Here is a 55,452-nt window from a genome sequence, read left to right as displayed (position 1 = left end):
GGCGAAGCGCCGGTCTTCTCAACTATGCTGACTCCTGCGTAGTACCAGCGGTCCGCCCTGGAGTGATGTATTCGATCCATTTCTTGCATGCGTGCGTGTAAAAATTACCAACATCCATATCGCCGACGTGGGTTTGCCCGTGCGATGCCCGGGTTGTATTGGATGGAACGCTTTTTGCACCTGCCGCCGGTTCTGCCGCCAAGCGCACCGTTGCGCCATGCATGACCGCCGGCACCTGCCGGCTCATCCAACCGAATCGAGATGCCACATATTCTGATTGTCGAAGACGATGCCAACGCACGCGCTGCTCTGGGTGAGCTGGTGGGTGCCGAAGGCTTCACCACCGCGCTGGCCGGGTCGCTGCGCGATGCGCGCATTCAGATGTCGCGTCACAGCCCCGATGCCGTGCTGATCGACCTCGTCCTGCCCGACGGCAACGGCATGGATCTGATGGAAGACATCGCGCCGCACTCCGGTACCGAGATCATCGTCATGACCGGCCACGCCAGTGTAGAAACCGCCGTGGAGGCACTGCGCATGGGCGCGGCCGACTACCTGGTCAAGCCCGTCAATTTCCAACGCTTGAAATCGGTGCTGGCGCGCATCCCGCGTCCAGGCGATCTGAAAGCCGAGATCGGCAACCTGCGCGGCGAGTTGCGGCGCCTGGGCCTCTTCGGACAGATGCTCGGCAACTCGACGGCGATGCAGACGCTGTATGACCAGGTCAGCCGCGTCGCGCCCACCGAGGCGACTGTGCTGCTCATCGGCGAGTCGGGCACAGGCAAGGAACTGGCCGCGCAGACCATTCACGACCTCAGCCTGCGCCGCAAGCAACCGTTCCTGCCGGTCAACTGTGGCGCCATCTCGCCCAACCTGATCGAGTCGGAAATGTTCGGCCACGAGCGCGGCAGCTTTACCGGCGCCGACCGCCAGCACAAGGGCTACTTCGAACGGGCCAACGGCGGCACGCTGTTCCTGGATGAAATCACCGAGATGCCGATCGAGCTGCAGGTGAAACTGCTGCGTGTGCTGGAAACCGGCGTGTTCATGCGCGTGGGCACCAACCGCGAGATCGACTCCGATGTGCGCGTGATTGCCGCCACCAACCGCGACCCCAAAGAGGCCGTGGCCGACGGCAAGCTGCGCGCCGACCTGTATCACCGTCTGAATGTGTTTCCGCTGCAGCTGCCGCCGCTGCGCGAGCGCGGCAAGGATGTTGAACTGCTGGCCCAGCATTTCCTCGATCAGCTCAACGCGCAGAGCAATACCAAGAAGGGATTCCTGCCGCCGGCCATGGAGACCCTGCGCGGCTACCACTGGCCGGGCAATGTGCGCGAGCTGCGCAACTACGTGCAACGCGCGTACATCCTGTCAGACGACGCCGGCATCGATACGGCCAACGTGCCGCTGCAAGTGTCGAGCACGCAGGTGTCGTCCGGTTCCACGCTCACGATTTCGGTCGGCACGTCGCTGGCGAGCGCTGACAAGAAGATCATCCTCGCCACGCTGGAGCAGTGCGGCGGTGTGAAGAAGCGCGCGGCTGAACTGCTCGGCATCAGCCTCAAGACGCTCTACAACCGGCTGGAAGAATACGGCAACAGCAATGCCGACGACGGCGGCGATGACAGCAGCGGCAGCTCCGGCCGCGCGCATGCCACCGAGGCATAGCCGGACCTCCTGGCGCGGTACGCGGCTTGCTGAAGCAGTGGGGTATCCGCCCCATGGCGGCAAGCTCACTCAACTGCACAGGAGGTCACCATGCTGCGTTATGCAGTCGTCTTTTTCATCATCGCCCTGATTGCGGCCGTGCTCGGGTTTGGCGGCATCGCTGCCGGCGCAGCGAGCATCGCCAAGATCCTGTTCATGATTTTCGTGGTGCTATTCGTGGTCAGCCTCATCTGGGGCTTGGTCGCGGGCAGAGGATGACGCCGGGATGAAGCGCACAGCTTTCAACCCGGCTTTCACGATGCCACGCAACTCCAGGAGCGCTGACTGATGGAACCGTCTCAAACCAACCCGTTTCCCAAATCCGATGCCAACGGCAACCTCATCCGCGGCGACGTGGCGCAAGCCGCCGAGCGTGTGAAGGCGACCACGGCACAGGCCATCGACCGCACTGCCGACGCAGCGGCCACCGCACTTGACGAGGCCGCTGCCAAGCGTGATCAATGGCGGGCCTCGCAGCAGCGCTTGATGTGCGATGCGGCGGACTGCATGCGATCGCACCCGCTTGCGACGATCGGCCTGGCATTCGGCGCAGGCTTCCTGATCAGCCGCCTGCTGGGCAGCGATAACGACTGAGGGCGAACACCCTCACGCTTCCTGCCAGCCACGGTCGCGCTTGCGCGCGTGCCGCGTGCTGACTAGGCTCAAGGTCGAGGCCGGCACCGCGCTGGCCGCGTCGCTTTGAAAGGACCCTCCATGCGCCTGACCGCCTGCTTCGACCGCAACCTGCTCAAGCGATCTGCCCAGGTCCTGATGGGGGCAGGGCAGCAGTGGTCTGCGCATCGCGCCGCGAGCAAGGGCGCGGCGTTGTCGTTCTACACGTTGTTCTCGATGGCACCGGTGCTGGTGCTGGTCATTTCCATCGCCGGCTTGTTCTTTGGCGAACAGGCCGCCCGCGGCGAAATCTTCGGGCAGATCCAGGGTCTGGTAGGCGCGCAGGGCGCGTCTGCGGTGGAAGCCGTGCTTGCCGCAACCCGGCGCTCGGGCAATGGCCTATTCGCGGCAATTACAGCCATCGTGCTGTTGTTGGTGGGCGCCACCACGGCGTTCTCCGAACTCAAGGACAGCCTCGACGAGCTTTGGGAGGTGCCGCCGCGCCAGCAGCCCGGGATGTGGGGCTTGCTGCGTTCACGCCTGCTGTCATTCAGCCTGATCCTCGTGCTGGCGTTTCTCCTGCTGGTGTCGCTCACCATCAACGCGGCGCTGGCCGTGGTGGAGCGCTTTTGGGGCGCGTTGTGGGCGGGCTCCACTTCGGGCATTGCGTTGCTGGTGGCGCAGGTGCTGTCGTCGGCGTTTTCGTTTGCCGTCGTTTCGCTGCTGTTCGGCACCATTTTCAAAATGCTGCCCGAAACGCGCGTGGCCTGGCGCGACGTTGCCCTGGGCGCCATCGTCACGGCGCTGCTCTTCACGCTCGGCAAACACCTCATCGGCCTGTATCTCGGCAACAGCGCCGTCGCATCGTCCTACGGGGCGGCGGGCTCGGTCGTGGCGCTGATGCTGTGGATTTACTACTCGGCGCAGATCTTCTTCTTTGGCGCGCTGGTCACGCGGCAATATGCGTTGCAGTTCGGCAGCCGTCAGTACGAAGGCGCGGGCCGGGCCACTGCCGCCGCGCAGGCGGCGTTGCTCAACCCGGCGATCGCGGCGAACCTCTCCAGTGGGGTGGCCGGGGGCAACGCAAGCGCAGCCCGCGAGAGCCGCTAAGACGCCCCCGCATCAATCCCGGGTCAGTTGCTCCAGCAGCATCCCCGCCACAAATGCCAGCCCGATGGTAATGGCCGGGTGCTGACGTACGGAGCCGCTCGCCTGTTCGGAGACATTCGCGTGCAGGTTCTTCAACTGTTCGGTGCGCTTGTCGAACTGTGTGAGCGCCATGCAGAGGACGCTCGCCAGCCGGTCGATGCCCTCGGCCGTGGCATCTTTGACGCGCTGCGCGGTGTGATCGATTTGCGGATGGAGCGGGGTGACGATCGCGCCGTTGGCGCCATTTGTGCCGGTGGTGCCATTGCTGCTGGCGGGCGGCTTGGGGGTCAGTTCGGTCATGTCGGCCTCCTGAGCTGAGTCATGTCAGTCAGTCACAAGCAACCGCCATGCCCCCAATGTTGCGCGACGCGCAAAAGAAAAGGGCCACGACTGTGGCCCTCGACACGGTGAGGAACTGCGCGGCTAGCCGACCGTCACCACGGTCTTGCGCACGGCCCAGATTTCAGCTTGCAGGGCCAGTGCAGCGAGTGCCTGCAGGCTGTCCTGCGGCAGGGCCTTGATCCGTTTGCGGCGATTGGCGGCACGCTGCTGACGCGCCGCGCGCACGCTTTGCTCGTCGAGTTGCCACGCCTTGCGGGTGGTCTCGATGATGCGTTGCACTGCCGGATCGACAGGGATTCGACTACGCACGATGTTGGACTCCTTGCTTCTTTGCTTCTTTCAATGTCGCGGCGTACCCAAAGGCGGGTTTCGCGACGGACTCCACAATACGGGAGCTTCATGACAACTTCGATAACACCCGCTCCGAAAGGGTTGTCAGTGCATTCCCACAACGGGTTGGTCTCGTCCGTCTGGGGGACGGTTCCTAGGGAGTTTCCCGCGCTTGCGGCCCGGATCAGTTGATCCTAAGCAAGGGCGCCGATCGCGTACAATCTCGGCTGCCCCGGATTGACAACGCCGTTCGGGCAGTCTATCGGCCGCCGGGATGACCCGCCAGCCAGCGCACTTGCCACGTGCGCAACCATCCGCATTTTTCACTCCTTCCCTTTCGGTTTTTTGCCCGTGAGTACGCTGCAGCAGGAGATCCGGCGCCGCCGGACGTTCGCCATCATTGCCCACCCGGATGCGGGTAAAACCACGCTGACCGAGAAACTGCTGTGGTTCGGCGGCGCCATTCAGATGGCCGGCGCCGTGCGCGCACGTAAAGCCAACCGCCACGCCACCTCCGACTGGATGGAGATGGAAAAGCAGCGCGGCATCTCCGTTACGTCGTCGGTGATGCAGTTCCCGTACCGAAACGAGGGCGGCGACTACATCGTCAACCTGCTCGACACCCCCGGTCACGAAGACTTCTCGGAAGACACGTACCGCACGCTCACGGCCGTCGATTCCGCCGTGATGGTGATCGACTCCGTCAACGGCGTGGAAGCGCAGACCATCAAGCTGCTCAACGTCTGCCGCCTGCGCAGCACGCCCATCCTGACGTTCATCAACAAGCTCGACCGCGAAGGCCGCGCGCCCATCGAGCTGCTCGATGAAATCGAAAGCGTGCTGCAGATCCAGTGCGCGCCGATGACGTGGCCGATCGGCATGGGCAAGTCGTTCAAGGGCGTGTACCACCTGGTCAACGACACGGTGCAGCTGTTCGACCCGAACGCCGACAGCGAGAAGGGCGCCACCGCCGGCCTGATCCAGGGCCTGGACAACCCGGAGCTGGACCGCGTGCTGGGCTCGCAGGCGGAAGAACTGCGCATCGACATCGAACTCGTGCGCGGCGCATCGCACACGTTCGACAAAGAGGCCTTCCTGGCCGGCAAGCAGTGCCCGGTGTATTTCGGTTCGGCGGTAAACAACTTCGGCGTGCAGTCGCTGCTCGATGCGCTGGTTGACCAGTCGCCCGAGCCGCTGGCGCGCCCCACCGAAACGCGCGAAGTCAAGCCGATGGAAGAGAAGTTCACCGGCTTCGTCTTCAAGATTCAGGCCAACATGGACCCGAAGCACCGTGACCGCATCGCGTTTGTGCGCGTGTGCTCGGGCCGCTTCGAACGCGGCATGAAGCTGCTGCAGGTGTCGACCGGCAAGACGGTCGCCATCAACAATGCCATCACGTTCATGGCGCAGGACCGCAACACCACGGAAGAGGCCTTCGCCGGCGACATCATCGGCGTGCCCAACCATGGCACGATCCGGCTGGGCGATGCGTTTACGGAAGGCGAGGCGCTCAAGTTCACGGGCATCCCGTCTTTTGCGCCGGAGTTCTTCCGTCGCGCGCGCCTGAACAATCCGCTTCGCCTGAAGCAGTTGCAGAAGGGTTTGCAGCAACTGGCCGAAGAAGGCGCCACGCAGATGTTCCGCCCGCTGGCGTCGAACGACCTGGTACTGGGCGCCGTCGGTATCCTGCAGTTCGACGTGGTGGCGCATCGCCTTGAACACGAGTACGGCGTCGATGCCATCTTCGAACCGCACGAGTGCTCCACGGCTCGCTGGCTGCGCGGCAAGCAGGAAGATATCGACAAGCTGATCGACAAGGCCGGCCACAACGTGGCCCTGGATGGTGCGGGCGACTACGTGTACCTGGCACCGAGCCAGGTGAACCTGCGCCTGACGCAGGAGCGCTTTCCGGACATCCAGTTCATGGAAACACGGGAAATCGTCTAAGCGGCGAGCAGCCAAAAAAAACGGGGCCATGTGCCCCGTTTTTTTATGCAGCGTCAACTCACCAGCCGTGTCCCGTCGAGCGCCGTGAGCGCCCAGGCAATCAGAAATGGCGCCGACCACAGGCCTCTAGAGAGAAGGCGCGCGCGCTTGACGAGCAGCGCCCGGATCGCGATGCCGCTTGCCAGCCAAGACACGGCACACCACACCAGGTAGTTGCGCTGCGACTTGTATGCCCACATGGCCGCAGCAGGACTTTCAGCGCCGAAAGGGTAATCCTCTGGGGCAGTTAAGCTGCCCCAAAGTTCGAGTGGGGTGATGCAGAACACGAGCGCAGGAATCAGGGCTAACGCTAGCCTAATAGCGAACGGCCAGCTCCATGTCTTTGGCATAGAGAAGAAACTCCTTTGCGAACGACTCCATTGAATTGGTCAGGTCGATGCAACCAATGGAGCCGGGAAACCAGCTGCCGTGAATAGTGAAGTTGTTACGACCGTACACGTTGGTTCCGGGGTCCGGGACCAATCCGACACGTCGTGTCCCCCACGCGATGGTGCATCCGGGCCAGCGTCCCGCTTTGATACTGATGAAGTTGAGTATGCAGGCAGCGCGGTTGATGGCAGGCGCTTCTTCCCATTTCTGGAAGTCTGACTGCAATGCGACATAGTTTCCTTCCGGTATGGGGCCTCAATCCTTGAGCGATTGATGCTCCTTTCCGTTGAAACCCGGCTTTCCTGAGGCGGCAGGCCAACGTCTTTCAACTTGCCCGCCTTCGATCCATTGCAAGGATTGGCCATCAAAGAGAAGCCGAGCTTGTCGACGCGAGATGCGCCACTCCACCTCATCCAAATTGAGCAGCTTGACGATATCGCGCGGTGTGGGGGTCTTCGGGAGCTCGTCGCCAAATCGGTCTTCGAGGAACGCCAGATACTGGCGGCGTAAGGCGTAATTCTCTGCGATGGCGTGCTCAAGCGGGCTCATAGACCGATGCGACCTTTTTGCGAAGGGAGCATCTTGCTATCAAGACCGCGAGAACGGATATCGGCCGACTCTGAGTTCGATGCGATCAGTCGTCGATGCGACGTTGGCGCCGTATCCGCACCCGCACCGCGTCCAGTCCGCTGCCTGCGTCCAGCACCGCGTCCAGTCCGCTGCCTGCGTCCAGCACCGCGTCCAGTCCGCTGCCTGCGTCCAGCACCGCATCGTCCGCAAACACACCTTGCGCCAGACGCGCCAGTGCGCCGCCGCCCGGCACCTCCACCGCCATGCGTGCGCCGCGTTCCAATGCATGCTGAAGCGTGTCATGCCACAACACCGGTCGCGCCATGTTCCACGCCAGGTCTTCAACGATGAGGTTCGCGCGAAACAGCGCCCGCGCGCGACTGCTGCTGACGTAGGTGAGTTGCGGCGCGTGGACGGTGATGTTTGCGGCAGCGGTCGCTAACTCTGCAGCCTGTGCGTCAAGCAACGGGCAGTGCGACGGCACCGCCATGCACAAGCGCGTCGCCTTCGATGCGCCGTGGGCCAGCGCGCGTTCGGCGACCTGCGCGAGCGCTGCGTCGTTGCCGGCCACGACGATCTGCCGTTCCGCATTCACGTTGGCGACATAGGCCGGCGTGTCGGTGGTGTTGACTTGCGCAACGATGCCGCTGACCTCCGGTTCGGCGAGGCCGATGATAGCGACCATGCCGTACCCGCTTGGGTAAGCGTCTTCCATGAGCTGACCACGCAGACGGACGAGGCGCAGCACATCGCTGAACTCCAGCACACCGGCAACGACGGCCGCAGGCCACGCGCCAATGGACAGGCCCGCCACCATGTCCGGCCCTGCGTCCTGCCGAGCCAGCGTGCGAGCCACGGCCACGCCTGCAATCAAGAGACAAAGCTGTACGGCCACCGTCGACCGCAACGCCTCTGCGGTGTCGAGCGTGAGCGGATTGACGCCGAGCATGTCGCCGGCTTCGGTCAGCGTCTGCGCAACGGCCGGGTCACCAGGCAGCGCATGCAGCATGCCCGCGCGCTGGCTGCCCTGGCCGGGAAACATGAACAGGATGCTCATGCCGCGTCGCTCCATGGGTCTGCGACGAGCCGGGGGCCGTGGTCGGTCTTGAGCAACGTTTGATGCGGCGACGCCAGCCAATCGCGTAACGCGAAGCCGCCGTGGCCGGTGTCGATCTGCAAATCGACGCGGCACTCGGTATCGCCCAACAGGCGAGCGAGCTGATCGCGTTGCGCAGTCGACGGGGCACGCGGCATGCGCACAAGGAGATCGAGATCACTGTCCGCATGCAGCACTGGCAAACCACTGGCTAGCGTAAAGCCTGCGCCGCCCGTGGGGCCCCACGCCCAGCCGAGTGCGTCGAGTGCGGGCGCCAGCGCGCGCAAGGTGCGCAGCGCTGCGAACGGCGCGTCGTGTGCGATGGAGACAGCTGCAATTGCCAGCCCCTCGGGCGAGACCACACGCGTGATGCTGTTGGCGGCTACCGTCGCTGCGCAGCGTTCATGCCGCGCGCCGCCGCGCAGGCCGACCGGCACGGAACCGTCGCTGCCGCGCGGTGCACGGCGCATCACGACAGGCGCGCCTTGCCGATATGCCGTGACGGCCCAGTCCGGCAAGGGCGCGCCATCCATCGCCACGGGTGTCTCAGACACCCACAGCAGATCGTGCGCGCGCAGCGGCGTGGATGTCATCGCAGCAGCGCTTGTGTGGCCAGGAACAGGATCGATGGTCCGAGCAGGCAGCCGAGGCCCGTATGGAACGTGGCCACCAGCGAGCCGTACGGCACCAGGCGCCGATCCGTGGCAGCCAGACCCGCCGACACCCCGCTGACCGTACCCGCCAACCCGCCGAACACCATGGCCGCGCGCGGGTTGTTCAAGCCCAGCGCCTTGGCCGCGAACGGCGTGCCGACCATCACCAGGATCGCCTTGACGAGCCCCGTGGCAATCGACAGCGCCATCACATCGGAGGTGGCACCGAGCGCCGCACCGGTGACCGGCCCGACGATGTACGTGACAGCACCCGCGCCGATGGTGGTGACGCTCACCGCATCGGTGTAACCGAAGGCGTAGGCAACGCTGGCACCGACGATGAACGGCAGCACCGTTCCGAGCAGCAGCGAGATGGCGCCGATCATGCCGGCCTTGCGTGCCTCGGTCACCTGCACTTCAAAGGCCGTCGCCACGATGGCGAAATCGCGCAGCATGGCGCCGCCCATCAGGCCGATGCCGCCGAACAGCTTCAGGTCGGCCAGGCCGCGTTCGCCGCCGGTCTGCATGCCGCCCCAATAGGCGAGCACCAGCCCGATCATGATGGCGATGGCCGAGCCGTGCACGCGCCCAAACGTCAGCTTCCTGGACACCCACATCGACAGACCCATGACGATGCCGACCAGCGCGAACGCCGCGACCAGCCCGTTGTGCTGCAGAACTTTCTCTAGCATTGACAGCATGGTGGGGCTCCTTAGGCGCGGGCTTGTTCGGTTTCAGGCAGCGGGGGCAGCGGGCGCCGGTCTTCCGCGTTGCCCGTGCGGTTGATGAGTGCAATGCAGACACCGCACACCAGCACCGCACCGATGGCGCCGAGCAGCGCAACCGGGCCGCCGCGCAGTGCCGTGACGACGTTCTGTGTGGCCGCCATGGCGACCACTACCGGGATGTACATGGCGCCCCAGAACGAGACGCCCGCCTCGGTGGCGGCCGGCATGAGCCCGTGCCTGTGCAGGTAGAGCCGCGCGAAGATGAGCAGCAGCATGGCGATGCCCACGCCGCCCACATTGGCCTTTACGCCGATGGCCTGGCCGAGCAGGTCGCCCAGGAAGAGGCCGGCGATATGACAGAGCGCCAGCAGGGTTGTACCGTAGATGATCACGTCTTTGTCTCCTGAAGGAACGGCGATGGGTCGCCTGTTGTGTGGTGTGGTGATCGAGGTTTGAAGACTGGTTGTTTTGCGTTGATTGCGTTGGTGGTGCATCCCTTGTTTCATCCCCTGCCGGGGCTGACTTACTTTCTTTGTCTTGCCAAAGAAAGTAAGCAAAGAAAGGCGCGCCCAAGATGGCGACTTCCCCTTGAATTTCTGCAACCGGGCGGGGAAGGGGAAAACTCGCTGCGCTCAGACAGTTCCCCTTCCTTTTTCCGCCCGCTTGCAAAAAATTCAAGGCGCCATCTAGGGCAGGTACGGCCAAACCATCGGGGCGCATGTGTTCGCGCCGTGATGTGTCTCCTATTCGTTATGCGCTTTCTGGCTGCGCGTTCCATTGCTCGCGCAGGCGTTTGCGAACTTCCGACGATGCGCCGCGCAGCGGCGCGCCCAGGCGGCTTTCCAGCCCGCGCGATGGGTCGGCTGCGATATCGGCCAGCGCCGCCGCGAGCGCCGTCTGCACGGTATCGATGTCAACTGCATTGGGCGCGTCGGCAGACTTCACCTTCAGCAGGTTCCACAGCAAGCCGAGCGAGGCGAAGCTAGCGATGTCGTACGCCATGGGCGGAACCTCTTGTGCGAGGCGTTCCAGGTCGGCGACGGAGCGCAGCGTCACGCGCGCGGCTGCAGCCTTGCCCATCGCGTGCACCATCACGTCGGCATCGTCCAGGGCGAGCAGGCGGTTGGCCTGGTAGCCGTGCGCCAGCAGCGCGCCCGACATGGCACGACCGACGATGAGGCCGATGACGGGGTGGCCAGCCAACCTGGCAGCCGCGTAGGCATCCGCCGCCGCAGCCAGTGCGAGGTGGATGCCGTAGGCCTCCTCGCGGCGCCCGTAGGCTTGGCTTGCCACATCGATGACGGCGACGATGGCGCGCTTCTTTTCCTGCCCTGCATCGGCACGCATGGCATCGCGCACGGCACGCGCAAGCTGCCAGCCTTCGATGAGACCGACTTCACCGTTGCGCGCGCGGGGGAAGCGGTTCCCGGCGTCGGGCACGATGGCGATGTAGCGAGTGGGCCGTCCCGCCAGCGCGGCATCGACGACTTGCAGCGTGCTGCCGTAACCTGGCACCGGCGCGCCGCCGGCAAGCACGCGCATCCAGGTCGCGCCGCGCGTGGAAAGTTCGTTCTGGCTCATGCGACGTCCTTTGCGTAGTGCGTGCGCACATCTTCTGCCGTGGCTTGACGTGATGTGTCTACAGCGGCGAGTTGTGCGAGGTAGTGGTCGATCTGCTCGCTGCGCTGGTGCGTTGGTGCGCCGGCGCGCAGCCACTCGATCACCTGCGCGCGGATCGTGACGGAATCGTCCTCGATGCAGACATCGGCCAGCCCCGTGGCGGCGCGTTGTTCGCCCCCCGTCAGGCTCCAGATGAAAGGGCGATCGCGCGAGTCGTATTCTTCAATGCCGGCTTCCTGCTCGATCACCTGCGGGCCGTTCAGGCCGAGGCGTGCTTCGCGCGTCATCAGCAGGTAGCTGCACAGGCCCGCTGCGATGCTCATGCCGCCAAAGCAGCCGACCACGCCAGCGGTGATGCCGATCACCGGCCCATACTCGCGCAGCGCGCGGATGCCGGCGTGGATCTCGGCAATGGCGGCGAGGCCCAGGTTGGCTTCCTGCAGCCGCACGCCGCCGGTCTCGAAGACGATGACGGCGCGTGTGGGAATGCCGTTGCGGTTGTCTTCCACCGCAAGCTCCAGCGCGCCGGCAATCTTGGCGCCGGACACCTCGCCCATGCTGCCGCCCTGGAAGGCGCCTTCAATGGCAAGCACCACCGCCGGCTGCCCGCCCAGCGTGCCGCGCGCCACCACGACGCCATCATCGGCCTGCGTGACGATGCCCTGACGCGGCAGCCACGGCGAGGTCAATTGTTCGAACGGGTCCAGTAGTTCACGGAAGGTGCCGGGGTCGAGCAGCGCAATCGCGCGTCGGCGCGCATCGCGTTCGATAAAGCTATCGCGTTCAATCGGGTTGCGTGACATGGCTTCTCCTCAAGATTGCGCGAGCGCTTCGAGCGCCTGCTCAAGCCGCAACCGCACCACGGCCGGTGTCGCACCGAAATCGTTGATGGTGATCTTGGCCGCCGGCCACGCGTGCGAGCCGAACACGCGTGCAAGCTGCGCCTGCCACGTCGCGCTCATGCCATTGACGGACGTCGTGATGGCCACGTCGATGTGGCCGGCGTTGCCCGGCGTCAACAGCACTTCGAGGTCGCCCGAGCCGACCACGCCGGCATACGCACGGCGCCCGGCGGGCGCGCCGCCGGTGAACTGAAAATCAAGATGCTCCATGTTCGGTTTCCTGATGAGCGGTTTCGGTGTCGTACCCTGCCTGCGCGCTTGCGGGCAGGCGGTCGAGGAACAGCGCGGCAGCCAGCAAGTCGGCCGCGCCGCCGGGTGACACGTGCAGCGCCAGCATGTCTTGTTCAAGCGTGCGGAAAGCGCGGCGGCCCTGCGGTGTTGCCAAGCCGCCTTCTGCACGAACAGTGGCCGCGCCCGTTTGCACAACGCGCAGTGCTTGCGCGCCGCCGCGTGCAAGCACGCAGGTGTCATCCAGCGCGGCCATGACGGCAAGCAATGCATCCACGCGTGCGTGGTCTTCGCGAATGCCGGCTGCGCGCGCCTGGCGCAGCGCCGGCAGCGCCACCTTGATCACATGCGGGAAGCCGGCGCAGGCCTGGCCCTTGGCACCGCCGACGCCGTAGTCATTGCAGGCGCGCTCGCCTTTGTGGCCAGTCGAGACGGGGGCAAAGCGGTCGGGAATGTTCGCCAGGCGCGCGGCGCGGCGCGCAACAGCGGCTGCGTCCACTGCAGGCGGCGTTTGAGCTGCAGCCGTCACCAGCAAGCCCAGCGCCCAGATGGCGCCGCGGTGCGTGTTGACTCCACCGGTGGCGTCGAGCATGGCCGCTTCGCCTTCGCGCCCCAGGCGGCCGATGCGCTCGCGCAGGGCGAGTTGTGCGCCGGCTTGCGTTTCGATCTGCGCGCCGGCCAGTGCCATGGCTTCAAACGTGGGGCGCAGGGTTTGGGCCGAATGCACCATCAGCGTCCAGTCCAGATCGTGATGCGCGCCGTTGCCGCGCACATCCACCAGGCCGGGCTTGGGCGACAGCGTCACTTCGTCGATGAGGGCAGACTCGACCAGCGCGGCCAATCGCTTCGCGCGTGCTTTCGGGCTGGCCGGGAGGGGCCGTTGCAATGTCTTCTCCATTACCAGCTCCGGAAGCGTGCAGGCGGGTCGTACAGGCCGCCGGACCATTCGACCAGGTCGGCGATGCTCTTGGCGGCGAGCAGTTCGCGGCCGGCGTCGCTGCGGCGCACGTCGAGGTCTTCGGGCAGCGCGATCAGGCCGTCGCGGCGCATCTGTTCGGTCTTGGATGGGTCATGCCGCAGGCCGATCGATGTGACACCCGCTACCGCCGCAATCATCGCGCGCCGCTCTTCCAGCGAACGGGCCTTGTACAGATACGCGATGCCGTCTTCGGTTAGCAGGTGCGTGACGTCGTCGCCGTAGATCATGATGGGCGCGAGCGGCATGCCGCTTTGCCTGGCCACGGCCACCGCATCCAGCGTGTCGACAAAGGTCGGCTTGCCGCCTTCCTGGAACGTTTCGACCATCTGCACGACGAGCTTCTTGCCGCGCTCCAGCATCGTCACCGGTTCGGTCATGTCGAGCCACGCCGGTGTGGCGTGTCGGCGGCCGCGCGGGTCGTGGCCCATGTTGGGCGCGCCGCCAAAGCCGGCCAGGCGGCCGCGCGTGACGGTGGACGAATGCCCGTCGCCATCCACCTGCAGCGTCGCGCCAATGAACAGGTCCACAGCATATTGGCCGGCCAACTGACACAGCATGCGGTTCGAGCGCAACGAGCCGTCACGGCCGGTGAAGAACACATCGGGGCGTGCGGCCACGTAGCGCTCCATGCCGAGTTCCGTGCCGAAGCAGTGCACGCTTTCCACCCAGCCCGATTCGATGGCGGGAATGAGCGTCGGGTGCGGGTTCAGCGTCCAGTTGCGGCAGATCTTGCCCTTGAGGCCCAGGCGCTCGCCGTACGTCGGCAGGATCAGCTCGATGGCGGCCGTGTTGAAGCCGATGCCGTGGTTGAGCGACTGCACGTTGTGCCGCTGGTAGATGCCGCGAATCGCCATCATCGCCATCAGCACGTGCACGGGTTTGATGAGGCGCGGGTCGCGCGTGAACAGCGGCTCGATGTAGAACGGCTTGTCGGCCTGCACGATGAAATCGACCCACGAGCCGGGGATGTCGACGCGCGGCAGGTCGGCCGGATCGTCGACGATCTCGTTGACCTGCACGATGACGATGCCGTCGGAAAACGCCGTGGGTTCGACCAGCGCGGGCGTGTCTTCCGTGCTCGGGCCGGTGTAGATGTTGCCGTCGCGGTCAGCCTTGAAACCGGCCACCAGCGACACGTTCGGAATCAGGTCCACCACCAGCCGCGCATACAGCTCGATGTAGGTGTGAATGGCGCCCACTTCCAGCAGCCCGTCGCCAAGCAACTGGCTGATGCGCAGGCTCTGCGGCCCCGCAAACGAGAAGTCCAGCTTGTGCGCGATGCCGGCCTCGAAAATGTCGAGATGTTCGGCGCGGCTCACGCTGGGCATGATCATGTGCAGATCGTGCAGGCGCTCGGGGTTCACCTTGGCCAGCGAGCGCGACAGGAAATCCGCCTGCTTCTGGTTGTTGCCCTCCAGCACGACGCGGTCGCCCGGTGCGAGCAGCGTTTCGAGTGCGGCGACGATATCGCTGGTCGGAATGACCTTGCCGTTGGCAATGCGGCGGGCTGCAGCCAGGCGGCGTTCCTTTTCGTCGCGCCGCCGGCGCCATTGAGGCGGGATGGGTGCGTTGACCCCGTTTGCCGATTGGGTGGGCATCGGTTGCATTGGGTGGCGTCTCCAGCCTTGATTGATTTGATGGGCTGTACCGTATGCCGTAAGAACGTGCACTTCAATCAACCTTGGCGCCGTTTCGTTAACTTGAAGTTAATGAAACAATGGGCAATTCTGATAGCAGCGCGCCAACAGAACGCGCCCGGAGGAGACCCTGCCATGGCAATCGATGACGACATCACCCTGAAGAAGCTTGAGGTGTTCCAGTCCTTCATGACGCTGGGCAACATGGCGCGCGTTTCGGAAGCGCTGGGGCAAAGCACGGTGAGCGTGCACCGCGCGCTGCATTCGCTGGAAGAAGGGCTGCGCTGCCCGCTGTTCAAGCGCGACGGCCGCAAGCTGATTCCGCTGTCGACCGCCTATGTGTTTGCCGAGCACGTGGAGCGCATCCTGGCCGAATGCGAAGCCGGCGTGCGCCGCACGCGCGAAGCGGCGGGGTTTTCGTCAACCACGCTGAAGATCGGCGGGCTGTATTCAATGACGGTGGGCACGCTGCCGCGCATCTTTGCGGGCCTGAAAACACGCCGCTCCGCGCTCGACATCGAACTCACGCTGGGCTCGAACCGCAGCCTGCTCGCCAAGCTCGAAGACGGGCAACTCGACGCCATCGTCATCGCGCTGGGCGAGCCGCTGCGCAATCCCGATCTGCTGACCGTGCCGATGTTTGACGACGAGATCCTCTTTGCCGCGCCGCTCGGCTCGCCGTATGCGTCGTCAGCAGAGATCGATTTGCAAACCGTGCGCAGCGAAAAGTTCGTCGCGCTCGGCGACGACTTTGCGACGTATCACGACTTCATGGCCGCCTTTGACAAGGCCGGCTTTGCGCCGCAGATTGCGCTGCGCGTGGGCGACATCTTCTCGCTGATGAACCTCGTGAGCGGTGGTATCGGCTACGCGCTACTACCGCGCCGCGTGGCCGATTTCAGCCCCAAGGTGCAACTGATTTCGCTGGCCGCACGCTATGCCATCAGTCAGCACATCGTGCTGGTGATGCAGCGCAATCGGGAGCGCGATCCGAATCTGTTGGCGTTGTCGGCGGAGTGTCGGTTGCTGGGCGCGCGATAACGTTGATCATGTGTGCCGCACCACGTGAAAGTCTTCTTCCGCTGTGGGCGCAACGAAGTGGCGCGTGATCTCTTCAGACTCCGTGTCTCAGTCCTTCATGCTGAAGCATCAGCGGCGCGCTTTTCGCTCATGGGCCATACCCGACGTTCGAATTCATGCGGCGGAACCGGCGTCGAATAAAGAAAGCCCTGCGCAAAATCGCAATCGACAGCCTTGAGAAAATCCCGCTGCTCGGCGGTCTCCACACCTTCGGCAATGACTTTGAGCCCCAATTTGTGTGCCAGGACGACCATTGCCTCGCACAGCGCCTGGTTGTCTTCGTCAAAGCTCAGGTTGTAGACGAATGAACGATCGATCTTCAGGTAGTCAATATCGAAGCGCTTGAGATACGCAAGCGACGAGTAACCGGTTCCAAAGTCGTCGATCGAGATCCCGATGCCCGCGCTGCGCAAAGTCAGCAGCGTCTCGTCCGTCCGCGATTCGGCCTGCAATAGCAGCCCTTCCGTGATTTCCACCATCACGCTCTGAACCGGCAAGCCTTCGCGCGCAAGGAAGTCGGACCATCGCGCGCACAGTTGGCCATCCTGGCGCATCTGCACCGGAGACATGTTGACGCTGATCTGGAAAGACGGATGGAATTGATCGCGCCATTGGCGCGCCTGTTGCACCGCCTGCTTGAATACCCAATCGCCGATGGGGACGATGAGGCCCGTGTCTTCCGCCACGGAAATGAAATCATGCGGGCTGATGGTGCCGCGCTCCGGGTGCAGCCAGCGGATCAGCGCCTCGGCTTTGCAAACCTCGCCCGTGGCGAGCTCCACGATGGGCTGGTAGTAGACCTGAAACTGGCCGCTGGGCAGCGCGGCGCGCAAATCGCTGGTGAGCCGCAGGCGCTGTTCGGCCTCCACCTGCATGTCGGGCTTGAAGTAACTGAAGCGATTGCGCCCGGCGTTTTTGGCCGCATACATGGCTTGATCGGCGTTCTTGAACAGCACGTCAAGATCGTGGGCGTCGTCGGGGTAGAAGGTGACGCCAACGCTGGCAGAAATGAAGGCCTCGTCCGTGCCCAGTTTGAATGGCTCGGCCAACTTGCCGATGATGGTCCTGGCGATCCGTTCAACGCTCTCCGCGTCATCCAGATTGGGCAGGATGACGGTGAACTCATCCCCGCCCAGACGGGCGACCGTATCCGATTGGCGCACGCACGAACCGATGCGCTTGCCGGCCTCGATCAGTAACGTATCTCCCCTATCGTGCCCGAGCGAGTCGTTGACTTCCTTGAAGCGGTCGAGATCGATCAGCATCAACGCCATGCGCCGCCCGATATGGCCTGGCTGACTGGCTTCCTGGGCGAGGCGCTCATGGAACATCTGGCGATTCGGCAGGCCCGTCAGTGCATCGAAATTGGCCTGTTTCCAGATGGTGGCCTCAAACGCCATCCGGTCGGAGAGATCACGACCGACCGCCAACACGGAATGCACATTGCCGGCTTGGTCGGTCTCCGGCGTGAGGCGGACGTGCGAGCATTGTTCCTGCCCATCCTTGCCGGCCCATCTCAGTTCGAATTGCGCGCTTGTGCCGCTTGAAATGACGTCGCTGATGATCTTTTCGTAGACGCGCGCGTTGTCGCCGCCGGGGAGTTCCGAGGGCCGCTTGCCGAGCGCTTCCGTAAGGCTGCAACCAGCCAGGGCACAGAACGCAGGGTTGGCGTAAATGCGGCGGGACTCGCGGTCATAGCGGGCAATCGTATCTGGGGAGTTCTCGATCAGTGTGCGCGACTCCCGCTCCCGCGTGACGAGCTCTGCCGTCCGTTCGATGACGGTTTGTTCGAGCGAGGCATTGATCTCGTTGATCTTCTGGATCTTCTGCTTGATCGCTTCGCGCATTCTCTCGAAGCGCTGCGCGAGCCTGCTCAGTTCGTCCTTGGCGCGGGCCCCGGCTTCCTCGTGCTTTCCTTCGTCGACCTGGGCGCCGGCATCGTCGCAGGTATCGTGCACCTTGCGCACCAGCTCCCTGAGCGGCGCAGAAATGCTGTGCGAGATGAAGTAAGCAAGGAAGATCGACAGCAGAACCCCCGAGATGCCGACCAGCGCGATCTGGTTTCGCACCGCTTGTGCCTCGGCCGTCAGTTTTTTCTCCGCAATGGTGCTCACCACGAACCAGGTCGTGCCGGGGATTTTGGCGTACGCAGTCAAATAACGTCCTCCGCGCTTTCCCTCGACCGCAACAAAGCTTCGCGCCTCGCCCGATGTCGCGTTGCGCGCGAGGTTTTCGAGCAGGCCGGGTTCGGGTAGTGCGCCGATATCATTCGAGGCGTCGGCGGCCCGGATGATGACCTCGTTACTCGCATCGAGAATGTAGATTTGCGTACCGCTGCCCGTGGCGACGTCGTTGAAGATGGTCGAGAAGTATGCGGGGCGGACGATCAGCACCAGATTGCCGAGCTGGCGGTTGCTGTTCTTGTCGATGATGGCGCGCACCACCCCGACGTTTTGCTGTCCAACACCGTTGTCGTAGCTGCCCCAGTACGTGTGCGCATGCTCGTCCTGAGCGCGTGAGACGAGGCGTGTCACACCCTGGGTCAATTGCGTGGCGGCCTGGGTGTCGAGAATCCGGTTGTTCTTGTCGAGCAGATACTTCTGGTTGATGAAATCAACCGATCCGTAATGCTCGAGGAGCAGCCGCGCCATGTCCTGGCGTGCCTCGCTTTGCTCCTTGCCGTTGCCGCTCGCAGCCCTGGCAAGCGCGCCTTGAACCCGATTGGAGAGCACCAGCAAGTTGCTTTCCGTCTCGATCTGCCGCATGCGCAATTCGATGTTTCTCGAGACTTGCTTGACCACCTCCTTCGAGAAGATCTCTGCGTTCTCCTTGATCGCCGCGATCGAGTTCACATACGAAATGCTGGCCGAAATGCAGATCGGCAGCAGAGACAGCAGGATGAACGCGGCAACCAACCGGTGGCGAATCTCAACGCGGCGAAGCAGGTCCTGTGAGAGATAGTCGAAAGCGCGCTGCAGCAACCGTGGGATCGAGTTCATTTGTAGTGCATCTTCGCTTCATTCTTGACCGATTCGTCGAGTCGCTTCGCCGCTTGGCTGGGCGACATCTTCTTGAGCAACACGTCCTGCATCAACCCATGCAGCGACTCGAGCGTGTTTGAAGGCAGCGTCGAATAGTACGGGCTGGCAGTCACCAAATAGCGGCTGACCGTATTCGTGTAGTCGACGATTTCCGGGTCACTGACGGCCGTTTCCGCGTCTTGCTGGAACGGGGAGATGTTGTGGCGCTTTCTCTGCAGAATCGGGAAGCCTTTGCCGGCGATGAATTCCAGAAAGCGCATTGCAGCTGCCTTGTTGGGCGTCTCGCATACGGCAAAGCCTGTCTCGCTGCCGAGCACGGGCACCATCTGAGCGCCGCGCTTGTTCCATGGCGGGATGAATACGCCGACCGCAAAGCGATTGCCGTGCAGCAGCAGGCCCGCCGCCCAACTGCCCTGGAAGGCCATCGCCACCTTGCCTTCCTTGAAAAGACGCATGCCGTCGTCGTAGCCGGTTGCCATGAACGACGCCTGGACGTAGCCGCGCTCCGGCAGCAGTGCCATCCTGGCGAAGATATCAGCGACCTCGGGGGTGTCGAGATCCAGCGTGCCCTCGGCCATCTTGCTTTTCCAGTTCGGCTCGTGCGCGATCACGTTGTTGGCGAAGCCCGAGGCAAACGGTCCGTTTCCGAGCATGTTCGGGAATGCGCCGTTCAACATCATGGGCGTGAATCCTGCGCGTTTGAGTTGCGCGCAAACGCGCAGGAACTCGTCGAAATTTGCTGGCAGCTTGTCGATGCCCGCTTTTTCGAACATCTCGCGGTTGTAGTAGATCATCGTCGTTGCGACACCGCCCGAGATGCCGAACCCTTTGCCGCGGCGGCTGGTCCAGTCCCGCTTGAGCGGGGCGAGCATGTTCGTCCACGCCAATGTCTGGCTGACATTGGCAAGGACGCGCTGATCGGCCAGTTCGGCCGAATAGGCATTTGGGTTGACGCTCAAAAGATCGGGCATCGTGCCGGCAGCGACGCGGGGTTTGATGTTCTCTTCGACCGAATTGCCGATCATGAATTGAACGTCCACCTGCACATCGGGATTGAGCTTGCTGAACTCGGCAGCAATCTGAAGCATCTGCTCGGGCCAGTCCGGTGCCCAGATCAATGCCGTAATGCTGGTTCGGTGCGGCGAGGGCGAACTGGTGATGGTGGCGTCTTGCTGGTGGCAACCGGACAGAATCAGCAAACCGATCAGACCGGATAGCAGCCGGGCAAAGTGGCTTTGTCGCATATCACGCTCGCTTTCGGTTCGGTATGAGCCGGTTGGGCTCGCGAAGCAGGGAAGACTTCTCGCGGCCGCCCGTCGATCGGGGCGCTCGATATTGCTGAGCATTGATTGCCTGGAGATGACGGCGTGCGCCAGCAGCGCCCGCCACGCCCGGCAGATCGGGAAACCCATGCGACAGCCAGAATGCGGATAGTTGGGCATGACGACGAATAAGCTGATTAACCGCAACAGACGCAATCTGTTCATCGGCAGCCCACATGAATCCTTTAATGGTCGCGAGGCGCGGGCGTTTGTTTCCCATGTGGCTCAGCGCCTCAATGAACTTGGCACCTCGACAAATGGCAATCGGCAAACGTTTGGCTCATGACGAAGGCGTTGCCTGCCACCACCAGCGCGACCTTGGTGATCCTGCTCGCAGCGCGAGCCGAACTTGCATCCAATCACCCGCAGTTAGCGGGCAGGCCAATCGGCACCTATGGGCGCAAGCCAAACAACCCCTGCCAGAACGACTCGAACGCACGCCGCGGCACTGCAGATTCGTCGATTTTGGAGGCCGCGTCTTCGGGTGCGGGCGCTGGCTGCGCGTCGGACACCTCCGTTGCAGGCTTGGGGGAGCGCCGTGCTTCCTGCAAGGCCCACACGCTGTCGGCGATGCGTGCGGCGAGTTCTGCATCGCAGTCCCTGCCGAGCAGCACGCCGAACAGGACGTCGCGATGGTGGCCATCGTCGGCAAAACGCATGGCGATGGCGACCATCTTTTCGTAATGCTCCTGCGCAAGGCGTTCGCGCTCGCGTTGCGCTTCGCGCTCCTGTGCTTCCTGGGCATCGCGCTCCGCTTGCCAGCGCTGCATTTCCTGTGCGAATACCTCGTCGTAGACACGGCGCTGTTCAGCGTCGGAGAGGATCGAGTAGGCTTCGCGAATTTCCTGGAACGCCGCATAGGCCTCGGCTTCTCGGCCGGGGTTGCGGTCGGGATGCCACTTCATTGCGGCGCGGCGGTAAGCGCGCTTGATTTCGTCCAGGGTGGCGTCCGGCTGCACGCCGAGGGTCGCGTAGATGGTCGTCATGTGCGGTGTGGCGGCTGCCGGGGGGAAGGTCATCCTAGCATGGGTACGTGTGCATGCTGACCGGCCGCCCACCTGTGTCACCACACGCTGTTGAACCTTGTTGCATCAACGCATTCTCGCGTATATAGTTAGCCAAATGGATAACAATGGAATTGCGCTAGACGCGGTATTTCACGCGCTTTCGGACCCAACGCGCAGGGCGGTTATTCAACGGCTCGGTGAAGGGCCCGCGTCGGTAAGTGAACTGGCGGAACCATTCGACATGGCGCTGCCGTCCTTCATGAAGCACATGCGGGTGCTGGAAGACGTCGGGCTGGTCCGCTCGGAAAAGAGCGGCCGAATCCGGACGTGCACGCTCGAGCGCAAGAAGTTGGCCGCCGCCGAGCGCTGGTTTGAGCAACAGCACGCGATCTGGACGGGCAGGTACCGCAATCTGGACAACCTCTTAGAGAAACTCCAAGGAGAAGGCAATGAAGGCTGATCTTCGGTTTGATTTCGTGGTCGACATGCAAAAGAGCAGCCTCACCGTGAGGCGAGAGTTCGCGGCGAAGCGCCAGCTCGTGTGGGATTGCCATACGAAGCGCGAACTGCTCGATCAGTGGTTTGCGCCCAAGCCGCTCACCACCAAGACCAAGCATATGGAATTCAAGGAAGGCGGCTACTGGCACTACGCCATGATCACCCCCGATGGACAGTCGTTCTGGAGCCGCCTGGACTATCAGAAGATCAACCCGATCGACGGCTATGCGGCGCTCGATGCTTTTTCTGACGAAACCGGCGCCGTGAATCCGGATCTGCCCCGCGCCCGCTGGGATGTCACCTTTGCCGATGCGAAGGAACGCACCCTCGTCACGACTGTGGTGTTGTACAACTCGCCAGAGGACGTGCAGAAGGTCATCGACATGGGGTTGAAGGACGGGATGACCTCCACCATGGAGCGGCTCGACGAACTGCTGCTGACCCTGGCCGAGCGGGACGCGCTGGCTTAAGGCGGCGCTCGCAGATGAAAACGCCCCGAACAGATCGGGGCGTTTTGCGTTGGGTATGCGGCGTTGCGCTTCAGGTGACGGTTAACGTCCCATTCATCGTCTCGTGGCCCGAGCCGCAGAAGATGTCGCACAGGAAATCGAACGTCCCCGTCTTGTCGGGTGTGAGCGCCAGCCGCACGGTCTGCCCCGGCACCACATCGGCCCGTACGTTGAAATCCGGAATCGAAAAACCCATCAGGATGTCTTGCCCGGTCAGTTCGAACACCACGGGCACGCCGCGCTTGAGCGTGATCTTGTCGGGCGTGAACGTGAACTTGCGCGCGTGCACGCGGATGACCGTCGGGCCCTCGCCGTGCGCAACGCAGGCGAGCGCCGCACCCGCCGCAAGCACGGTGAACTGACGCAGCGCCAGCCGGCGCTTGGGGTTGTGTGCGATGAAGGCGCGCATGTCAGGTGGTCTCCGGGGTTTTGGTGGCAGTGGCTTCGCTGTTGGGTTGGATCGGCTGCTCGGCCAACGCCCAGGTGGCGGCATCCTGCTTGCCGTGCTCGGCGATGCTGCGCCAGCCCAGGCCGCGGTACGGTGCGGCAGCATCCCACGGGATCGGGTTGCGCTTGGCCTGCGAGCCCGGCGCGGGCAGCGGGAACATCAACGAGCGCGCGGAGTGGTGCGCGATGTGCCCGGTCATGTGGTGATGCTCCTGGTGGATGTGGCCGTAGAACACCGTCACGTTCGGGTGCGGCATCAGCAAGTCGATGACCTGCTGGCCATCGCGCGTGGCCCAGTCCCATTGCGGGTACAGGTCGAACAGCGGCCGGTGCGTGAACACGACGATGGGTGTGTGCTCAGGCACGGAACGCACATCCGCCGCCAGCCACACGAGTTGTGCATCGCCCACACGGGCGGACGGGTCGGACACGTTGTCGATGGCGATGAAGTGCACGCCCTTGTGATCGAACGAGTAATGCGTGCGGCCGAAGAGTTCGATATAGGCCTCGCCGTTGTCGAGCGAAGCGTCGTGCTCGCCCGGCATGTAGTGCACAACCGGCACCTTGATCTGCGCGGCAATGTCGCGAAATTCGGCCAGGCGCTTGCGGCGCTCGGCAGGGTCGTCGCTGATGTGGCTGAGGTCGCCCGTGAAGATGACGAAATCCGGCGCCGGCGACAGCGCATTCACCGCCGCAATCGCCTTGGGCAGCGTGCCTTGCGAATCCGGGTTCGGCGCGCCCTTGAAGCCCCAGTGCGTGTCCGATAACTGCACGAAATAGAAATCGTCTGGCTTGGCGCCGGCGGCGCGCGTGGTGGCCGCCATTGCCTGCCAGCCGGGCAGGCCGGATGCGTACACCAGACCGCCGACCGCGGCCAGTTGCAGGAACTGGCGTCGTCCGGGTTGCTTGCTCATGGGTGTCCCCTGCAATAGATGGCTGAGTATGGGAAGTGGGCCCAGCGCGATGGAAATGGAGGAAGCGCCGGTCCTGCCTGTCATACCGGCCGGCGTGCCCGCGTATTCCATAAGATTCGCGTTTTCACAAAATTTCTTCGGGGCGGGAATAAACTGGATTGCACCCAGGTATACGGAGGTCAACCGCCTCTAGGCTGCCATGCCCGACCTGCCAGACCCCATGCTCGATCTGCCCACCGACGCGCAGCGCTTTGCGCAGGCGGTGTTGCCGCATGTCGACGCCGCCTACAACCTGGCACGCTGGCTCTCGGGCGACGCGCAAGACGCCGACGACATCGTTCAGGAAGCCTGCCTGCGCGCGTTCCGGCTGTTCGGCGGGTTTCGCGGCGGCGATGGCCGTCCGTGGCTGCTCGCCATCGTGCGCAACACGTGGTTCTCGGAATGCGCGCGCCGCAAGCAGGCCCCGGCCCAGCCATGGGATGACGATGCAGCAGGCCAGGCGAATGACGACAGCGCCAGCTACGGTGTCGACCCCGCCGCGCTGCTCGCCCGCATCGACGATGTGCGCCGCGTGCATGCCGCGCTGGCGCAGTTGCCCGTGCCGTATCGCGAGGTGCTCGTGCTGCGCGAGCTGGAAGACCTGCCGTACCGCGACATTGCCGCCGTGGTCGACGCGCCCATCGGCACGGTCATGTCGCGGCTGGCACGTGCGCGGCAGCAACTCGCACGCCTATTGACGGAAGACAACGCGCCACCGCGCACCAATGTGACACCCATCCGCGCATCGGGCGGCATGGGAAACAGCACGAAGGAGGCCCGCCATGAACTGTGACGACATCCGCGCGCTGCTGGCTGCCCGCGCCGATGGCGAACTCGGTGCGGCCGACAGCCTGCGCATGGAAACGCATCTGGGCACGTGTGCCGCTTGCACCGACATCGCAGTGCGCCACGATGGCGTGGCGCGTGCGCTGCGCCAGGGGCTGCGTGCGCCGGCGCTGTACATGAAGGCGCCGGCGGGTTTGAGCGAACGTGTATTGCAGGCCGTGCAGGCAGAGTCCGGCGTGCGACCCGAATCGACCCGTGCGGGCGCGCCGCGCCGGACGGAATTTCCATGGCAGCGCTTGGCCAATTGGTTGATCACGCCATCGCGGGGGCTCGGCTTGGGATTGGGCGCAGCCGCGCTCGCGGCCGTGGCACTCGGTGTGGGCGTGCTGGTTGGCCGACCCGATATGGCTGCGCTCACCGCGCACGACATCACCGCAAGCCACGTGCGGGCGCTGCTGGGCGCGCGGGAGACGGATGTGCTGTCATCGGATCGCCACACGGTCAAGCCGTGGTTCAACGGCCGCATCGACTATGCGCCGCCCGTGACTGACCTTGCCGCACGCGGTTTCCCGCTCATCGGCGGGCGGCTGGACTACATCGACGGACGCCCGGTGGCGGTACTGGTCTACCGCTCGGCGCAGCATCCCGTCGATCTGTACGTACGCCCCGAGGCGGGCAGTGATACCGAGCCCGCGCTGCGCACCGAGCGCGGCTACCAGTTGATGGTCTGGCGCAGCGCCGGCATGGGCTACTGGGCCATCACCGATGCGTCTGCCGATGTGGTGCAGGCCTTTGCGCGGGCCGTGCGCGGCGGCTGAAAGACGGTCAGGTTTCCGCAAGCTGCTGCCTTTTGACCACAAAGGCTGCAAACGCTGCCGGCGGCACCGGCGGGCAGAAGAGGTGGCCCTGGCCGTAGTCACAACCTGCCGCCACCAGGATCGCCTTCTGCTCCTCGGTTTCGATGCCCTCCGCGATGACCTTGATGCGCAGCGCGTGCGCCATGCTCACGATGGCGCTGCACAGCGCGATGTCCTTCGGGTCATCTGCGAGGCTGCGCACGAAAGACTGGTCGATCTTGATGTAGTTGATGTCGAAGCGCTTGAGATACGACAGCGACGAATAGCCCGTGCCGAAATCGTCGAGCGCGATGTCAACACCCGCGCGCCTGAACTCGTGCAGGTGCTCGACCACCTCGGCGCTGTCGGCCATCAACGAGCCTTCGGTAATTTCGACGACCAGGCTGTGCGGTGGAAGCCCCCGGCGCTCCACCACCTTGGGCCAGGACTCGTTGCTCGACTGGTGCGCGCGGAACTCCAGCGGCGATTTGTTGACCGACACCTGCAGCGTGTTGTCGAGCGTGGCGTGCCATTGCGTGAGCTGATCCAGCGCCTGGTTCAGCACCCACTTGCCGATTTCGACGATCAGCCCGCTGTCTTCGGCCACCGGTATGAAATCCGCCGGATCGATCTCGCCCCGCACGGGGTGCGTCCAGCGGATCAGCGCCTCTGCCTTGCGCACCTTGCCCGTCAACAGATCGACGATCGGCTGATAGTGCACCGCAAGCTGGCCCTGCGTGAGCGCCACGCGCAAATCGCTGGTCACGCGCAGGCGTTCCTGCTCGGCGCGCTGCAATGCCGGGGTAAAGACGGCCCATTGATTGCGCCCCGCGCTCTTGGCCGCAAACATGGCCTGGTCTGCGCGCACGAGCAACGATTCCGCGCTGTCGGCATCGCGCGGGTACAGTGCCACGCCAATGCTGGCCGATACTTCCACGCTTTCCTCACCAAGCTGCAGCGGCGCCGCAATGCGTGCGAGCAGGGCGCGGATGATGGGCGTGGCCGCGCCGGCATCAGGCAGGTCCGGCAGGATGATGGTGAACTCGTCGCCCGCCAGCCGCGCGACCGTATCGGTGCCGCGAACGATGGCCGAGATGCGCCGGGCGATCTCCTTGAGCAGGACGTCGCCCTGGTCATGACCGAGCGTGTCGTTCACTTCCTTGAAGCGGTCAAGATCGATGAACAGCAGCGCGAGCTGTGTAGATGCCTGACGCGCTCGCGCGATCTCGTGGCGCAGGCGGTTGTAGAACATGTGCCGGTTGGGCAGATCGGTGAGCGCATCGAAGTTGGCCTGCCGCCAGATGACCTCTTCGGCCCGCTTCTTCTCCGTCATGTCGTGGATCAGCACAACCCGGCGCGGCTCGCCCAGCGTGCTGTCGGCAAACGTGTCGATGGTGAGCAGCGCGGGGAATTCGCTGCCGTCCTTGCGGCGGATCAGGTACTCGCCGCTCCACGTGCCCTTGGTTGAGACACCCTCGCGCATGGCGTCGATCACGGCGCGCTCGTTGCATTCGGAGCGGATGGCGTCGCTGGACTGGCCCTTGAACTCCTGCGCTGAATAGCCGGTGGTGACGGTAAAGGCGGGGTTCACGTCGATCACGTGCCCGTCGAGGGACGTCACCATCATCGCCTCGCTGCTCGACGCATAGACCATGGAGGCCAGGCGCAGATCTTCGATGTGCCGCTTGCGCTCTGCACCCCGGCGACGCAGCGTGAAATACAGCAGCGCGAGGAGCAAGGTGGAGGCGGCCGCCTCGACCAGCGCGGTGCGCCGATAGCCGTCGTAAGGCGCCAGCACCGAGGCCACCGACTCGCCCACCAGAAAGTAGAGCCCGATCTCCGGCACATGGTGATAGCCGATGATGCGCTCCACGCCGTCGGTGCCCGACACCACGCGGTAGCTGCCCGTTTCCAGCGCGCCCGGCTGGTTGAACTGGCGGCGGCGCGGCGGCTTTTCGATACCCGCGGTCGGGTTGGGCACGCGGGCCAGGACCTGACCTGACTCGCGGATGATCGTGGCCGCCCCGTCCTTGCCCACGGCCAGCGTATTGGCGAAGCTGGCGAACTGTTCCGGGCTGACCGACACGACGACGACGCCGGCAAACTGCCCGGCCCTGAGGATGGGCCGTGTGAACTGGATCGACCACTTTTTCGAGACCTTGCCTTGCACCGGATCGCTGATGAAGAGCACGTCGCGTCCGCCCGAATCCTTGTGGACGCGAAAGTGCTCGCGCTGGCTCAGGTCGACGCGTTCTGTTGTGGGGCCGATGCTGGAGTAGAGCAGCATCCCGTTCTCGTCGATCACGGAAACCTGGAAGGTCAGGTCGCGCACGGTCTCCTGCCGCTCGCGGATAACATGCTCGAATACTTCGCGGCCGGCCAGCCAACTCGCGCGCAGATCGAGCAAGAACTCCGACACGCGCCGCACGCTGCCAAGCGAGTATTCACCAAATGCCCGTGCCTCAACCTGCGTGCGGGCCTGCGCATCGCGTATCAGCCTGTCGTGCTCTAGGGTGAGTTGATGGAACGTGAACGACCAGATGAACAGCAGGCCCACGACCGCACCGATGTTGAGCGGCGACAACAGTTTGCTCCGCCATCGTTGCCGTGGCGGGGTATCTGTCGTGCCACCAGAAGAGGCCTTCGATTGCTCTGCGGGCATCCCCACTCCAGCGGTTGCGTGTCCAGTTGCCTAGGGCACGCGTGCCGCGTGCCTGGGTGTCGGCAATTCATGTGCATCTCACTCTATATCGGAGCGGGCCGCATGTGTCTTAACCCGACCGTGGAAGCAGGGCAGCAGGAGCGCAATCGTTTGCTTTTGGCAGGCAACACCCGGACTTACCGTGGGTTGCTGTTTGTGCGGCGCAACGCCTGCGGAGAGAAGCGCCGCGCGCAGGGGGCACGCGGGCGCCGGCGGGTCAGCGTTCGTAAAACGCGGCGTGTTTGTCTGCCATGTCGCGCAGCAGGGCTGGCGGCGCGAAGCGGCGGCCGTGCTGCGCAGCCAGCCGATCGCACAGCTCGACAAATGCGCTGACCCCAACCCGATGGATGTGCGAAACCGGCCCGCCGCGGAATGCCGGGAATCCCCAACCGAGCAGCGCACCCACATCGGCATCGCGTGGATCGGTTACCACGCGTTCATCCAGGCAGCGTGCGGTTTCTACGGCCTGCACGGTGATGAGCCGATCGACGAGCGTCTGCACGTCGGGTTGCGCAGCCGCTGCGGGGTACTCGTTCGCCAGCCCCGACCATAGCGCCTTCCTGCCGCCTTCCGGATAGTCGTAGAAGCCCTGGCCGGCCTTGCGGCCGATGCGACCCAGCGCCACCATGCGCTCGGCCACGGCTTCGCCCGGGCGCTCGATGTAGGCGGCGCCCAGGTCCGCGCGGGTCTGCTGGTTGACCTTGTGGATCAGTTCACTGGAAACCTCATCGATCAACGCAAGCGGCCCCACCGGCATGCCGGCCAGCAGCCCGGCGTTTTCGATCAGCGCAGGCGCCACGCCTTCGGCAAGCATCGCCAGGCCTTCCAGCACGTAGGTCGAAAACACGCGGCTCGTATAGAAGCCGCGGCTGTCATTGACAACGATGGGCGTCATGCCGATCGCCTTGACGTAATCGAGCGCTTGCGCCAGCGTGGCGCGCGTGGTCTGCCGGGCGACGATCACCTCCACCAGCGGCATCTTGTCGACCGGCGAGAAGAAATGCAGCCCGATGAAGTTGCCCGGACGCTGGCTGGCTTCGGCCAGACCCGTAATCGGCAGCGTAGACGTGTTGGACGCGAAGATGGTTTCCGGCGACAGCACGGCTTCTGCCTGGCGCGTCACGTCGGCCTTGATCTCGCGCTGCTCGAACACGGCTTCAACGACGAGCCCCGCGCCATCCAGGTCGGCGTAGGACGTGGTGGGCTGGATGCGCGCGAGCAGCGCTTCGGCCTGGTCGGCATGCAGGCGGCCGCGCTGTACCTGTTTCTCGACGAGCTTGCGGGAATAGTCCTTGCCGCGTTCGGCGGCTTCCTGCGTGGTGTCGAGCAGCACGACAGGCAGCCCCGCCTTGGCGGTGACGTAAGCGATGCCGGCGCCCATCATGCCCGCACCCAGCACGCCCACCTTGGCGTAGCGGCGCACCGGCACATCGGCGGGGCGCGCGGCCAGCTTGTTGGCCGCGTTCAGGCTGAAGAAGAGGGTACGGATCATCGCCCGTGCCTCCGGCGACAGCACCGCCTGCACGAAGTAGCGTGCCTCGGTTTTGAGGCCCGTATCGAGATCGGTGATGAGCCCCTCGTACACGCACGACAGGATACTGGCCGCTGCCGGATAGTTGCCGTAGGTCTTCTGCCGCAGCATGGCGTTGGCCGCAGTGAATAGCTGCTGCACGGCGGGGCTGGAGATGGCGCCCCCGGGCACCTTGTAGCCCTTGATGTCCCACGGTTGCTGCGTGCTGGTCTGGCCTTCGCCCAGCAGCCACGTGCGCGCAGCATCGGCTTCTTCCCCCGCGTTGACGACCGCATCGACAATGCCGAGCTTGAGCGCCTCGGCCGCCTTGATGCGCTTGCCCTCCAGCAGCATCGGCAGCGCCTTCTGCACACCAATCAGGCGCGGCAGACGCTGCGTGCCGCCGCCGCCCGGCAACAGGCCCAGCGTGACTTCCGGCAGGCCGAAGCGCGCGCGGGCGTTGTCGGCCGCCACGCGGTAGTGGCAGGCAAGCGCAATCTCCAGCCCGCCGCCCAGCGTGGAGCCCGGCAGCGCGGCGGCCACGGGTTTGCCGCACGTTTCCAGCTTGCGCAGCATGCGGTGCAGCTCGCACGTACGTTCATACAACGTGGCTGCGTCGTCGCTGGCCTGCAGCCATTCGAGGTCGCCGCCGGCAATGAAATCCGCCTTGGCGGAGGTGACGAGGATGCCCTTGACGCTTGCATCCGCGCATACGCGGTCGATGGCGGCAAAGAAGGCGGCGCAGGTTTCGCCGTTGAGCACGTTCTGTGCACGGCCCGGCTGGTTCCACGTGAGCGTGGCGATGCCGTCGGTGTCGATGGTGATGTCGATCATGTCAGCACGCTCCTTAAATGCGTTCGATGATGGTGGCGGTGCCCATGCCGGCACCGACGCACAGCGTGGCCAGGCCGGTGCTTGCCCCACGGCGTTCCAGCTCGTCGAGCAGCGTGCCGAGAATCATGGCGCCCGTCGCACCGAGCGGATGGCCCATCGCAATGGCGCCGCCGTTGACGTTGATGCGGTCATGCGGCACGGCCAGCACCTCCATGAAGCGCAGCACGACCGAGGCGAAGGCTTCGTTCAGTTCGTACAGGTCGATGTCGGATGCAGACATGCCGGCCCGCTTGAGCGCCTTCTCTGCTGCGTACGAAGGCCCGGTCAACATGATCGACGGCTCCGAGCCGATGCTTGCAAAGCTGCGGATGCGCGCACGTGGCTTCAGGCCCGCGCGCTTGCCGGCCTCGCGGCTGCCGATCAGCACGGCCGCGGCGCCATCGACGATGCCCGAGCTGTTGCCCGCGTGGTGCACGTGTTCGATGCGCTCCAGTTCCGGATAGCGCTGGCGGATCACCGCGTCAAAGCCGTATTGCTCGCCCAATTCCGCAAACGACGGTTTGAGCTGCGCGAGTGTGTCCACGGTGGTCTGCGGGCGGATCATCTCGTCGCGGTCGAGGATGGTCAGGCCGTTCTGGTCGCGCACCGGCACGATGGAGCCTTTGAACCAGCCGGCCGTGCTGGCCGCATGCGCGCGGCGGTGGCTCTCTGCGGCGTAGGCGTCGACGTCATGGCGGCTGTAGCCCCACTTGGTGGCGATGGTGTCGGCCGACACGCCTTGCGGCACGAAGTACAGCGGGATGGCGGCCGCCGGGTCGACCGGCCACGCGCCGCCGCTGGCGCCCATCGGCACGCGCGACATGCTCTCCACGCCGCCGCCGATGGCGAAATCGCTCTGCCCGGCCATCACCTGCGCAGCGGCCATGTTGCAGGCCTCCAGGCCCGAGGCGCAGAAGCGGTTGATCTGCACGCCGGCCGTGGTCTCGGCATAGCCGGCGGACAGCACTGCCACGCGGCCGATGCACGCGCCCTGTTCGCCCACGGGTTCCACGCAGCCGAGCACGACGTCGTCCACCAATGCCGTGTCGAGCTGGTTGCGATCGCGGATGGCGCGCAGCGCGGTCGCGGCCAGGCGCAGCGGCGTGACACCGTGCAGGCTGCCGTCCTTCTTGCCCTTGCCGCGCGGGGTGCGCACGGCGTCGTAGATATAGGCTTCCATAGCGTTGCGTCCTGATGGTCGTGCTCGTTAAAGGGTGCGGGCGATCAGCTCTTTCATGATCTCGTTGGTGCCGCCGTAGATCTGCTGCACGCGCGAATCAGCCCACGCGCGGGCGATGGGGTATTCCCACATGTAGCCGTAGCCGCCGTGCAGTTGCACGCAGCGGTCCATCACCTTGAATTGCAGGTCGGTGGTCCAGTACTTGGCCATCGATGCGGTGGCGGCATCGAGCTTGCCGGCCAGCTTGAGCGCGATGCACTGGTCGACGAACACGCGGCCAATCTGCACTTCGGTTTTCAGTTCCGCCAGCGCGTGCCGCGCGGTCTGGAAATCGAGGATGGACTTGCCAAAGGCCTGGCGCTCGCGCACGTAGCGCAGCGTCCATTCAAGCGCGCCTTCGGCCGAGGCGATGGCCGTGATGGCAATTTGCAGGCGCTCCCACGGCAACTCCTGCATCAGGTAGGCAAAACCGCGATGTTCCTCGCCGAGCAGGTTGCCGGCGGGCACGCGCACGTTGTCGAAAAACAGCTCTGCGGTGTCCTGCGCCTTCATGCCGACCTTCTTCAGGCGCTTGCCTTTGCTGAAGCCCTCCATGCTGGTGTCGACGACAAAAAGACTGGTGCCCTTGGCGCCGCCTTCGGGCGTGGTGCGCGCCACCACGATCACTACATCCGCGTGCCAGCCGTTGGTGATGAAGGTCTTCGAGCCGTTGAGGACGTAGTGACTGCCGTCGCTGCTGCGCGTGGCGGTGGTGCGCACGCCTTGCAGGTCGGAGCCGGCACCAGGCTCCGTCATCGCAATTGCGCCGATCATCTCGGCGCTCGCCAGCTTAGGCAGGTAATGCCGCTTCAACGCCTCGCTGCCGTAGTGCAGCAGATATGGCGCGACGATTTCCGAGTGCAGACCAAAGCCCAGGCCCGTGGCGCCCGCGCGGGCGATCTCTTCGATCAGCACGGTGCTGTAGCGGATATCGGCACCCGCACCGCCGTAGGCTTCCGGCATGCTGGCGCAGTGGTAGCCAGCGGCGGCCGCCTTCTCCCAGATGACGCGGTCGACGTAGCCCTGGTCTTCCCAGCGCTCGTGGTGGGGCAGGACTTCGGCGTCGATGAAGCGGCGGACGGATTCACGGAGGGTGTCGTGTTCAGCATCGAACAGCGTGCGGGCAATCATGGCGGCTCCAGAATGGGCGGCAGACGGGTTGCCGTATTTCAACAAGGCCGCGACAATTCCGGTTGATCCGGATCGCCACCTTCTTGATATGAAGCGCCAGCCGAAAGCTGCCTCCAAACGCCCCGGTCTGCACGCGCGGGCGCGTATCGCCATCCTGCTGCCGCCGCGCCTGTTTGCCGGATATGTATTCCTCACCCAGGAGATGCTGCTGGTTGCCGGCACCATGCAGGCGCGCAGCGTGGATGTGATGGGCAGCCGGCTCTTCGATATCGATCTGCTGTCTGCGGATGGGGCAGCCGTCCAGAGCTTTGGCGAGATGGCCGTGCCCGCCACCGCCGCGTTGACCGATGCAGCCTACGACGTCGTGATCGTGCCCGCACAGTTCGCCCCCGAGGCGGCATTGGATGCGGAAGAGGCGCACATCGCCGATTGGCTGCGCAGGCGCTATGAGGCTGGCGCCCTGGTCGTTGGCATGAACGCGGCGCCGCTGTTCGCCAAGGCTGGACTGCTTGATGGTTGTAGAGCGACCGGGCTGGCGAGCGAGCGCGCCTGGTTTGCACGGCATTTTCCCAACGTGCATTACACGCCCGACCGGCCCCTGGCGGTGGATGGCCGCATCATCACCGTCAGTGGCATCAACCCCGCTGTGGACGCCTGCGCGTACGTCATCGATCACTGCCGCGGGGCGGGCGCATCGCGGCGGATGCTGCGCACGGCGCTCACGCAATCCTTGCCGTCATACGAACACATGGCCGTATGGACGGCTCAGTTCAAGCGCCACGGCGATGTGGCCATCCTGGCCATCCAGGAGATCGTGGAGCGGGAACTGGCGGCGCCACCTGCATTGCCGGAACTGGCCGCCCAGGCAGCGATGAGCGAGCGAAGCTTGACGCGCCGCTTTGCCGCCGCCACCGGCAGCAATCTGCGGCGTTACGTGGCGATGCTGCGGCTGGAACTGGCGGCGTTTCTGCTGCGAACGGGCCGGCAGCCGCTCGACCACATTGCCGATGAATGCGGCTACGGCAGCGTCAGCGCACTGAGTCGCGCGTTTTCTGCCGACCGCAGTTGCAGCCCACTGCAATACCGGGCGCAGCACCGCAGCCGCTAAAGCTTCACGGACGCAGCAGATCGAAGCCGGCCAGCAAGACCACACCCGAGAGCGCGGTCAGCGGCAACGAATGTTGGCCAAAGTACAGCAGTGCGGCGGCCAGCCAACTGGCCGCGAAGAAAGCGCTCATGCGGTTCATGATTTCACCTGATCGTTGTTGGGTTGGGAGCGGCGCGGCCGGCACATTTACGTGTGCTGGTAGCGGTACTCCTGCGTCTTGCCGCCGTAGCCGTAAGCTGCGGCGCGAACGTCCTGCACATAGATATAGCTCTCTTCGTGCAGATTGCCGAGCAGCTCAGCAAAAGCCGTGAACGCCTCGGCGATGTACTGCGCCTTTTCTGCCTTGGTATTCGTTTCTTCCGTCACCTTGATGTCGAAATAGACGCTGTTCTTGCCTTGTGCGGCCAGCGTCTGCCCACCGACGACCCAGTCTTCCGGGTCGACATAGTCGATGGCAATGGCCGTGACCTTCGAGTCCTTGCCCAGGATGCGGGAGGTGAGTTCCAGAAGCGTGCTGGAGATCTTCTGCGTCATTTCTGCAGAACGTTTGGCGCTGACTTTGACGTTGAGGATGGGCATGATGTTTCTCTTTTTAGTTAGCAATGCAACTACGTGGCCAAAAAAATGACGCTCATGTCAGGGTGGAGCGCACACCGCGGATCTTCGTCACCGTATCGGTGAATTCGGTACTGCCCAGCACACGCTTCAACCTTGCGGTGACGGCGCCGCTCGCCTCGTTCAACGCCGCACCGATCTTGACGGCTTCCCGCGTCGGAAAGATGGCGGTCTCGCGACCGTCGGCTTCCGTCTTGCGGCGTTCGATCAAGCCCTTGCTTTCCAGGCCATCCAGCGCGCGCGTTGCCGTGGGGCGCGTGACGGACATCGCTTCCGACAACTCGCTTTGCAGCATGCCCGGGCGGTCGACGATCGCACGGAGCATGAAGCCTTGCGGCGGCGTGAGATCAAACGGCGCGAAGGCGTCTGCCCAGACCCGGTCGAGCTTGCGGGCCAGGGCGGTGGTGTTGAAGTAGAGGCAGTGGTCGAACATGGTGAATTGATGGTAGGTGAGGATGGTTAGATATGCAACTTATTTTTTGTGTTGGTGGCCCATCCCTCTTTCGTTCGTGCTCAATGTAACAAGCAAGGCACGAGGGCGCGTTGCGATTGGGGGAATTGACGTGCCGCCGTGAGTGCAGGCGTTGGCCATGCCGTGCCCGCGCCATGGGTGGCGGGTGCGGCAGGTTTCACCGGGGGTTACTGCTGCAGGACCTTGTATTCGATCTTCTTAAGCACGCCGTCCGCATCGACGAAGTAGAACGAGGCGATCTTCTTCGAACCGATCGGCATCCCGACAAACACAACGCCGATCGCCGCGTTTCGCGCGTCACGATAGTTCCAGATGTCGAGACCGCCGGGCCTGGTCGAGACGCCGTTTCACCATCGCGGCATCTGGCCGTCAGCCCAAGCGATGTATGACTTTGCGGCGGGCACACCGGCTGGCCGTGTCGGCAGCGCAGAGGAAATGGCAACCATCGTGGCCTCCCTCGCTTCGGATGATGCGAGCGTTGTGTCGGGCTACGCCTTGGTGGCCGATGGCGGTTACTCGGTCGCTTGATGACGACGGTCTATGCGGCGGGGCGCTCCGCCTCGCCACACATCTGCCGTCGATAGCGCTCGGGCGAAACCCCAACCTGCTTGCGGAACATCGCAATGAACGCCGACGGCGTTCCATAGCCGAGCGCGAGCGCAATGTCCTGCACCGATCGATCCTCCTTGAGCCACACCAGCGCGCGAAGCAGGCGCACGCGATTGCGCCATTGCACGAAGCTCATGCCGAGTTCGGTCTGGAAGCGGCGTGCAAGGGTGCGTTCGGTGCCGTGCACGCGCTCGGCCCATTGTTGCAGCGTGGTGGTGTCTGCGGGGTCCAGGCGGATGGCTTGCAGGATGGGCTCCAGCTGGCGGTCGGTGCTGTCGGGCAGGTAGCTATCGGCGTGGCCGGCACGCACCAACGTTTCGACCAGCAATTCGAACTGGCGCAAGTCCCACTCGTCAGCCATGGCGGTGACGCGGCGCGTGGCGAAGTCTTCGAACAGCGCACGCACCAGCGGCGTTTGCGGAATCAGGCAAGCCATGGGTGGCAGCCGCTGCGCAAGCGGCTCCGCCATGTACAGCGAGAGGAAATCCGTCGCTTGCCGGATCGATGCCGAATGCGGCTGGTTGGCCGGCACCCAGATCACGTATTCGGCGGGCGCCGTCAGCCGGCGGCCATCGACCACCACCTCCATCAACCCGAGGCTGATCCGGTTGATCTGGCCCCATGGGTGCGTGTGCGGCTCGATATCGGTTTCAGGCTCGAAATGGTCGTAGCGAAAGTAGAACGGAGCGCCCTTGGGCACCCGCAGATCGGCTTCGCGGAAGGCGGTGTACACGGTGTCAGCCACGGTTGTCGCTTTCGAGGGGTGAGGTTGTCTGGTTTGAAGTATATGTTTTGAACCAGACATTACTACACTGCCGTCTTCGGGTGTTCGAGGAGGCTGTCGTGCCTGTGCTGTATCCCTTGCTGGCGGTGCTGATCTGGGCCGCCAATACAATCGTGTCGAAGGCCGCGGCCGGCGTGGTTGACCCGGCGGCCATTTCGTTCTACCGGTGGTTGTTGGCGGCCATCGTGCTCACGCCGTTCTGTGCGCGGCCGCTATGGCGCCAGCGTCATGCCGTGGTGGCGCAGTGGCGCCGCTTTGCGGTGCTCGCGCTGCTGGGCATGGTGATGTACCAATGCCTGGCGTACTACGCCGCGCACAGCACGAGCGCGACCAACATGGGCGTGATCGGCGCGCTGATCCCGATGCTGGGGCTGATCCTGAACGTGGCGGTATTTCGTCAGCCGGTCGGGGCGCAGGCGGTGACCGGTGTGGTGGTGTCGCTCCTGGGCGTGCTGTATCTGCTTGGGCGCGGAGAACCAACCAACCTGTTCGATGGCGGCATCAACCACGGCGACGTGCTGGTGCTTGCCGGCGTCACTGCCTACGCGCTGTACAACATCCTCTATCGCCGTTGGGCGTTGCCGTTCGGGCAGTGGATCAACCTGTACGTGCAGGTGTTGATGGCCGTCGTGATGCTCGTTCCGGTAGCCATGACGGCGCACAGCCTGGCCGTGCCGGCCAGGGGCATCGGGCTGGTGGCGTTTGCGGGTATTGCCTCGTCGATCGTCGCGTCGTATCTGTGGATGCAGGGGCTCAAGCGCATCGGCAGTGAGCGTACGGCGGTGTTGATGAACCTGATGCCAGTCTTCACGGCCGGCATGGCTGCGGTGATGCTGGGGGAGACGGTGCACGGGTATCACTGGATCGGCGGCTGTCTCGTTCTGCTGGGCGTGAGCTTCGCCCAAGGCATCATCCGGCTGCCGATTGGCCGTTCGGGATTGAGCGCCCGTTAGTTTTTTTCGGCCGCGCCGCGTGGGGGTTGGCGGTAAAATCGAACACGTTGGCGGGCGCATGATGGCGCCCGTTCCGTGTTTCAGAACCACTCTCGCCAGATCATCGTCAGACCATGAAGCGCAACGCCGGAGCCGTCACTGTCGATGATGTTGCCGCGCATGCGGGCGTGTCCATCAAGACCGTCTCGCGCGTGCTGAACCACGAGCCCAACATCAGCGAGAAGACGCGTGCGAAGGTGGTCGAGGCGATGCAGACGCTCGACTACCGGCCCAACCCGGCTGCGCGGCGACTGGCCAGCAAGCGCGCCGACATCATCGCGCTGGTCTACGACAACCCCTCCGACAACTACATCGTCAACATTCAGCATGGCGCGCTCGAAGCCTGCCAGGCGCTCGACTACAGCCTGCTGCTCACGCCGTGCAACTACCGCGATCCGAACCTCGCCGACCAGATCATCCAGAGTGCGCGCCAGCGTGCCCTGGCCGGCATCATCCTGACGCCGCCGGTGTCGGACGTGCCGTCGCTGATCACGGCGCTGGATGAAGCCGGCATCGACTACGTGCGGCTGGCACCTGCCGATCGTGAGCACAAAGGGTTGTCCGTCAACACCGAAGACCGCGCCGCCGCACGCGACATGACGCGGCACCTGATCGGCCTCGGTCATCGCCGCATCGGCTTCGTGGTGTGCGATCCCGCCCACGGCGCGGCGTATCAGCGCGTATTCGGCTATCGCGACGCAATGGCGCAAGCCGGCATCGAAGTCGACGAACGACTGGTCGAGCAGGGCGAGCACTCGTTCGAGTCGGGCGTGGCCTGCGCTGAGCGGCTGCTGTCGTGCGAGCCGCGCCCCACCGCCATCTTTGCCGGCAACGACGATATGGCCGCCGGCGTGCTCCGCGTGGCGCAGGCGCGGGGCATCAAGGTGCCGGAAGAACTCTCCATTTGCGGCTACGACGACACGCCGCTTTCACGCCAGCTCTGGCCGGCGCTCACCACCGTGCGCCAACCGATCCAGGCAATGGCGCATGCGGCTGTGGAACAGCTCATCGCCATTCATCGCCCGCACCTGCCGGGGCTGAAGCCGCATTCGGTGCACGAGAATTTGCAGTATGAGTTGGTGATTCGGGAATCGACCTGCGCGCCCGCGCGTTGACTTAGGCGGGCTGCCGGATCAACCCATACAAATCATCCTGCGGCTCATACCCCAGCAGCTCGCGCCCGGTCTCCAGACCCCAATCCATTCCGCGGTTGTTCGACACGCCATTCACGACGATGGCCGGTGCTGGCCAGCGTGCCGGGTCGGCTGTGACGGAGCACAGGAACAGCCGGCGCAGATCCCCATTCGAGAGCCACATGTTGCGGAACCAGCGCAGCGCGATGTGGCTGGCTTCATCGGGCAGTTCGGTGGGGACGGGTGTGTCAGCGGTGCCGGAATAGTTGATGTCGTTCGGGTCGTTCTCGTCGGGCAGTGCCCAGCCGATGCGCAGCGACACGATCGACAGCCTGCCCCCGTTGGCTGCCGAGACGGCGCCCACCGCGCTGCAAAGCCGTTCGCCCATTGCCTTGGATGTACCGTAGGCGAGCGAGTAGACGTCTTCCGTGCCGTTGTTCCAGCGCGTGCCCGGGGCGGGCGGAAGCTCGGCGGTGAGTTTGCCGGGGCCGATGGTGCCGGCCAGGGGTTGGTCCTTGTATGCGCCCATCGCGTGGTTGGACGAGGCAAACACGAAGCGGCGCACGCCATGCGTGGCCGCAGCCTGCAGCACATTGAGCGTCATGCCGTAGGAGGCCAGCGCCTGCTCCCACGTTGCGTCCGGCGTGGAGTGGATCGCGGCCAGGTGGATGACGGCATCGACGTTGCCCAGCAGATCCGTCCATGCGCCGTCGGCTTGCGTGAGGTCGGCCTTGACCCATTGAAAACGTTCGGCCGCTTGCGGCGAGAACTCGACGTTCTGGGCAACCCAGTCAACGCCGATGATGGACGTGCACCACGGGGCGGAGGCCAGTGCCTCGACGACCTTGCGGCCCAGGTTGCCGGCCACGCCGGTCACAAGAACGCGAGCAGGGGTTTGGTAGTCAGCCACGATGTCGAATTCCGTTCGGGATGAGGAGAAAAAAGGACGATCGGCGGCTGGCGCTGCAACGTCGCGCGCCACCGTATCGTTCCGGATCAGGGAGGGTGGGCCGGATGGGCCCTGGAATGATGTGAACTGAGCCGCCGTCAGCCCCGATTGGAGCCCGACAGCACGTCGATCAGCACCGCGACGACCAGCACCACGCCCTTGACGATCATCTGCCACGAGGCGTCGACGTTCATTTGCTGCATGCCGTTGTCGAGGCTCGCCATGACGAGCGCGCCGATCAGTGCGCCGTACACGGTGCCCGAGCCGCCACGCATCGACGTGCCGCCGATGAAGCAGGCGGAGATGGCATCCAGTTCGCCGCCCACACCGGCGGAGGGCGACCCCGCCGCCGAACGTGCGGTGGTGATGATGCCCGCGAAGGCGCACATCAGGCCCATCAGCACAAACACCAGCAGCTTGACGCGGCCGACGTTCACGCCGGACAGGCGTGTGGCCTCCATGTTGCCGCCCACCGCATAGACGTGACGGCCGAAGACGGTTTGTGTCGCGACGTACGAAAAGATGGCAAGCAGCACGAGCAGGATCAGCACCGGCAGGGGCACGCCGCTGGCCTGGTTGAGTACGGCGACAAAGCCGAACGAGGCGGCCGCGATCGCCAGCAGCTTCAGTCCGTCAGCCCAGATCGGCGTGAGCGAGAGCGACAGGCGGGTGCGCTCACGACGGCGGAGCACGGTCAGCACAACCGACCCCACCACGATCACAGCAGCCAGCGACCACGCCAGCGATGCCGGCACGAAGCTCTGCGCGAGGTTGCCGAGGTCATCGGGCACCGGGGCAATCGTCACGCTGTCGGTGCTCCACTGCAGCAAGCCGCGGAAGGCCAGCATGCCGCCCAGGCCAACGATGAACGAGGGCACACGCAGCTTGGTCGTGATGAAGCCGTTGACCACGCCGATGGCCGCGCCTGCCACGAGCACCGTACCCACGGCCAGCCAGGTGTTCCACCCCAGGTTGACGGTGAGGATGGCGACCAGCCCGCCCAGCAGGCCAAGCAGCGAGCCGACGGAAAGATCGATCTCCCCCGCGATGATGACGAACACCATGCCGCAAGCCAGCATGCCCGTCACCGACATCTGCAGGAACAGGTTGGAGATGCTGTTGGGCTTGAGGAACGTGCCGTTGGTCTGGAAGTAGAAGAAGACCCAGATGAGCGCCACGGCCAGCAGCAGCGCAAGCACCTTGTAGCGCACGAACAGTTGCTGGATGGCGCGGCCGTCCAGGCGCGGACCGCCATTGCCGCCGCTTTGGCGGGCGAGTTGGGATTGCAGGATATTGGACATGGCAATTCAAGCCGCTTGGCGGCCGGGTTCAGCGTTGATTGCAGCAGCCAGGATGCGCTCCTGGGTCAGGCCTTGATTGACGAAGTCGCCACGCAACTGGCCTTCGCCGATGACCAGGACACGATCGCTCATGCCAAGGATTTCCGGCATCTCGGAAGAGACCATGATGATCGCCACGCCGCTGGAGGCCAGGTCGGCGATCATCTTGTAGATGTCGTACTTGGAGCCGACGTCGACGCCGCGCGTCGGTTCGTCGAGGATCAGCACCTTTGGCATCGCCAGCACCATCTTCGTGACCACGGCCTTCTGCTGGTTGCCGCCGGAGAGGCTGGCGATCGCCAGCGCCGGGCTGGCGGTCTTGATGCGCAGGCGTTTGATTTCGCGGTCGACGGTGGTGAGTTCCGCGCCCTTGTCGACACGCAAGCCGCGTGCGTACTGGGCCAGCGTGGCGAGCGTGATGTTTTCGCCCACGGCCATCAACGGGACGATGCCGTGGCGCTTGCGGTCTTCGGGCACCAGGCAGATGCCGTTGGCAATCGCCTGTGCGGGCGTGCTGACCTTGACCGGCTTGCCGTCCATGATGATCTCTGCGCTGGAGCGGCCGGGGTAGGCGCCGAACAGCGCGGACACCATCTCCGTGCGCCCGGCACCCACCAGGCCCGCAATGCCGAGAATCTCGCCGCGGCGCACGGCAAAACTTACGTTGTCTGTGCGCTTGCGGTTGGGGTTGGTGACATCCCAGCAGGTGACGTTGCGCGCTTCCATCACGATGTCGCCTACGGTGTGTTCCACCTTGGGGAAGAGCGACGTCATTTCACGTCCGACCATCATCGTGATGATGTTGTCGATGGTCATGTCGGCGGCGGGGCGTGTGCCGATGTGCTTGCCGTCGCGGATGACGGTGACGGTGTCGCACACGCGCTTGACCTCATCGAGCTTGTGCGAAATGTACACGCACGCCACGCCGCTGCGCTTGAGGTCCTCAATGATGGACAGCAGCACCTCGATTTCCTTGGCGGACAGCGACGAGGTCGGCTCGTCCAGGATCAGCAGGCGCGCATTCTTTGCGAGCGCCTTCGCAATCTCGAAAAGCTGCTGGTGGCCGCTGCCGTAGTTCATCACGGGCGCGGCCACGTTCACGTCGGTCAGGCGCAGGCGGGCGAGGAGTTCTTCTGCCTTCGCATGCATGGCGTCGTAGTCCATGCGGCCCCCCGGCTTGGTGATCTCGTTGCCGAGGAAGATGTTCTCCGTGACGGAGAGCTGCTGCACCATCATCAGTTCCTGGTGGATGATGACGATGCCAGCGCGCTCGCTGTCGCGCACGGAATGCGCGTGCAGCGGCTCACCTTCCCACAGGATCTCGCCTTCGAAGGTGCCGTAGGGGTAGACCCCCGACAGCACCTTCATGAGGGTCGATTTCCCGGCGCCGTTCTCCCCGCACAAACCGACGCACTCGCCCGGCCTCACTGCCAGGCTGACGCCGTCGAGCGCGCGCACACCGGAGAACGACTTCACGATGTTGCGCATCTCGAACAGGGTGCCGTTACTGCTCATGGCGTTCTCCTACTGACTACGACTGACCACTGCATCGGCGGCTTACTTGCCGAAGATCTGCTGATGCGTATAGAAGCCATCCTTGACGACGGTGCTGTCCAGGTTGTCCTTGGTCAGCAGCGTCGGGGTCAGCAGCACGGTGTCGACATCCTTCTTGCCGTTGTTCAGCTTGGTGTTGAACTTCGGCGCCGTGCCCTTCACGAGGTCGACGGCCATCTCGGCGGCGGTGGCGGCGATCTGCTTGATCGGCTTGTACACCGTCATGGCCTGCGTACCTTCGGCCACGCGCTTCACGGCGGCCAAGTCAGCGTCCTGGCCAGACACCGGCACTTTGCCCGCCAGCTTCTGGCGTGCCAGCGCCTGGATCGCGCCACCGGCCGTGCCGTCGTTGGAGGCAACGATGCCCTGGATGTTGTTGTTGTTCGCGGTCAGCGCGTTCTCAACAATGTTCTGCGCCTTGGAGGGGTCCCACTCCGGCGTCCACTGCTCGCCGACGATCTTGATGTCGCCCTTGTCGACGTACGGCTTGAGCACCTTCATCTGGCCTTCGCGCAGCAGGCGTGCGTTGTTGTCGGTCGCGGCGCCGCCCAGCAGGAAGTAATTGCCCTTCGGCGCAAGCTTGACGACGCCCTGCGCCTGCAGCTCGCCCACCTTCACGTTGTCGAAGGTCACGTAGCCGTCGATGTCGGCGTTCAGGATCAGGCGGTCATACGACACAACTTTGATGCCCTTCTTCTTGGCGCTTGCGATGGCGTTGCCCAGCACCTTGGAGTTGAACGGCACGATCACAAGCACGTCGACATTCTGGGCGATCAGGTTTTCGATCTGGGCGATCTGCTTGGCTTCGTTGGCGTTGGCCGACTGCACGTTGACGGTCGCGCCCAGCTTCTTGGCCGATTCGACAAAATAGTCGCGGTCGTGCGTCCAGCGCTCGACGCGCAGGTCGTCGATCGAGAAGCCGATCACCGGTGCTTCCTTGCTGGCGTGGGCCGAGGTGGCGGCGAAGGCGAGGACCGCTGCAGCGGCAATGGTGTTCAGTACGCGGGAAATCATGAAAGGTCTCCTATTGTGCGCAAGTGCGTTCTTAGAACGTGACGCCGGTCTTCAGGCCGACGACGAAGGCATTCTTGTTTTGCGAAGTGCCGCCCGGATGAAGGATGTACTGCAGATTAGGACGGAAGTACACAGACTTCACCGGCGACCAGCTGTAATACAGCTCGCTCACGTATTCGTAGCCGTCACCCACCACCGTATTGGCGCCGGTGCGTGCGTTGGTTTGCCGCACAAAGTCGGCATAGCGGCCGTTATTGTGCGTGGCACCCACGGCAAAGCCGACGGTGTCGGCCAAGCGATCGAACGGCCCCTTGTACTGCACGCCCACCGAGATCTGGTGGTCGGTCTGCGCGGTGTTGCGATCGGCTTGCGAGAAGTTCAGGAACACCGTGGCGCCGCGTCCGTCCGGCGCACCCGTGATCTGCTGCTGCAGGTTCAGGTAGACGCCGTACTGGCCGCTGCGTTGCTTGGCGTCCAGGCCGGTGATGCCGCGGGCGTTGCCGTTCACGTCTTCATACAGGTCTTTGCCGTTCGACGTGTTGTACCAGACGCCTGCGCGGTACGTGCCCGGGCGACCCTCGATGGTGGGCATCCAGCCAAACTCCAGCGGAATCAGCGCGCCCGTGGTGCCGCCGGGGTTGTTCAGCTTCCAGCCGTTGCGGCGGGCCCAGCCGTCATCCACGTAGTTCGGGTTGACCTGGTACACGCCGATCTGCGCATAGGTTTCGGCCGAGGTGTGCACCTTGGCGCGCGCGCCCCACTGGCTGGTCGGCCAGTTCACCCAGTAGCCGCCCACCAAGTTGCCCGGTTGGGAGCCGCAGAACGTCAGGTTCTGGAAATCGCACGAGAACGAGAAGAAGTCTTCGCCCACCGTTACGCGGCCTGCCTTGATTTCCAGGCGGTCGTTGAGCAGTTTCTGGTTCAGCCAGAACTGCGTCAGGTGCCAGGTCTGGCCGCGGCCATAGACTTCCTGGATCAGCATGTTGTTGCCGATGTTCGCGTCGCTGCCGAGGTTGCGGCCGTTGCGGTCGGTGACGGTGGCCTGGAACGTGGCGCCCTGCCAGCCGACGAGCTTTTGCAGGTCCAGCGCCGTACCGATGACCCATTGATCGGTGTAGCGCGTGAGATGTTCGGTACCGCCGCTGAAGTTGTGCGCAACTTCGCTGCCGTAGCCGAGGTTGAAGGTCACGCCCTGTTCGGCCAGGCGGGTGCGCAGGCCACCCCAGTCGCCGGTCAGATACGGGCTGGTGGTGATGTCATACGCGTGGGCACTGCCTGCGCCCAGCGCGAGGACGGCGGCTGCAATGGCCGACGCGCCGACGCGTTGACCAAAGCGCGTGTTGCGGGATTGACGACGTGCGGCCGGACGTGCGGCTTCAAGCTCCATGGACTGTCTCCTGATATTGGACCGGCTGCCATGCATGACAGCGGTGTCAGCGTTCTCTTCGGAATCGTGTGGTGGTGCCGACGGACGCAAGAATGGCCACAATTGACAGCGCTGTCAATCTCGGGGTTTGCCCTAGTTCGAGTTGTACCCACAACGCGTTGAAACGGTTGCCGGACGTATGTTGCGATGCGGAAATTTTTACATCGGGCGCAAGCGTCGCCACGGGCGCTGAACTGCGTGCATGGCATCCACCTTGCTTATGCTGCGCGCCGTTTCCTCAACCCATCGAAGGTGCCGATATGCAACGCGAAGATGTGACCGAAATGATCGTCCTGCAGAAGATCAAGAAGCAATTGACGTGGACGCAATTGGCCGAGGTCATCGGCCACAGCAAGGAATGGAGCACCGCTGCGCTGCTCGGCCAGATGACGCTGACTGCAGCGCAGGCGCATGCCGTGGGCGCGGCGCTGGAGCTGTCCGAAGAGGCCATCGCGCTGCTGCAGGTGACGCCGTACAAGGGCTCGCTTCCCACGGCAGTGCCAACGGATCCGCTGATCTACCGTTTCTACGAACTCATCAGCGTGTACGGCACGACGTTCAAGGCGCTCATCCACGAAGAGTTTGGCGACGGCATCATGAGCGCGATCGACTTCAACATGGACCTCACCCGCGAGCCCGACCCGAAGGGCGATCGCGTGCGCATCGTCATGAGCGGCAAGTTCCTGCCCTACAAGACTTACTGAACCGTCACGCGCCGTCGTCGCTGTGGTCGCTGTCGTCGTGATCGTCGATCAGCGGCCGATGGCGGCGCGGCATCTCGGAATCGAGCACGAGGCGGCCGTGAACGCGGCCCTTCATGCGCGTGACGTGATGCGTGCAGTCTTCCATGTGCGTGCTCATGAGTGTGCGCACGGTGTCGGCGTCGCGCGCGCGGGCCGCATCCAGAATCTGCCGGTGGAACTTGACGTTGGACGCGCCGAACTTGGCATGGTCCTTCGGCGAGGTTTCGTTGCCGAACACCACAAGCTGCCGAATCATTTCGTTGATCAGCTCGCAGCAGAACCGCAGCATCGGATTGGGATTGGCCGCGGCCAGGATGTCGTGAAAGCTCAGGTCTTCCTGACGCTGGTCGAGCGGCGCAGCGGCTTTGGTCGACGCTGGGTCGCACAGGTCGATGGTGTGCTCAAGCGCGTGGAAATCATCTTCGGTCAGATGCGGCACCGCACCCGCGGCCAGTTCAGGCTCCAGCAGACGGCGCACGGTGTAGACGTCTGCAATGCCGATGTCCTTGAAGAACAGATAGTTCTGCATGAGCTGGAACGTGCGGTCCAGTGGCACCTCGACAATGGTGCCGCCGCCGGCGGGGCCCGTGCTCACACTCACCAGGCCCTGTACCTCCAATGACTTGAGCGCCTCGCGGATGGTGCCCTTGCTCACCCCGAAGGTCTCCTGCAGCTTGACCTCCTGCGGGAGTTTGTCGCCAGGCTTGAGGTTGCGCTGCGTGATCAGCCGCTTGAGTTCTTCGGCAACGAGGTCGGCGCGCTTCTGCTTGCGAATGCCGATCGACGCCGTCTTGCCTGCTCCGAGTGTGGCCATGGATGTCCGTTCCTAGTTGCGCGCATTCTAACTGCGAGCTTGTGCCGCCCGGGCTGCCCGAGGTGGTGCATGCATGCCCTTCGATCGTGCGTACGCACCGCATTCCCGCATCGTCGCCCGGCACCTCAATCCCACACACCTTGGCGTAAACACCGACTTCGTCGTCGTTGACGCAGCGTGGAGGCGGATTCTATGATGATTTTGCCTATTTATCATAACAAATATAAGAAACCGGTCTGGTTCTTGCTCGACGCTACCGTCGGCGAAAAACCTCGCCGGTCAGGCTAGGAGGAGGCCGCCGCAGGTGGCTCCAGGCGCTTGTTGTGTCCCATACACGAACCCCAAGGAGTGCGCTTTGAATCGTCGAGATTTGCTCAAACTGGCGGCGCTGTCCGCCGTGCCTGCGTCGGTGCTGCAGGCCCGTTCTGCGTTTGCGGCCGATGCCATCGAACTCGGCTGCCCGGTGCCGATGTCCGGTCCGTTCGCTGCCAATGGCAAGTTTGCCGACCTCGGCATGAAGCTGGCCGTGGAGCAATACGGCAAGGTGCTCGGCCGGCCGCTGGCGTATAGCGTGCTCGACACCGAGGGCAAGCCAGCCACGGCCGTGCGCAAGGTCCAGGAACTCGCGCAGCAGAAGAACGCGCGCTATTTCGCGGGCGGCATCCTGTCTTCCGAATCGCTGGCCATGGGCAAGGAGGCGGAGAAGTTCGGCGGGGTGTTCATCACGACCGCGGGCGCCGATGAAATTACCGGCAAGGACTGCAACCGCGCGACCTTCCGCTGGTCGGTGCCCACATACGGCGCCATCGAGCGCACCGTGCGCCCGCTCATCGAGTCGATGCCCAAGGCCAAGCGCTGGTACACCATCACGCCGCAATACGTGTTTGGCGACGGGCTGCTTTCGGCGGCCAAGAACATCTTCAAGGAAAAGGGCATCGAGCATGTGGGCAACAGCTATCACGCGCTCACCGAGAAGGAATTCAGCGGCTACCTGACCAACGCGATGGCCGCCAAGCCCGACGTGCTGCTGATCCTGAACTTCGGTTCGCAATCGTCCGACACGCTGCGCCAGGCGGTGAGTTTCGGCATGAAGAAGAACACGACGATCCTGGTGGCGTGGGCGTCTGGCCTGGAGCAGTTCGAATCGCTCGGCGCCGACCTGTGCGATGGCGTGTACTTCGGCGCGCAGTACTGGCACGACGTGGATACGCCCGCCAACCGCGATCTGGTCAAGCGCACGCAGGCGGCGTTCAAGACCAACCCGAACTACAGCCTGGCAGGCTCGTACACCTGCACCAAGATCCTGCTCGACGCAATGGCCAAGGCCGGCAGCGCCGATCCGAAGGCCGTGATTGCCGCGCTGCAGGGCATGAAGTACGACGGCCTGACGGGCCCCGAAGAAATTCGCGCGGCCGACCACCAGGTGCTCAAGAACTACTACCTGCTCAAGGGCAAGCCCAAGAACCGCATGAAGGACAAGGACGACTTTGCCGAGGTGGTCGCCGTCGGCAAGGCGTTCCTGCCGGTCGAACAGACGCAGTGCAAGCTGGCCTGAGGGTCTGATCTGCCGCTCGCCCGCCTTCGGCCACTGAAGCGCGGGCGCCTGTCTTCCTGAGTGCCATTTCGGTCAACGCAATGAACGTCTACCTGCTCCAGGTCGTCAACGGCGTGGGGATCGGCATGCTCTACTTCCTGCTGGCGGTAGGGCTGTCGATCATCTTCGGGCTGTTGCGCTTCGTCAATTTCGCCCACGGCGCGTTTTATGCGCTGGGCGCGTATCTGTGCTTTCAGGCCCTGCAGATGGGCATGGATTTCTGGTTGGCGCTTGTGCTCGCGCCCCTCGTCATCGGCGCGCTGGCGTGGGTGACGGAGAAGGTGCTGCTGCGGCACGTGTATGCGCAGGCGCACGAATTCCACATCGTCGTCACGGTGGGGCTGGCGCTGGTGGTGCAGGAACTCATCATCGTGGCGTGGGGGCCGCTGGGCGTGGACGTGCCAGCGCCCGATGCATTGCAGGGCGTGGTGATGTGGGGCGATTTCGTCTATCCGAAGTACCGGCTGTTCGTGATCGGTTTTACCGCCGTGCTGGCGCTCGGGCTGTGGTGGCTGCTGGAGGGCACGCGGCTGGGAAGCGCCGTGCGCGCGGGGAGCGAATCGACAGAGATGGTGTCGCTGCTCGGCATCAACGTATTCCGCCTGTTCAGCTTGATGTTTGCACTGGGCGCGGCGACCGCGGCGGTGGCCGGTGTGCTGGCTGCGCCCATTCGCGGCGCGGAGCCCTTCATGGGCGTGGAGGCCCTCGGCGTCGCCTTCGTGGTCGTGGTGGTGGGTGGCATGGGCAGCTTTGCGGGGGCGCTGGTCGGCGGCCTGCTGGTCGGCATCGTGCAGAGCCTGATGAGCACGCTGTGGCCCGAGGGCGCACGGCTGATGATCTACGTGGCGATGGCAGCTGTGCTGCTGCTGCGCCCGCACGGCCTGCTGGGGAGGGGATGATGCAAGCCGCATTCCATGGAATTTCGCGTCAGCGCTTCTGGTGGCTGGCGCTGGGCGTGACGTTGCTGTTGCCGCTGGTGCTGACGTCCGGCACGTTGGCCACCGAAGTGCTCGTCTACGCGATGGCCGTGATGGCCTGCAACGTGCTACTCGGTTACACGGGGCTGCTGTCGTTCGGGCAAGGCATCTTCTTCGGGCTCGGCAGCTATGCCGCGGGTATCGGCCTCACGCAACTCGCGCTGCCGATGCCGGTGGCGCTTGTTCTGGCCGTGGTGGTGGGCGCGGTCGTGGCGGCGGTGGTCGGCTGGTTCGCCATCCGCCAGCGCGGCACGTACTTCGTCATGCTGACGCTGGCCTTCTCGCAGATGTTCTATTTCCTGGCCTACACCACGCCGTCGCTCACAGGCGGCGATAACGGCCTGCTCGATATTCCGCGTCCGGCATTTGCGGCGTCGCCGTGGGCGTTCTACGCGTTTGTCGCGGCGCTGTTTCTCGTGGTGTTCTTCCTCGTGCAGCGTGTGACGGAATCGGTGTTTGGCCGCACGCTGCTGGCCATTCGCGACAACGAAGAGCGCGCGCTCGCCGTCGGCTACAACGTGCGCGCATTCAAGCTGCTGGCGTTTGTCATCTCCGGTGCGGTGACAGGGCTGGCCGGCGCCCTGCACGCCATGCTCACGGGCATCGCGCCGCTGGCCAATATCGACTACCACGTCAGCGAAATGATTCTGGTGATGACCGTCATCGGCGGCACGGGCAACGTGTTTGCCTCGGTGTTGGGTGCGGCGTTCTATGTGTTGCTGTCGGATTGGCTCTCAAGCCTGTGGCCGCGCTGGCTCATGTTGCTCGGCTTCCTGCTGATCGCAGTGAGCCTGTTCATGCAGCGCGGGCTGTTCGGGCTCGGGCAGAAGCTGTGGCAGCGTGTGCGCGCACTGCGTCACGCACCGGCGGTGCAGGAGGAGCGCGCATGACCACCACCCCCATCCTCCAGGCCACCGGCATCGTCAAGCAGTACGGCAAATTCACCGCACTGGGCGGCGTCGATCTGCGTGTGATGCCCGGCACGGTCCACTCCGTCATCGGCCCCAACGGCGCAGGCAAGACCACACTGTTCCACATGCTCACGGGCACACGCATGATCACCAGCGGCACCATCGTTTTCGATGGCCACGACGTGACGCGTGAAGCCGACTACCAGCGTGTGCAGCGTGGCATTGCGCGTTCGTTCCAGGTGACGAGCCTGTTCCCGAGCCTTTCCGTGCGTGAGAACCTGCGCCTCGCCGCACTCGGCACCACGCCGCGTCGTGCCCTGCACGGCTGGCGCCTGCCGCAGGGCGAGCTGGCCTGCGCCGACACGGTCGACCGCGTGCTCGATCGGCTTGAATTGCCGCGCCTGGCCGACACGCCGGCCGCCGTCCTTTCGCACGGCCAGCAGCGCCGGCTGGAAGTGGGCATGGCGCTGGCCGCCAACCCGCGCGCGATCTTCCTGGATGAACCCACCTCCGGCATGGGCGTGGACGACCTGCCCGCCATGAAGGCGCTCATTCGCGGCCTGGCGCAGGATCACACGGTCGTGCTGATCGAACACAACATGGACATCGTGATGGACATCTCCGACATGATCACCGTCATGCAGCAGGGCAAGGTGCTCATGGAGGGCACGCCCGATGCCGTGCGGGCGGATCCGCGCGTGCGCGCCGCGTATCTCGGCAACATGATCACGGGAGGCAAGGCATGACGACGACGGCGATTCTCGACGTTGCAGACCTCCACGGCTATTACGGTAAGAGCCACGTGCTGCAGGGCGTGGCGCTCACGGTGGGCGAGGGCGAACTCGTGACGCTGCTCGGCCGCAATGGCGCCGGAAAATCGACCACGCTGAAGACGATTGCCGGCGTCGTCACGCCGCGCGGCGGGCAAGTGCGCTTTCGCGGCAAGGACATCGCTGGGCCGCCGCCGCATCGCATTGCCGCGCAGGGCTTGTGCCTGGTGCCGGAGCATCGCGGCATCTTCAAGCTGCTGACGGTGGAGGAGAACCTGAAGCTCGGCGCGCGGCGGGATTCTCCGTGGCAGCTGGCTGACATCTACCGCATCTTCCCGCGTCTGCATGAGCGGCGGCGCAATGGCGGCGCCAACCTGTCCGGTGGCGAGCAGCAGATGCTGGCCATCGGCCGCGCGCTGATGAACCACCCGCGCCTGCTGATGCTCGACGAGCCGGTCGAAGGTCTGGCCCCCGTCATCGTGGAAGAGATCGTCGCGCAGCTGAAAGTCATCAAGCAGGCGGGCGTGTCCATCCTGCTTGTCGAACAGAATCTTGAAGTCTGCACGCAGCTCGCCGATCGCCACGTGATCATCGAACAGGGCCGCGTGGTCTACAGCGGTACCAACGAAGCCTTCCGCGCCGACGACGCCATCAAGGACCGCTACCTTGGCGTCGGTCTGGCCGCTTAAACGCACACATCATGACGACCACCCAACTCGATACCACTTTGCGCGTCAACGGCGCACGTCTGTGGGACACGCTCATGCAGCAGGCGCGCATCGGCGCCACGCCCAAGGGCGGCGTGCGCCGCCTTGCGCTGACGGATCTCGACCGGCAGGGCCGCGACTTCTTTGTTGCGCAGGCCGAAGCCGCTGGCTGCACCGTACGCGTGGACGCGATCGGCAACCTCTTCGCGCGCCGCCCCGGCCGCAACAATGCACTGCCGCCGGTGATGACCGGCAGCCATATCGACACGCAGCCGACCGGCGGCAAGTTCGACGGCAACTACGGCGTGTTCGCCGGCATCGAGGTGGTGCGCGCGCTCAACGATGCGGGCATCGAAACGGAAGCGCCCATCGAAGTGGCCGTGTGGACCAACGAAGAAGGTTCGCGCTTCGTGCCGGTGATGATGGGCTCCGGCGCGTTCATCGGCGAGTTTGCGCTGGACGCCGTGCTGGCCGCGCAGGACCGCGACGGCGTTGCCGTGGGCGAGGCGCTACGCAGTATCGGCTACGCGGGGAGTGAGCCTGTTGGCGGCCGAGCCGTCGGTGCCTATTTCGAAGCACATATCGAACAAGGGCCGGTGCTGGAGGCGCACGCCACGACGATCGGCGTGGTGACGGGCGCGCTCGGCCAGCGCTGGTACGACGTGGTCTTGACCGGCATGGAAGCGCACGCCGGCCCCACGCCGATGGAGCTGCGCCGCGATGCGTTGCTGCCGGCGGCGGAGCTGGTCGGCATTGCCAACCGCATCGCGCTGGAGCGCCCGCCACACGCGCGGGCCACGGTGGGCTGCCTGAGCGTGCATCCGGATTCGCGCAACGTGATTCCCGGCCAAGTGTCGATGACGATCGACTTTCGCGCCGCTGACGACGCGATGTTGTCCGACATGGATGCGGCACTGCATGAGGCGGTGGCGGAGTTGCGCACACGCAGCGGCATCGACATCGCATTGCGCCAGGTCGTCTACTTCCCGCCGCAGCCGTTTGACGCCACGCTGGTGAACGCGGTGCGCAGCGGCGCGCGGCAGTTGGGGTTGTCGGAGATGGACGTGATCAGCGGCGCAGGCCATGACGCGGTCTATCTGGCGCGTGTGGCCCCCACCGCGATGATCTTCGTGCCGTGCAAGGACGGCATCAGCCACAACGAAATCGAAGACGCCCGCCCCGAACATCTGGAAGCCGGGGCCAACGTGCTGCTGCACGCGATGCTCCAGGCCGCTGGCCGCGTTTGACACCATCACCCGACCGCTCATGCGCATCCTGATCGCCCGCTTCAATCACGAGACGAATACGTTCTCGCCGGTGCCGACGCCGCTGGCATCGTTCCATCCGCACTACGGTGCCGACGCGTACCGCGCCGCCAAGGGCACGCGCACGGCGGCCGGTGCGTTCATCGATCTGGCGGAGGCGGCGGGCGCGGAAATCGTCGTGCCCGTCGTGGCCGGAGCGAACCCCAGCGGACGGGTCGCTGCCGAGGCGTACACCACGCTGTGCGACGCCATCGTCGCGGCTGCACCCGGCTGCGATGCGCTGATGCTCGACCTGCACGGCGCGATGGTCGCCGAGAACAGCGACGACGGCGAAGGCGATCTGCTCGAACGCCTGCGCGCGGTGGCGGCCGGCGTGCCGATTGCCGTCGCGCTGGATCTGCACGGCAATCTCACGCAGAAGTTCATTGACCTGGCCGACATCGCAGTCAGCTTCAAGACGTATCCGCACGTTGACATGTACGAAACCGGCGAGCACGCCGGCCGCCTGCTGTTCGACAAGCTGGCCGGCCGCGCGAACCCCGTGCTCGCGTGGCGCCGCCTGCCGATGGTCACGCACACCCTGCGCAGCCGCACCGACGAAGGGGCGATGCACCGCGCCGTGGCGCTCGCCAAGCAGGCCGAGACTGACGGCATGCTGGCCGTGTCGATCCTGGCCGGATTCGGGCTGGCGGACATTGCCGCCCCGTGCCTTTCCGTCGTGGTGGTCGGCAACGGCGACAAGCATGCCGCCGACGCCGCGGCGCAACGCATCGCCGATGCCATCTGGGCCGACCGCGAAGGGTTCGTCTACCGCTCTGAACCGCTGACCGAATCGATTGCGCGCGCGGCCAAGTTGGCACACGCCCCCGGCAGCGGCCCCGTGCTGCTGCTCGACCACGGCGACAACTGCATGTCAGGCGGCACGTGCGATGACATGCACGTCCTGCACGAAGCGTTGAAGCAAGGCTTGAGCGGCATCGCCGTCGGGCCAGTGTGCGACCCGGAAGCTGTCGCTGCGATGATCGAGGCGGGCGAGGGTGCTACCGTCTCGCTGCCCGTGGGCGACAAGGTGCCGCTCGTGCAGCTGGGTATCTACCCTGTGCCGCGCGCGCTGACGGGCAAGGTTGTCGGCATCAGCGACGGCGAATACACCATCACGGGGCCGACCTATACGGGCCAGCGCATCCGCATGGGCCGCACGGCGCTGCTCGACATCGGCGCGGCGCAGATCGTCGTCACGGAGACGCCGCAGGAGCACTGGGACCTCGGTATCTTCACGCACATCGGCGTGGACCCGCATGCCGCGCGCTTCGTGCTGTTGAAGTCGCGCATGTATTGCCGGCCCGTGTTCGTGCCGATTGCCAAGGCCGTGGTGGAGTGCGATGGCGGCGGCGTGACCAGTTCGGATTACGCGCGCTTTCCGTTTGTGAAGGTGCAGCGGCCCGTGTTTCCGCTCGATGCGGACGCGGTGCCTGCCTAAGCGCTACGCGCTGTCGCGCTCAACGAGGGTGAAACCCACATCGACCGTGCGCCGTTCTTCGTCGCCGTGTTCGATGCGGTTGATCAGCAACGTCGCTGCCAGCTTGCCGATGCCTGTGCCGTCGATGCGGATGGTGGTGAGCGCGGGCGTGGTGTCTTTGGCGAACACCTGGTCGCCGTAGCCGACCACGCGGAGTTGCGCCGGCACGGCAATGCCGCGATGTTCCGCCTCCATCAGCACGCCGAGCGCAAGGATGTCTGCGCCGCAGAAGATGGCGTCGGTGTCCGGATGTTGCTCTAGCAATATGCCCAGTGCGCGCCGGCCGTCGCCGAGGCTGGCGGGGGATTCGGCGGCCATCACGGGAATGTCGGCCTCTGAGCCGAACGCCTTCACGAAGGCTTGCGCGCGGGCCTGTGCACGGCGGTCGCTCGGCGTGATGACGGCGGGGCGCTTTGCGCCGCGTTGTTTCAGATAGCGCGCCGCCGCCTGGCCGACCTTCTGGTGCGAGAAGCCCACCAGCATGTCCAGCGGGTTGCGCGTGATGTCCCAGGTTTCCACTACCGGTACGCCGGCCGCCTGCAACTTCTGCCGCACGCTGGCGGAGTGCACCACGCCCGTCAGCACGATGCCCGCGGGGCGCCGTCCGACGATCGCATCGAGCAGTGCATCTTCGCGTGATTCGTCGTAGCCGCTCTGGCCGATCAGCAATTGATAGCCCGCAGCAGCCAGCTCGGTGGTCAGCGCCGCGACCGTTTCCTGAAACACGCTGCCCGCAATCGTCGGGATGAGCGCGACGATCAACCGGCTGCGGTTGGATGCCAGTGAGCCGGCCACGAGGTCCGGCGTATAGCCGGTCTGCCGCACCGCTTCGCGCACGCGCTCGAGCGTGTCGCCCGACACCAGCTCCGGCGTGTTCAGCGCACGGGACACCGTCACCTTGGTCACACCCACCAGCTTGGCAAGGTCGCTCAGAGTGACGCGCCCGGTGTTCTTGCGCGCACGGCGTGGGGCCGCCGGCGCGGTTTCTACGAGGGACACGGTGGTGGACTTGGTCACGTGATCGATGGGCCGATTGGGGAAACACAGGGAAAAAGGGGCTAGCAATTATCGCAAAACCAGACTACGATTGCGCAAATGTTACCGGTTACATAAACCGGTAACATCAAAACTCACGATCGACTGCGGCTGCACGAGAAGACAGCCCGGAGGAGCAAAGGATGTTGCAGGCAACCCCAGCGTACGCTGGGCCGCTGATTCAGCTGAACGCGGCAGACAACGTGCTGATTGCGCGCGAAGGGCTGTCGCTCGGCGCAAACCTGTCGATCAACGGAACGACGGTGCGCCTGCGCGCGC

Annotated in this window: 56 protein-coding genes; 22 read left to right on the top strand and 34 right to left on the bottom strand. The window is 64.5% G+C overall.

Going from position 1 to position 55,452, the window contains the following annotated elements:
* Positions 1–261 precede the first annotated feature (261 nt).
* The 4 genes from BEK68_RS17290 to BEK68_RS17275 all read left to right on the top strand — a co-directional run bounded on the left by BEK68_RS17290 (position 262) and on the right by BEK68_RS17275 (position 3,429).
* The gene (locus BEK68_RS17290) at positions 262–1,668 is read left to right on the top strand and encodes a sigma-54-dependent transcriptional regulator (RefSeq protein WP_028866843.1); all 1,407 of its coding nucleotides are present in this window, start codon (positions 262–264) and stop codon (positions 1,666–1,668) included.
* 90 nt (positions 1,669–1,758) lie between these two features.
* Complete coding sequence (locus BEK68_RS17285; RefSeq protein ID WP_004632450.1) at positions 1,759–1,926, top strand: DUF1328 domain-containing protein; 168 nt, start codon at positions 1,759–1,761, stop codon at positions 1,924–1,926.
* A gap of 69 nt (positions 1,927–1,995) precedes the next feature.
* The gene (locus BEK68_RS17280) at positions 1,996–2,301 is read left to right on the top strand and encodes a membrane protein (RefSeq protein ID WP_028866842.1); all 306 of its coding nucleotides are present in this window, start codon (positions 1,996–1,998) and stop codon (positions 2,299–2,301) included.
* A gap of 120 nt (positions 2,302–2,421) precedes the next feature.
* The gene (locus BEK68_RS17275) at positions 2,422–3,429 is read left to right on the top strand and encodes a YihY/virulence factor BrkB family protein (protein WP_004632453.1); all 1,008 of its coding nucleotides are present in this window, start codon (positions 2,422–2,424) and stop codon (positions 3,427–3,429) included.
* 12 nt (positions 3,430–3,441) lie between these two features.
* On the opposite strand, the gene BEK68_RS17270 is transcribed toward BEK68_RS17275, so the two are convergent.
* Entirely contained in the window at positions 3,442–3,768 is a 327-nt protein-coding gene (locus BEK68_RS17270) for a hypothetical protein (protein WP_065851815.1), read from the bottom strand.
* 123 nt (positions 3,769–3,891) lie between these two features.
* The gene (locus BEK68_RS17265; protein ID WP_004632457.1) at positions 3,892–4,119 is read right to left on the bottom strand and encodes a hypothetical protein; all 228 of its coding nucleotides are present in this window, start codon (positions 4,117–4,119) and stop codon (positions 3,892–3,894) included.
* A 372-nt stretch (positions 4,120–4,491) separates the two neighbouring features.
* Here BEK68_RS17265 and BEK68_RS17260 point away from each other — a divergent pair, with 372 nt between their 5' ends.
* Positions 4,492–6,087 carry a peptide chain release factor 3 gene (locus BEK68_RS17260; protein WP_004632461.1) on the top strand — a complete coding sequence of 532 codons (1,596 nt, stop codon included), beginning with the start codon at positions 4,492–4,494 and terminating at the stop codon, positions 6,085–6,087.
* Between the two features lie 53 nt (positions 6,088–6,140).
* On the opposite strand, the gene BEK68_RS17255 is transcribed toward BEK68_RS17260, so the two are convergent.
* The 12 genes from BEK68_RS17255 to mdcA all read right to left on the bottom strand — a co-directional run bounded on the left by BEK68_RS17255 (position 6,141) and on the right by mdcA (position 14,899).
* Positions 6,141–6,326: a hypothetical protein gene (locus BEK68_RS17255; RefSeq protein ID WP_037042922.1), complete on the bottom strand. Its 186-nt coding sequence runs from the start codon at positions 6,324–6,326 to the stop codon at positions 6,141–6,143.
* Positions 6,327–6,441: 115 nt separating this feature from the next.
* Positions 6,442–6,741, bottom strand: a complete 300-nt coding sequence (locus BEK68_RS17250) for a hypothetical protein (protein ID WP_065851813.1) — start codon at positions 6,739–6,741, stop codon at positions 6,442–6,444.
* A 30-nt stretch (positions 6,742–6,771) separates the two neighbouring features.
* Positions 6,772–7,065 carry a hypothetical protein gene (locus BEK68_RS17245; protein WP_028866927.1) on the bottom strand — a complete coding sequence of 98 codons (294 nt, stop codon included), beginning with the start codon at positions 7,063–7,065 and terminating at the stop codon, positions 6,772–6,774.
* A gap of 85 nt (positions 7,066–7,150) precedes the next feature.
* Entirely contained in the window at positions 7,151–8,143 is a 993-nt protein-coding gene (gene mdcH, locus BEK68_RS17240) for a malonate decarboxylase subunit epsilon (protein ID WP_028866928.1), read from the bottom strand.
* A complete protein-coding gene (locus BEK68_RS17235) occupies positions 8,140–8,775 on the bottom strand; it encodes a malonate decarboxylase holo-ACP synthase (protein WP_065851811.1) in 636 nt (211 codons plus the stop codon). The genes mdcH and BEK68_RS17235 overlap by 4 nt, the downstream gene beginning before the upstream one ends.
* Positions 8,772–9,536, bottom strand: a complete 765-nt coding sequence (madM, locus tag BEK68_RS17230) for a malonate transporter subunit MadM (protein ID WP_004632471.1) — start codon at positions 9,534–9,536, stop codon at positions 8,772–8,774. The genes BEK68_RS17235 and madM overlap by 4 nt, the downstream gene beginning before the upstream one ends.
* A gap of 11 nt (positions 9,537–9,547) precedes the next feature.
* On the bottom strand, positions 9,548–9,955 hold the full coding sequence (gene madL, locus BEK68_RS17225; RefSeq protein WP_004632473.1) for a malonate transporter subunit MadL: 408 nt from the start codon (positions 9,953–9,955) through the stop codon (positions 9,548–9,550).
* 358 nt (positions 9,956–10,313) lie between these two features.
* The gene (gene mdcE, locus BEK68_RS17220; protein ID WP_065851809.1) at positions 10,314–11,144 is read right to left on the bottom strand and encodes a biotin-independent malonate decarboxylase subunit gamma; all 831 of its coding nucleotides are present in this window, start codon (positions 11,142–11,144) and stop codon (positions 10,314–10,316) included.
* Positions 11,141–11,986 carry a biotin-independent malonate decarboxylase subunit beta gene (locus tag BEK68_RS17215; protein WP_065851808.1) on the bottom strand — a complete coding sequence of 282 codons (846 nt, stop codon included), beginning with the start codon at positions 11,984–11,986 and terminating at the stop codon, positions 11,141–11,143. The genes mdcE and BEK68_RS17215 overlap by 4 nt, the downstream gene beginning before the upstream one ends.
* A gap of 9 nt (positions 11,987–11,995) precedes the next feature.
* Positions 11,996–12,295: a malonate decarboxylase subunit delta gene (locus tag BEK68_RS17210; RefSeq protein WP_065851805.1), complete on the bottom strand. Its 300-nt coding sequence runs from the start codon at positions 12,293–12,295 to the stop codon at positions 11,996–11,998.
* Positions 12,282–13,211 carry a triphosphoribosyl-dephospho-CoA synthase gene (locus BEK68_RS17205; RefSeq protein ID WP_004632482.1) on the bottom strand — a complete coding sequence of 310 codons (930 nt, stop codon included), beginning with the start codon at positions 13,209–13,211 and terminating at the stop codon, positions 12,282–12,284. The genes BEK68_RS17210 and BEK68_RS17205 overlap by 14 nt, the downstream gene beginning before the upstream one ends.
* On the bottom strand, positions 13,211–14,899 hold the full coding sequence (gene mdcA, locus BEK68_RS17200; RefSeq protein ID WP_065851802.1) for a malonate decarboxylase subunit alpha: 1,689 nt from the start codon (positions 14,897–14,899) through the stop codon (positions 13,211–13,213). The genes BEK68_RS17205 and mdcA overlap by 1 nt, the downstream gene beginning before the upstream one ends.
* 165 nt (positions 14,900–15,064) lie before the next feature.
* On the opposite strand from mdcA, the gene BEK68_RS17195 reads away from it, so the two are divergent.
* Positions 15,065–15,970: a LysR substrate-binding domain-containing protein gene (locus tag BEK68_RS17195; protein WP_024974404.1), complete on the top strand. Its 906-nt coding sequence runs from the start codon at positions 15,065–15,067 to the stop codon at positions 15,968–15,970.
* 95 nt (positions 15,971–16,065) lie between these two features.
* Here BEK68_RS17195 and BEK68_RS17190 read toward each other — a convergent pair whose 3' ends face one another.
* The 3 genes from BEK68_RS17190 to BEK68_RS17180 form a co-directional block, all read right to left on the bottom strand.
* Positions 16,066–19,008 carry a bifunctional diguanylate cyclase/phosphodiesterase gene (locus BEK68_RS17190; protein ID WP_028866923.1) on the bottom strand — a complete coding sequence of 981 codons (2,943 nt, stop codon included), beginning with the start codon at positions 19,006–19,008 and terminating at the stop codon, positions 16,066–16,068.
* Positions 19,005–20,294, bottom strand: coding sequence for an ABC transporter substrate-binding protein (locus BEK68_RS17185; RefSeq protein WP_170816394.1), 1,290 nt, complete (start codon positions 20,292–20,294; stop codon positions 19,005–19,007). Before BEK68_RS17185 ends, BEK68_RS17190 begins: the two co-directional genes overlap by 4 nt.
* 470 nt (positions 20,295–20,764) lie before the next feature.
* Complete coding sequence (locus BEK68_RS17180) at positions 20,765–21,358, bottom strand: J domain-containing protein (RefSeq protein WP_004632493.1); 594 nt, start codon at positions 21,356–21,358, stop codon at positions 20,765–20,767.
* 136 nt (positions 21,359–21,494) lie between these two features.
* Here BEK68_RS17180 and BEK68_RS17175 point away from each other — a divergent pair, with 136 nt between their 5' ends.
* Positions 21,495–21,839 carry an ArsR/SmtB family transcription factor gene (locus BEK68_RS17175; protein WP_065851840.1) on the top strand — a complete coding sequence of 115 codons (345 nt, stop codon included), beginning with the start codon at positions 21,495–21,497 and terminating at the stop codon, positions 21,837–21,839.
* Positions 21,829–22,347 carry an SRPBCC family protein gene (locus tag BEK68_RS17170; protein ID WP_004632497.1) on the top strand — a complete coding sequence of 173 codons (519 nt, stop codon included), beginning with the start codon at positions 21,829–21,831 and terminating at the stop codon, positions 22,345–22,347. Before BEK68_RS17175 ends, BEK68_RS17170 begins: the two co-directional genes overlap by 11 nt.
* A 70-nt stretch (positions 22,348–22,417) precedes the next feature.
* Here BEK68_RS17170 and BEK68_RS17165 read toward each other — a convergent pair whose 3' ends face one another.
* Complete coding sequence (locus tag BEK68_RS17165) at positions 22,418–22,795, bottom strand: cupredoxin domain-containing protein (RefSeq protein ID WP_065851800.1); 378 nt, start codon at positions 22,793–22,795, stop codon at positions 22,418–22,420.
* Position 22,796: 1 nt separating this feature from the next.
* Positions 22,797–23,747, bottom strand: a complete 951-nt coding sequence (locus tag BEK68_RS17160; RefSeq protein WP_065851798.1) for a metallophosphoesterase family protein — start codon at positions 23,745–23,747, stop codon at positions 22,797–22,799.
* Between the two features lie 199 nt (positions 23,748–23,946).
* On the opposite strand from BEK68_RS17160, the gene BEK68_RS17155 reads away from it, so the two are divergent.
* Together BEK68_RS17155 and BEK68_RS17150 are read left to right on the top strand one after the other, a co-directional pair.
* A complete protein-coding gene (locus BEK68_RS17155; protein ID WP_024974398.1) occupies positions 23,947–24,579 on the top strand; it encodes an RNA polymerase sigma factor in 633 nt (210 codons plus the stop codon).
* Entirely contained in the window at positions 24,569–25,390 is an 822-nt protein-coding gene (locus BEK68_RS17150; RefSeq protein ID WP_028866866.1) for an anti-sigma factor family protein, read from the top strand. The genes BEK68_RS17155 and BEK68_RS17150 overlap by 11 nt, the downstream gene beginning before the upstream one ends.
* Positions 25,391–25,397: 7 nt before the next feature.
* On the opposite strand, the gene BEK68_RS17145 is transcribed toward BEK68_RS17150, so the two are convergent.
* The 4 genes from BEK68_RS17145 to BEK68_RS17130 form a co-directional block, all read right to left on the bottom strand.
* The gene (locus BEK68_RS17145) at positions 25,398–28,070 is read right to left on the bottom strand and encodes a bifunctional diguanylate cyclase/phosphodiesterase (protein ID WP_028866867.1); all 2,673 of its coding nucleotides are present in this window, start codon (positions 28,068–28,070) and stop codon (positions 25,398–25,400) included.
* Positions 28,071–28,326: 256 nt separating this feature from the next.
* Positions 28,327–30,453: a 3-hydroxyacyl-CoA dehydrogenase NAD-binding domain-containing protein gene (locus BEK68_RS17140; RefSeq protein WP_065851793.1), complete on the bottom strand. Its 2,127-nt coding sequence runs from the start codon at positions 30,451–30,453 to the stop codon at positions 28,327–28,329.
* Positions 30,454–30,466: 13 nt separating this feature from the next.
* Positions 30,467–31,672: an acetyl-CoA C-acetyltransferase gene (locus tag BEK68_RS17135; RefSeq protein WP_028866851.1), complete on the bottom strand. Its 1,206-nt coding sequence runs from the start codon at positions 31,670–31,672 to the stop codon at positions 30,467–30,469.
* 27 nt (positions 31,673–31,699) lie between these two features.
* A complete protein-coding gene (locus BEK68_RS17130) occupies positions 31,700–32,842 on the bottom strand; it encodes an acyl-CoA dehydrogenase family protein (RefSeq protein WP_028866850.1) in 1,143 nt (380 codons plus the stop codon).
* 88 nt (positions 32,843–32,930) lie between these two features.
* Between BEK68_RS17130 and BEK68_RS17125 the strand changes: the two genes are divergently transcribed.
* Complete coding sequence (locus BEK68_RS17125; protein WP_065851838.1) at positions 32,931–33,950, top strand: GlxA family transcriptional regulator; 1,020 nt, start codon at positions 32,931–32,933, stop codon at positions 33,948–33,950.
* A gap of 4 nt (positions 33,951–33,954) precedes the next feature.
* On the opposite strand, the gene BEK68_RS26395 is transcribed toward BEK68_RS17125, so the two are convergent.
* Genes BEK68_RS26395 through BEK68_RS17115 form a run of 3 tightly spaced genes read right to left on the bottom strand, consistent with a single transcriptional unit; the run spans position 33,955 to position 34,998 of the window.
* On the bottom strand, positions 33,955–34,089 hold the full coding sequence (locus tag BEK68_RS26395) for a hypothetical protein (protein WP_004632518.1): 135 nt from the start codon (positions 34,087–34,089) through the stop codon (positions 33,955–33,957).
* 47 nt (positions 34,090–34,136) lie between these two features.
* The gene (locus BEK68_RS17120; protein WP_028866849.1) at positions 34,137–34,529 is read right to left on the bottom strand and encodes a tautomerase family protein; all 393 of its coding nucleotides are present in this window, start codon (positions 34,527–34,529) and stop codon (positions 34,137–34,139) included.
* A gap of 52 nt (positions 34,530–34,581) precedes the next feature.
* Positions 34,582–34,998: a MarR family winged helix-turn-helix transcriptional regulator gene (locus tag BEK68_RS17115; protein WP_028866848.1), complete on the bottom strand. Its 417-nt coding sequence runs from the start codon at positions 34,996–34,998 to the stop codon at positions 34,582–34,584.
* A 351-nt stretch (positions 34,999–35,349) separates the two neighbouring features.
* Here BEK68_RS17115 and BEK68_RS17110 point away from each other — a divergent pair, with 351 nt between their 5' ends.
* A complete protein-coding gene (locus BEK68_RS17110; protein WP_028866847.1) occupies positions 35,350–35,565 on the top strand; it encodes an SDR family oxidoreductase in 216 nt (71 codons plus the stop codon).
* Between the two features lie 10 nt (positions 35,566–35,575).
* Here the strand turns inward: BEK68_RS17110 and BEK68_RS17105 are convergent, their stop codons facing one another.
* A complete protein-coding gene (locus BEK68_RS17105; protein ID WP_028866846.1) occupies positions 35,576–36,391 on the bottom strand; it encodes an AraC family transcriptional regulator in 816 nt (271 codons plus the stop codon).
* A gap of 98 nt (positions 36,392–36,489) precedes the next feature.
* Here BEK68_RS17105 and BEK68_RS17100 point away from each other — a divergent pair, with 98 nt between their 5' ends.
* Both BEK68_RS17100 and BEK68_RS17095 read left to right on the top strand, forming a co-directional pair.
* Positions 36,490–37,383, top strand: coding sequence for a DMT family transporter (locus tag BEK68_RS17100; RefSeq protein WP_024974390.1), 894 nt, complete (start codon positions 36,490–36,492; stop codon positions 37,381–37,383).
* A 113-nt stretch (positions 37,384–37,496) separates the two neighbouring features.
* On the top strand, positions 37,497–38,537 hold the full coding sequence (locus BEK68_RS17095; protein ID WP_004632530.1) for a LacI family DNA-binding transcriptional regulator: 1,041 nt from the start codon (positions 37,497–37,499) through the stop codon (positions 38,535–38,537).
* Position 38,538: 1 nt separating this feature from the next.
* On the opposite strand, the gene BEK68_RS17090 is transcribed toward BEK68_RS17095, so the two are convergent.
* The 5 genes from BEK68_RS17090 to BEK68_RS17070 all read right to left on the bottom strand — a co-directional run bounded on the left by BEK68_RS17090 (position 38,539) and on the right by BEK68_RS17070 (position 44,799).
* Positions 38,539–39,465, bottom strand: coding sequence for an NAD-dependent epimerase/dehydratase family protein (locus BEK68_RS17090; RefSeq protein ID WP_065851836.1), 927 nt, complete (start codon positions 39,463–39,465; stop codon positions 38,539–38,541).
* Positions 39,466–39,602: 137 nt separating this feature from the next.
* On the bottom strand, positions 39,603–40,805 hold the full coding sequence (locus tag BEK68_RS17085; protein ID WP_065851791.1) for a sugar ABC transporter permease: 1,203 nt from the start codon (positions 40,803–40,805) through the stop codon (positions 39,603–39,605).
* A 6-nt stretch (positions 40,806–40,811) separates the two neighbouring features.
* Positions 40,812–42,359, bottom strand: a complete 1,548-nt coding sequence (locus BEK68_RS17080) for a xylose ABC transporter ATP-binding protein (protein ID WP_028866910.1) — start codon at positions 42,357–42,359, stop codon at positions 40,812–40,814.
* A 42-nt stretch (positions 42,360–42,401) separates the two neighbouring features.
* Positions 42,402–43,412, bottom strand: coding sequence for a D-xylose ABC transporter substrate-binding protein (gene xylF, locus BEK68_RS17075; RefSeq protein WP_065851789.1), 1,011 nt, complete (start codon positions 43,410–43,412; stop codon positions 42,402–42,404).
* Between the two features lie 31 nt (positions 43,413–43,443).
* Entirely contained in the window at positions 43,444–44,799 is a 1,356-nt protein-coding gene (locus tag BEK68_RS17070) for a carbohydrate porin (RefSeq protein WP_024542654.1), read from the bottom strand.
* Positions 44,800–45,098: 299 nt separating this feature from the next.
* On the opposite strand from BEK68_RS17070, the gene cynS reads away from it, so the two are divergent.
* The gene (gene cynS / locus BEK68_RS17065) at positions 45,099–45,542 is read left to right on the top strand and encodes a cyanase (RefSeq protein WP_024542653.1); all 444 of its coding nucleotides are present in this window, start codon (positions 45,099–45,101) and stop codon (positions 45,540–45,542) included.
* A gap of 4 nt (positions 45,543–45,546) precedes the next feature.
* Here cynS and BEK68_RS17060 read toward each other — a convergent pair whose 3' ends face one another.
* The gene (locus BEK68_RS17060) at positions 45,547–46,395 is read right to left on the bottom strand and encodes a FadR/GntR family transcriptional regulator (protein ID WP_024542652.1); all 849 of its coding nucleotides are present in this window, start codon (positions 46,393–46,395) and stop codon (positions 45,547–45,549) included.
* A 355-nt stretch (positions 46,396–46,750) separates the two neighbouring features.
* On the opposite strand from BEK68_RS17060, the gene BEK68_RS17055 reads away from it, so the two are divergent.
* The 7 genes from BEK68_RS17055 (at position 46,751) to BEK68_RS17025 (ending at position 54,099) form a co-directional block, all read left to right on the top strand.
* On the top strand, positions 46,751–47,950 hold the full coding sequence (locus BEK68_RS17055; protein WP_004632548.1) for an ABC transporter substrate-binding protein: 1,200 nt from the start codon (positions 46,751–46,753) through the stop codon (positions 47,948–47,950).
* Between the two features lie 80 nt (positions 47,951–48,030).
* Entirely contained in the window at positions 48,031–48,888 is an 858-nt protein-coding gene (locus BEK68_RS17050) for a branched-chain amino acid ABC transporter permease (protein WP_004632550.1), read from the top strand.
* Positions 48,888–49,856 (top strand): branched-chain amino acid ABC transporter permease, encoded by a 969-nt coding sequence (locus BEK68_RS17045; protein WP_024542648.1) that lies wholly within the window; start codon positions 48,888–48,890, stop codon positions 49,854–49,856. Before BEK68_RS17050 ends, BEK68_RS17045 begins: the two co-directional genes overlap by 1 nt.
* The gene (locus BEK68_RS17040) at positions 49,853–50,623 is read left to right on the top strand and encodes an ABC transporter ATP-binding protein (protein ID WP_004632555.1); all 771 of its coding nucleotides are present in this window, start codon (positions 49,853–49,855) and stop codon (positions 50,621–50,623) included. The genes BEK68_RS17045 and BEK68_RS17040 overlap by 4 nt, the downstream gene beginning before the upstream one ends.
* Entirely contained in the window at positions 50,620–51,336 is a 717-nt protein-coding gene (locus BEK68_RS17035; RefSeq protein ID WP_065851787.1) for an ABC transporter ATP-binding protein, read from the top strand. Before BEK68_RS17040 ends, BEK68_RS17035 begins: the two co-directional genes overlap by 4 nt.
* Before the next feature lie 11 nt (positions 51,337–51,347).
* A complete protein-coding gene (locus BEK68_RS17030; RefSeq protein ID WP_028866908.1) occupies positions 51,348–52,601 on the top strand; it encodes a Zn-dependent hydrolase in 1,254 nt (417 codons plus the stop codon).
* A 19-nt stretch (positions 52,602–52,620) separates the two neighbouring features.
* Complete coding sequence (locus tag BEK68_RS17025) at positions 52,621–54,099, top strand: M81 family metallopeptidase (protein ID WP_065851784.1); 1,479 nt, start codon at positions 52,621–52,623, stop codon at positions 54,097–54,099.
* A gap of 3 nt (positions 54,100–54,102) precedes the next feature.
* Here BEK68_RS17025 and BEK68_RS17020 read toward each other — a convergent pair whose 3' ends face one another.
* Positions 54,103–55,155 (bottom strand): LacI family DNA-binding transcriptional regulator, encoded by a 1,053-nt coding sequence (locus tag BEK68_RS17020; RefSeq protein ID WP_028866907.1) that lies wholly within the window; start codon positions 55,153–55,155, stop codon positions 54,103–54,105.
* Positions 55,156–55,452 lie beyond the last annotated feature (297 nt).

The sequence above is a fragment of the Ralstonia pickettii genome, from assembly GCF_001699815.1.
Taxonomy (GTDB): domain Bacteria; phylum Pseudomonadota; class Gammaproteobacteria; order Burkholderiales; family Burkholderiaceae; genus Ralstonia; species Ralstonia thomasii.
This window is presented reverse-complemented; position numbering and strand designations above follow the sequence as displayed.

Excerpts from the sequence above, each read along its gene's own strand:
- BEK68_RS17290 (WP_028866843.1), top strand. The coding sequence starts at position 262 with ATGCCACATATTCTGATTGTCGAAGACGATGCCAACGCACGCGCTGCT.
- BEK68_RS17285 (WP_004632450.1), top strand. The coding sequence starts at position 1,759 with ATGCTGCGTTATGCAGTCGTCTTTTTCATCATCGCCCTGATTGCGGCC.
- BEK68_RS17280 (WP_028866842.1), top strand. The coding sequence starts at position 1,996 with ATGGAACCGTCTCAAACCAACCCGTTTCCCAAATCCGATGCCAACGGC.
- BEK68_RS17275 (WP_004632453.1), top strand. The coding sequence starts at position 2,422 with ATGCGCCTGACCGCCTGCTTCGACCGCAACCTGCTCAAGCGATCTGCC.
- BEK68_RS17270 (WP_065851815.1), bottom strand. The coding sequence starts at position 3,768 with ATGACCGAACTGACCCCCAAGCCGCCCGCCAGCAGCAATGGCACCACC.
- BEK68_RS17255 (WP_037042922.1), bottom strand. The coding sequence starts at position 6,326 with ATGTGGGCATACAAGTCGCAGCGCAACTACCTGGTGTGGTGTGCCGTG.
- BEK68_RS17245 (WP_028866927.1), bottom strand. The coding sequence starts at position 7,065 with ATGAGCCCGCTTGAGCACGCCATCGCAGAGAATTACGCCTTACGCCGC.
- mdcH (WP_028866928.1), bottom strand. The coding sequence starts at position 8,143 with ATGAGCATCCTGTTCATGTTTCCCGGCCAGGGCAGCCAGCGCGCGGGC.
- BEK68_RS17235 (WP_065851811.1), bottom strand. The coding sequence starts at position 8,775 with ATGACATCCACGCCGCTGCGCGCGCACGATCTGCTGTGGGTGTCTGAG.
- madM (WP_004632471.1), bottom strand. The coding sequence starts at position 9,536 with ATGCTGTCAATGCTAGAGAAAGTTCTGCAGCACAACGGGCTGGTCGCG.
- mdcE (WP_065851809.1), bottom strand. The coding sequence starts at position 11,144 with ATGAGCCAGAACGAACTTTCCACGCGCGGCGCGACCTGGATGCGCGTG.
- BEK68_RS17215 (WP_065851808.1), bottom strand. The coding sequence starts at position 11,986 with ATGTCACGCAACCCGATTGAACGCGATAGCTTTATCGAACGCGATGCG.
- BEK68_RS17210 (WP_065851805.1), bottom strand. The coding sequence starts at position 12,295 with ATGGAGCATCTTGATTTTCAGTTCACCGGCGGCGCGCCCGCCGGGCGC.
- BEK68_RS17205 (WP_004632482.1), bottom strand. The coding sequence starts at position 13,211 with ATGGAGAAGACATTGCAACGGCCCCTCCCGGCCAGCCCGAAAGCACGC.
- mdcA (WP_065851802.1), bottom strand. The coding sequence starts at position 14,899 with ATGCAACCGATGCCCACCCAATCGGCAAACGGGGTCAACGCACCCATC.
- BEK68_RS17195 (WP_024974404.1), top strand. The coding sequence starts at position 15,065 with ATGGCAATCGATGACGACATCACCCTGAAGAAGCTTGAGGTGTTCCAG.
- BEK68_RS17190 (WP_028866923.1), bottom strand. The coding sequence starts at position 19,008 with ATGAACTCGATCCCACGGTTGCTGCAGCGCGCTTTCGACTATCTCTCA.
- BEK68_RS17185 (WP_170816394.1), bottom strand. The coding sequence starts at position 20,294 with ATGCGACAAAGCCACTTTGCCCGGCTGCTATCCGGTCTGATCGGTTTG.
- BEK68_RS17180 (WP_004632493.1), bottom strand. The coding sequence starts at position 21,358 with ATGACGACCATCTACGCGACCCTCGGCGTGCAGCCGGACGCCACCCTG.
- BEK68_RS17175 (WP_065851840.1), top strand. The coding sequence starts at position 21,495 with ATGGATAACAATGGAATTGCGCTAGACGCGGTATTTCACGCGCTTTCG.
- BEK68_RS17170 (WP_004632497.1), top strand. The coding sequence starts at position 21,829 with ATGAAGGCTGATCTTCGGTTTGATTTCGTGGTCGACATGCAAAAGAGC.
- BEK68_RS17165 (WP_065851800.1), bottom strand. The coding sequence starts at position 22,795 with ATGCGCGCCTTCATCGCACACAACCCCAAGCGCCGGCTGGCGCTGCGT.
- BEK68_RS17160 (WP_065851798.1), bottom strand. The coding sequence starts at position 23,747 with ATGAGCAAGCAACCCGGACGACGCCAGTTCCTGCAACTGGCCGCGGTC.
- BEK68_RS17155 (WP_024974398.1), top strand. The coding sequence starts at position 23,947 with ATGCCCGACCTGCCAGACCCCATGCTCGATCTGCCCACCGACGCGCAG.
- BEK68_RS17150 (WP_028866866.1), top strand. The coding sequence starts at position 24,569 with ATGAACTGTGACGACATCCGCGCGCTGCTGGCTGCCCGCGCCGATGGC.
- BEK68_RS17145 (WP_028866867.1), bottom strand. The coding sequence starts at position 28,070 with ATGCCCGCAGAGCAATCGAAGGCCTCTTCTGGTGGCACGACAGATACC.
- BEK68_RS17140 (WP_065851793.1), bottom strand. The coding sequence starts at position 30,453 with ATGATCGACATCACCATCGACACCGACGGCATCGCCACGCTCACGTGG.
- BEK68_RS17135 (WP_028866851.1), bottom strand. The coding sequence starts at position 31,672 with ATGGAAGCCTATATCTACGACGCCGTGCGCACCCCGCGCGGCAAGGGC.
- BEK68_RS17130 (WP_028866850.1), bottom strand. The coding sequence starts at position 32,842 with ATGATTGCCCGCACGCTGTTCGATGCTGAACACGACACCCTCCGTGAA.
- BEK68_RS17125 (WP_065851838.1), top strand. The coding sequence starts at position 32,931 with ATGAAGCGCCAGCCGAAAGCTGCCTCCAAACGCCCCGGTCTGCACGCG.
- BEK68_RS26395 (WP_004632518.1), bottom strand. The coding sequence starts at position 34,089 with ATGAACCGCATGAGCGCTTTCTTCGCGGCCAGTTGGCTGGCCGCCGCA.
- BEK68_RS17120 (WP_028866849.1), bottom strand. The coding sequence starts at position 34,529 with ATGCCCATCCTCAACGTCAAAGTCAGCGCCAAACGTTCTGCAGAAATG.
- BEK68_RS17115 (WP_028866848.1), bottom strand. The coding sequence starts at position 34,998 with ATGTTCGACCACTGCCTCTACTTCAACACCACCGCCCTGGCCCGCAAG.
- BEK68_RS17110 (WP_028866847.1), top strand. The coding sequence starts at position 35,350 with ATGTCGAGACCGCCGGGCCTGGTCGAGACGCCGTTTCACCATCGCGGC.
- BEK68_RS17095 (WP_004632530.1), top strand. The coding sequence starts at position 37,497 with ATGAAGCGCAACGCCGGAGCCGTCACTGTCGATGATGTTGCCGCGCAT.
- BEK68_RS17085 (WP_065851791.1), bottom strand. The coding sequence starts at position 40,805 with ATGTCCAATATCCTGCAATCCCAACTCGCCCGCCAAAGCGGCGGCAAT.
- BEK68_RS17080 (WP_028866910.1), bottom strand. The coding sequence starts at position 42,359 with ATGAGCAGTAACGGCACCCTGTTCGAGATGCGCAACATCGTGAAGTCG.
- xylF (WP_065851789.1), bottom strand. The coding sequence starts at position 43,412 with ATGATTTCCCGCGTACTGAACACCATTGCCGCTGCAGCGGTCCTCGCC.
- BEK68_RS17070 (WP_024542654.1), bottom strand. The coding sequence starts at position 44,799 with ATGGAGCTTGAAGCCGCACGTCCGGCCGCACGTCGTCAATCCCGCAAC.
- cynS (WP_024542653.1), top strand. The coding sequence starts at position 45,099 with ATGCAACGCGAAGATGTGACCGAAATGATCGTCCTGCAGAAGATCAAG.
- BEK68_RS17060 (WP_024542652.1), bottom strand. The coding sequence starts at position 46,395 with ATGGCCACACTCGGAGCAGGCAAGACGGCGTCGATCGGCATTCGCAAG.
- BEK68_RS17050 (WP_004632550.1), top strand. The coding sequence starts at position 48,031 with ATGAACGTCTACCTGCTCCAGGTCGTCAACGGCGTGGGGATCGGCATG.
- BEK68_RS17045 (WP_024542648.1), top strand. The coding sequence starts at position 48,888 with ATGCAAGCCGCATTCCATGGAATTTCGCGTCAGCGCTTCTGGTGGCTG.
- BEK68_RS17040 (WP_004632555.1), top strand. The coding sequence starts at position 49,853 with ATGACCACCACCCCCATCCTCCAGGCCACCGGCATCGTCAAGCAGTAC.
- BEK68_RS17035 (WP_065851787.1), top strand. The coding sequence starts at position 50,620 with ATGACGACGACGGCGATTCTCGACGTTGCAGACCTCCACGGCTATTAC.
- BEK68_RS17030 (WP_028866908.1), top strand. The coding sequence starts at position 51,348 with ATGACGACCACCCAACTCGATACCACTTTGCGCGTCAACGGCGCACGT.
- BEK68_RS17025 (WP_065851784.1), top strand. The coding sequence starts at position 52,621 with ATGCGCATCCTGATCGCCCGCTTCAATCACGAGACGAATACGTTCTCG.